This window comes from Pseudomonas gingeri, from assembly GCF_013385635.1.
In the GTDB taxonomy this organism is placed as follows: domain Bacteria; phylum Pseudomonadota; class Gammaproteobacteria; order Pseudomonadales; family Pseudomonadaceae; genus Aquipseudomonas; species Aquipseudomonas gingeri_A.
The window spans coordinates 1-56,008 of record NZ_JACAPR010000008.1; the positions used below are offsets into that span (position 1 = coordinate 1).

Genomic DNA, 56,008 nt, shown 5'->3' on the forward strand with positions numbered 1-56,008 from the left:
GCAGAGCGGCACCTTCCGCGACCTCAACGTGCGCTGGCGTAACTCCAGTATCCGCAAGAGCTTCAGCAGCAACGAGTTCGACGAGAACCGCTTGTTTATCAGCTATCCGATTTCGTTGTTGTAACTTGCCAGCGCTGACCGTGCAGCCTGAAATATCTTGAAAAATCTACACCCGGCGATGGTCGTTGATCACAACGCCCATCGCATTGACAAAGCCGTTTCACGCTGACGATAATCCAGACCTAATGTCGTACGACAACAGACGACAAAAATAACAACAAACATTCGACCAGGGCCACGCCATGACCTCAGCGACAACCACCCCGCAGCCCTTCAATCGTCTCCTGCTCACCGGTGCGGCCGGCGGCCTGGGCAAGGTCCTGCGCGAAAGCCTGCGGCCCTATGCCCGTGTCCTGCGCCTGTCGGATATCGCCCAGATGGCGGCGCCCATCGATGACCGCGAGGAAGTCCGGCCCTGCGACCTCGCCGACAAACACGCCGTGCACCAGTTGGTCGAAGGCGTGGACGCGATCCTGCACTTCGGTGGTGTCTCGGTGGAGCGCTGCTTCGAGGAAATCCTCGGGGCCAATATCTGCGGGGTCTTCCATATCTACGAAGCCGCCCGCCGCCATGGCGTCAAACGGGTGATCTTCGCCAGTTCCAACCATGTGATCGGTTTCTACCAGCAGAACGAAACCATCGACGCCCACGCGCCACGGCGTCCGGACAGCTACTACGGCCTGTCCAAGTCCTACGGCGAGGACATGGCCAGCTTCTACTTCGATCGCTATGGCATCGAGACCGTCAGTATCCGTATCGGCTCGTCGTTCCCGGAACCACAGAACCGCCGGATGCTCAGCAGTTGGCTGAGCTTCGACGACCTGACACAACTGCTCGAACGCGCCCTGTATGCGCCGAATGTCGGGCACACCGTGGTCTACGGCGTCTCCGCCAACCGCTATATCTGGTGGGATAACCATCTGGCAGCGCATCTCGGCTACCAGCCGCAGGACAGCTCCGAGCCGTTTCGCGCCAAGGTCGAGGCCCAGCCGGCCCCGGCGGCGGACGATCCGACGATGGTCTACCAGGGCGGTGCCTTTGTCGCCGCGGGCCCGTTCGGCGACTGAGCCGACGAACCATCATCTTCAGGGAACGGAGTGCCCATGAACGCAGAATTGATTCTCGACGCACGCAACGCCACCGGCGAAAGCCCGGTATGGAGCGTGCGCGAACAGGCGCTGTACTGGGTCGATATCCCGGCCCGGCGCCTGCACCGCTGGAGCGCCGAGACCGGCCAGACCCAGAGCTGGGAAACCCCGGAAATGCTCGCCTGTATCGCCCGCAGCCAGGATGGCGGCTGGATCGCCGGCCTGGAAAGCGGCCTGTTCAAACTGCAAGCCGACGTCGACAACGGACTGCACAGCCAACGGCTGGCAGCGGTCCGGCATGCCAGCCCCGGCATGCGTTTCAACGATGGCCGTTGCGACCGCCAGGGGCGTTTCTGGGCCGGCACCATGCTCCTGGACATGAGCCAGGGCCGAGCGGTCGGCGCCCTGTATCGCTACGACGCCGGGCAACAGCAACCGCTCCAGGCCAGCCTGGACAACCTGATCGTGCCCAACGGCCTGGCCTTCAGTCCTGACGGCAAGACCCTGTACCTGTCCGATTCCCATCCGAGCGTGCAGCGCATCTGGGCCTTCGACTACGACACCGACAGCGGCACGCCGCACAACCGCAGGCTGTTCGTCGACATGAACCAGTACCCCGGCCGACCCGATGGCGCCGCCATGGACGTCGATGGCTGCTACTGGATCTGCGGCAACGACGAAGGCCTGATCCATCGCTTCACCCCTGACGGTCGCCTTGACCGTTCCCTGGCGGTGCCGGTGAAGAAACCCGCCATGTGCGCGTTCGGCGGCAGCGACCTGGGCACCCTGTTCGTCACCTCGATCCGCCCCGGCGGCGACCTGCACGACCAGCCCCTGGCCGGCGGCGTGTTTGCCCTGCGCCCGGGTGTCCAGGGCCTGGAGGAACCGTTTTTCCACGCCTGATGCCTTGTGCCCGGGGGCGTGGGTACCGAGCACTTTTGAACGAAGCAGCCAAAAAAATAACAACAAGACGGAGAATCACCCCATGGACTTCAAACGCAAGCTCCTTATCGCCGCACTCCCCCTCGCCCTCAGCTTCAGCCACCTGGCCAATGCCCTGGAGATCAAGTTCGCCGACATTCACCCGGCCGGTTACCCGACCGTGGTCGCCGAAGAAAACATGGGCAAGACCCTGGTCAAGGAAAGCAACGGCAGCCTGACCTTCAAGATGTTCCCCGGCGGTGTGCTCGGCTCGGAGAAGGAAGTAGTCGAACAGGCCCAGGTCGGTGCGATCCAGATGGCCCGGGTCAGCCTCGGCATCGTCGGTCCGGTGGTACCGGACGTGAACGTGTTCAACATGCCCTTCGTGTTCCGCGACCAGGCCCACATGCGCAAGATCATCGACGGCGAGATCGGCCAGGAGATCCTCGACAAGATCACCCAGTCCGAATTCAACCTGGTGGCCCTGGCCTGGATGGACGGCGGCACCCGCAACCTCTACACCAAGAAGCCAGTGCGCAGCCTCGCCGATCTCAAGGGCATGAAGATTCGCGTGCAGGGCAATCCGTTGTTTATCGAAACCATCAATGCCATGGGCGGCAACGGCATCGCCATGGACACCGGCGAAATCTTCAGCGCCCTGCAGACCGGGGTGATCGATGGCGCGGAAAACAACCCGCCGACCATGCTCGAACACAACCATTACCAGAACGCCAAGTACTACGCCCTGACCGGACACCTGATCCTGCCGGAGCCGGTGGTGATGTCGAAGACCACCTGGGAAAAACTCACGCCCGAGCAGCAGACCCTGGTGCGCAAGGTGGCCAAGCAGGCGCAGTTGGAAGAGCGTGCGCTGTGGGACGCCAAGTCCGCCAGCAGCGAAGAGAAGCTCAAGGCCGCCGGCGTCGAGTTCATCGTCGTCGACAAGAAACCCTTCTATGAGGCCACGGCTTCGATCCGCGAAAAGTACGGCGCGCCCTACGCAGAGTTGATGACCCGCATCGAAGCGGTCGAGTAACGCCCTCCCCACCCCATGGAAGGCCCGACCGGCTGGCACCCAGTGCCCGGCCGGCGGGTAACGGTGACATCCGATGAAGAATCTAGTGCTGCAAATCAACGACCGAGTCTACATGGCCTGCATCTGGGTCGCGGGACTGGCGATACTCGCCATCTCCCTGATCATCCCCTGGGGCATCTTTGCCCGCTACGTCCTCGGCACCGGCGCCAGCTGGCCGGAGCCCAGCGCGATCCTGCTGATGATGGTGTTCACCTTTATCGGTGCCGCCGCCAGCTACCGCGCCGGTGCGCATATGGCGGTGGCCATGCTCACCGACCGAATGAGCCCGCCCCTGCGCTCGGGCGCCGCCATCCTGGCCCAGGTGCTGATGGCGACCATCTGCCTGTTCATGACGATCTGGGGCGCCAAGCTCTGTGCCTCGACCTGGAACCAGTTCATGAGCGCGCTGCCGACCTTGCGGGTCGGCATCACCTACATGCCGATTCCCATGGGCGGTGGCCTGACGCTGATCTTCGTGCTGGAAAAACTCCTGCTGGGCGACCAGAGCCAGCGCCGCGTGGTGCGTTTCGACCTGGTCGAAGAAAACGAAGGGGCTGCCTGAATGGACGCGCTGATTCTGTTGGGCAGTTTTATCGTCCTGATCCTCATCGGCATGCCGGTGGCCTATGCCCTGGGCCTGGCCGCGCTGATCGGCGCCTGGTGGATCGATATCCCGTTCCAGGCAGTGATGATCCAGGTCGCCGGCGGGGTGAACAAATTTTCCCTGATGGCGATTCCGTTCTTTGTCCTGGCCGGAGCGATCATGGCCGAGGGAGGCATGTCGCGGCGCCTGGTGGCGTTCGCAGGGGTCCTGGTGGGCTTCGTGCGCGGTGGCCTGTCGCTGGTGAACATCATGGCGTCGACCTTCTTCGGGGCGATTTCCGGTTCGTCTGTGGCCGACACCGCTTCGGTCGGCTCGGTATTGATCCCGGAGATGGAACGCCGCGGCTATCCCCGTGATTTCTCCACGGCGGTAACGGTCAGCGGTTCGGTGCAGGCCTTGCTGACACCGCCCAGCCACAACTCGGTGCTCTACTCCCTGGCGGCCGGCGGCACGGTGTCCATCGCCTCGCTGTTCATGGCCGGGGTGGTCCCGGGCCTGCTGATGAGCGCCTGCCTGATGGTGTTGTGCCTGATCTTCGCGAAAAAGCGCGACTACCCCAAGGGCGAAGTCATTCCCCTGCGCCAGGCCCTGAAAATCTGCGCCGATGCCCTGTGGGGCCTGATGGCCATGGTGATCATCCTCGGCGGGATTCTCTCGGGGATCTTCACCGCCACCGAGTCGGCGGCGATCGCCGTGCTCTGGTCGTTCTTCGTGACCATGTTCATCTACCGTGACTACAAGTGGCGCGAATTGCCCAAGTTGATGCACCGCACGGTACGCACGATCTCCATCGTGATGATCCTGATCGGCTTCGCCGCCAGCTTCGGCTACATCATGACCCTGATGCAGATCCCGGCGAAGATCACCACACTGTTCCTGACCCTGTCGGACAACCGCTACGTGATCCTGATGTGCATCAACGTCATGCTGCTGTTGCTCGGCACGGTGATGGACATGGCCCCGCTGATCCTGATCCTCACGCCGATCCTGATGCCGGTGATCCTCGGCATCGGCGTCGATCCGGTGCAGTTCGGCATGATCATGCTGGTGAACCTGGGCATCGGCCTGATCACGCCGCCGGTGGGCGCGGTGCTGTTCGTCGGCTCGGCGGTGGGCAAGGTCAGCATCGAGAAGACCGTCAAGGCGCTGCTGCCGTTCTACGGCGTGCTGTTCCTGGTGCTGCTGGCGGTGACCTATATCCCCGCGCTGTCGCTCTGGCTGCCGCACCTGGTGCTGTAACGCGCCTGTCTCCGAGAGCCGCCGTGGCTGGCGGCTCTGTTATCCCGGGCAAGGAAAGCCGTATCGTCCTGAAGGATCAGGTCCGCGTCAGTCTGGCGAGTTTATCCGACAGGACAAAAACCGCCTGGGTTTGCGACTCGGCATTTTTCAGGGCCATCTCCATGCGCAGATAGGGATCTTCATTGAACTGGGTAATGGCCTGCTCCAGGGTCGTTATGTCAGGCTTGCAACTGGCGGTCCGCACTGCCTGGATGAAAAGCTTCGGATCATCTATGCAAGCCATGAAATGTTCGACAGGCGCCCTCCCGCCCACTATCTGACGGGAGTACGCACGCCTCCATTCAAGGGATGGAAACAGCAGGTCATCACTTCCCGCCTGACGATAAAACCCCCAGAAGTCGGCTGTCTCGCTGCCCTTTACAGGCGCACCGGCCACGTCCCGCAGATGACTGAGTTCATGGGCCAGGGTCACGGGGAAGTCACTGCTGCCCATATCCCTGGGATTCAGAAAAATCCTGCCCTGCTTATCCGAACGCATGACAAAGGCGCAGGCAAGATCATCTTCTGGTATGCACTTTATAATTTTTTCCCTGGCCGGCTCTGTCTGATAGAACACAAGCAGCTTTCTCGTCCTCTCCCAGTCATCGATCAATCGCTGTTCGCCCAGGAAAAAATACTCGCCAAAAAAATCCGACAACACAGACTTGCTCTCTTCGGGATAGCTGCGGAGCATGGTTGCTGTCGCTTCAAATGCGCCTTCGGCTTCGAGCAAGGCCTGCCTGACCTTTTCCTGCTCAAAAGACTCGAACTGATCCAGGCCCCGGCAGACAATCCTGCTGCCCATCGAGATGACGGACTGTTCCACCTGGTCGTTCATCGGGTAGAAAGCCGGGATCGACACCGGCGGGCTGAGTTGAGCGGGACTCGCGGCCTTCGACGCAACCAACACAGGCGTCATTGCCGTGTTGTTGACCCCGCCGAGTGCCAAGCTGAGCCTGGTTTCGTGGACGGCTCCACGACAGGGGAGATTCGGGAATAACGGGACAACATCAGAAACTCTTGGCATGAAAATGAAATCACCTTCAAAACCCGATCCTTGTCCGCGCAACACCTCGGCGCTTTCATAAAACGACCAAACCGCCAGCCATTGTCCCGATCAGCCTCGGGCAGCTCGCCAGAGTTTGCCGGCCAGCGAAACCACCGCCAGCACCACCGCCCCCGCGACAACCCCCACCAGCGCATTGAGCAAGGTCGGCATTACCACCGCGAAGCCACCGGTAGCCGCGGCCACACCTTCAACCCAGTGATGCAGCGCCGGCACGCCATGGGTAAGAATCCCGCCACCGACCAGGAACATCGCCGCGGTGCCGATCACCGACAGGCTCTTCATCAGGTACGGCGCGGCACTCAATACGCCGCGCCCGAAACCGCGCTGCAAACCGGCCCAAGCGCTGTCACCGGTCTTGCGACTCAGGTACAGGCCGCCGTCATCGAGCTTGACGATGCCGCCCACCAGGCCATACACACCGACCGTCATCACGATGGCGATACCCGACAACACCACCACCTGCTGCGTCAGCGGTGCATCGGCCACCGTGCCGAGGGTAATGGCGATGATCTCCGCGGAAAGAATGAAGTCGGTGCGCACCGCGCCCTTGATCTTGTCCCGCTCGAAGGCCACCAGGTCGGTCGCCGGATCGCCGATCGCCTGCACCAGTTGAGCATGCCCGGCCTGATCTTCGGCCTGGCTGTGGAGGAACTTATGCGCGAGCTTTTCAAAACCCTCGAAGCACAGGTAGGCACCGCCCAGCATCAACAGCGGTGTCACCAGCCACGGCGCCAGCGCGCTGATCGCCAGGGCCGCCGGGACCAGGATCAGTTTGTTGCGAAACGAGCCCTTGGCCACCGCCCAGACCACCGGCAGCTCACGCTCGGCGCGCACCCCGGAGACCTGCTGGGCATTGAGCGCCAGGTCGTCACCGAGGACGCCGGCGGTCTTCTTGGCCGCCATCTTGGTCATCAGCGCGACGTCATCGAGGACCGCCGCGATATCGTCGATCAAGACCAGCAAACTGCTTCCTGCCATGGTGCACTCCTCGGGAAAATTGCGTGGCACAGTGTGCCGCCGGGCGTCCCGGAGGGCAATCTTGAGACTCGCGCAAGCCCGGTGCTACCATGCCCGACCGCCCGTACAGGCAAGGAAAACCCCGGTTTATGAGCACCATCCGCGAACGCAACAAAGAACTGATTCTGCGCGCAGCCAGTGAAGAGTTCGCCGACAAGGGTTTCGCTGCCACCAAGACCAGCGACATCGCGGCCAAGGCCGGCCTGCCCAAGCCCAACGTCTATTACTACTTCAAATCCAAGGACAACCTCTATCGCGAGGTCCTGGAAAGCATCATCGAGCCGATCCTGCAGGCATCGACACCGTTCAACCCGGAAGGCGTACCCGGTGAAGTGCTGGCCGGCTATATCCGCTCGAAGATCCGCATCTCCCGCGACCTGCCGGCGGCTTCCAAGGTCTTCGCCAGCGAAATCATGCACGGCGCGCCGCACCTGAGTCCCGAGCAGGTGGAACAGCTCAATGCCCAGGCCCGGCACAATATCGAATGCATCCAGAGCTGGATCGACCGGGGACAGATCGCCCCCATCGACCCCAACCACCTGATGTTCACCATCTGGGCCGCGACCCAGACCTATGCCGATTTCGACTGGCAGATCTCCTCCATCACCGGCAAGGCCAAGCTCGACGACAGCGACTACGAAGCCGCGGCGCAGACCATCGTGCGACTGGTGCTCAAGGGCTGCGAACCCGATCGATAATTGCCTGCCGGGCACCTCCCCATCAGGCTGACACCCCGGCATCCGCCGTCAGCCCCGACGCCTCGATCGCACTGATCGCGCACTGCTCGTCGATATCCGAGGTATCACCACTGATCCCCAGCGCACCGAGCACCTGCCCGGCCTGATCGCGGATCAGCACGCCGCCCGGCGCCGGCACCACGCTGCCCTGCCCGAGGCTGTTCAACGCCGCGATAAACGCCGGCCGTTGCTGCGCATCCAGCGCCAGCAGACGCGAGCCCTTGCCCAGGGCAATCGCGCCCCAGGCCTTGCCGATGGCGATCTGTGGGCGCAGCAGGCTCGCGCCGTCCTCACGCTGCAAGGTCACCAAGTGCCCACCGCTATCCAGTACCGCAATGGCCAGCGGGGCCGCGGCCATCGTCCGTCCCGCAGCAATCGCCTGGCCGGCCAGGCTGACTGCGACTTTCAAGGTTAAAGCGCTCATGGGTGCCGTCCTTATGGTGTGTTGGGAAAGCCTTTGACGCTCACCGCAAGCGCCACTCGACAAGACAAATAGATCACAATAAACAATATTTTTGTATACAATAATTTTCACAACAGTGCTTAAAACCGTCAAAACCCCAATTAAACGGGTTCCCGACGAACGCAACAGCCATTTGAGAAAATGGATTGACCTGCGCCATTGGCCATGAATACACTCGATGCAAAGCCACTTGTATACAATTACAAAACGTAAGAGGCACAAAATAATGAGCAAAATGAGAGCAATCGAAGCTGCCGTCCTGGTGATGCGCCGTGAAGGGGTCGATACCGCCTTTGGCATTCCCGGCGCCGCGATCAACCCGCTGTACAGCGCACTGCAAAAAGTCGGCGGTATCGATCACGTCCTTGCTCGTCACGTCGAAGGCGCCTCGCACATGGCCGAGGGCTACACCCGGACCAGGGCCGGCAATATCGGCGTGTGCATCGGCACCTCGGGGCCAGCCGGTACCGATATGGTCACCGGCCTGTACAGCGCCAGCGCCGACTCGATCCCGATCCTCTGCATCACCGGCCAGGCCCCCCGGGCACGGATGCACAAGGAAGATTTCCAGGCCGTGGACATCACCAGCATCGTCAAGCCGGTGACCAAGTGGGCGACCACCGTCCTCGAGCCGGGCCAGGTACCCTACGCTTTCCAGAAAGCCTTTTATGAAATGCGCTCCGGACGTCCCGGTCCGGTGCTGATCGACCTGCCGTTCGACGTGCAGATGGCCGAAATCGAATTCGATATCGACGCCTACCAGCCGCTGCCGCTGGCCAAGCCCGGCGCCACGCGTATCCAGGTGGAAAAAGCCCTGACCCTGCTCGACCAGGCCGAACGCCCCTTGCTGGTGGCCGGTGGCGGCATCATCAATGCCGATGCCAGCGAGCTGCTGGTGGAGTTCGCCGAGCTGACCGGTATCCCGGTGATCCCGACCCTCATGGGTTGGGGCACCCTGCCCGACGATCACCCACTGATGGTCGGTATGGTCGGGCTGCAGACTTCCCACCGTTACGGCAACGCTACCCTGCTCAAGTCCGACCTGGTACTGGGCATCGGCAACCGCTGGGCCAACCGCCATACCGGTTCGGTGGAGGTCTACACCGAAGGCCGCAAGTTCATCCACGTCGACATCGAGCCGACCCAGATCGGCCGCGTGTTCACCCCGGACCTGGGCATCGTTTCCGACGCGGCCTCGGCACTGACGGTCTTTATCGAGGTCGCCCGCGAATGGCAGGCCGCCGGCAAGCTGAAGAACCGCAGCGCCTGGTTGCGGGACTGCCAGCAGCGCAAGGCCAGCCTGCAACGCAAGACCCACTTCGACAACGTGCCGGTCAAGCCCCAGCGGGTCTACGAAGAGATGAACCAGGTGTTCGGCAAGGACACCTGCTACGTCAGCACCATCGGCCTGTCGCAAATTGCCGGCGCGCAGTTCCTGCACGTCTACAAGCCGCGCCACTGGATCAACTGCGGCCAGGCCGGCCCACTGGGCTGGACCATCCCGGCGGCCCTGGGCGTGGTCAAGGCCGACCCCGACCGCAAGGTCGTGGCGTTGTCCGGTGACTACGACTTCCAGTTCATGATCGAGGAACTGGCGGTCGGCGCACAGTTCAAGCTGCCGTATATCCACGTGGTGGTGAACAACTCCTACCTGGGACTGATTCGCCAGGCCCAGCGCGGCTTCGACATGGATTACTGCGTGCAACTGTCCTTCGACAATCTCAATGCCCCGGAACTCAACGGTTATGGTGTGGACCATGTGGCCGTCGCCGAAGGCCTGGGTTGCAAGGCTCTGCGCGTGTTCGAGCCGGGCCAGATCCAGCCGGCGCTGCGCAAGGCCCAGGAGCTGATCGAGGAGTTCAGGGTGCCGGTGATCGTCGAGATCATCCTCGAGCGCGTGACCAATATTTCCATGGGCACCGAGATCAACGCCGTCAACGAGTTCGAAGACCTGGCGCTGGTCGGCAACGATGCGCCGACCGCCATTTCGCTGCTCGACTGACCGACCTTGATTGTGGGAGCGGGCTTGCCCGCGAAGCTTTTGGCCGCCTCAATGCCCTCTTCGCGGGCAAGCCCGCTCCCACGGGATCAACGCAAACCGCTCCACAGGAGACCACCATGCCGCGTTTTGCCGCCAACCTGTCCATGCTGTTCACCGAACAGGACTTCCTCGCCCGCTTCAAGGCCGCCGCCGATGCCGGTTTCAGTGGTGTGGAATACCTGTTCCCCTACGACTTCAGCTCCGCCGAGATCAAGGCGCAACTCGATGCCCACGGCCTGACACAGGTGCTGTTCAACCTGCCGGCCGGTGATTGGGCCAAGGGCGAGCGCGGGATTGCCTGCCACCCGGACCGCGTCGACGAATTCCGTGGCGGGGTCGACCTGGCCATCGCCTATGCCCAGGTGCTGGGCAATACCCAGATCAATTGCCTGGCCGGGATTCGCCCACAAGGCTTCGACGAGGCCTTCCTGGAAAAGACTCTGGTCACCAATCTCAAGTACGCCGCCGACAAGCTCCAGGCCGTGGGCATCAAGCTGGTGATGGAAGCGATCAATACCCGCGACATCCCCGGTTTCTACCTGAACACCACGGCCCAGGCCCTGTCGATTCGCGAGCAGGTCGCCAGCGCCAACCTGTTCCTGCAATACGACATCTATCACATGCAGGTGATGGAGGGCGACCTGGCCCGGACCCTGAGCAATCACCTCGGTGAAATCAACCATGTGCAGCTCGCCGACAACCCCGGCCGCAACGAACCGGGCACCGGCGAGATCAACTACCGCTTCCTGTTCGAACACCTGGACCGCATCGGTTACCAGGGTTGGGTCGGCTGCGAGTACAAGCCGCTGACCACCACCGAGGCCGGGCTCGGCTGGTTGAAAAGCCATAACGCGATCTGAACGCGCTGCCGCTCACACAATGACCTCGCCCCTCTCAGGGCCGTAACGGGGGCAAGCCCCCTCGCCACAGGGCGAACAATAACTAGAGGATTTTCTCATGGCTAAAATCGGTTTTATCGGCACCGGCATCATGGGCCACCCCATGGCTTCGAACCTGCAGAAGGCGGGTCACAGCCTGTTCCTGTCCCAGCATCACGACGCTGCCCCGGGCGACCTGGTCGCCGCCGGCGCCGTGGCCCTGGCGAATCCGAAGGAAGTCGCCCAGGAAGCCGAGTTCATCATCGTCATGGTGCCGGATACCCCGCAGGTCGAGGACGTGCTGTTCCGTACCGACGGCGTCGCCGCCGGCGTGGGCCCGGGCAAGATCGTCATCGACATGAGTTCGATCTCCCCCACTGCCACCAAGGCCTTCGCGACCAGGATCAACGAAAAAGGCGCGCAGTACCTCGATGCACCGGTGTCCGGCGGTGAAGTCGGGGCCAAGGCCGCAACCCTGAGCATCATGATCGGCGGCGACAGCCAGGCCTTCGCCCGTGCCCTGCCACTGTTCCAGAGCCTGGGCAAGAACATCACCCTGGTCGGCGGCAATGGCGACGGCCAGACCGCCAAGGTGGCGAACCAGATCATCGTCGCCCTGAATATCCAGGCGGTGGCCGAAGCGCTGCTGTTCGCGGCGAAGAACGGCGCCGACCCGGCCAAGGTGCGTGAAGCACTGATGGGCGGCTTTGCTTCGTCGAAGATCCTCGAAGTCCACGGCGAGCGCATGATCAAGGGCACCTTCGATCCGGGCTTCCGCATCAGCCTGCACCAGAAGGACCTGAACCTGGCCCTGGCAGGCGCCCGCGAACTGAACATCAACCTGCCGAACACCGCCAATGCCCAGCAGGTATTCAGTACCTGCGCGGCCATCGGCGGCAGCAACTGGGACCACTCGGCGCTGATCAAGGGGTTGGAACATATGGCCAACTTCTCGATTCGCGACAAATAAGCGCGCCCTGGAGATCGTTCCCACGCGCGGCAAAGAAATGCAGCCGGTGACGCTGTGGGAGCGGGCTTGCCCGCGAAGCTTTTGAAGCGGACGCGGAGCGTCCAGTGAGGCATTCCCACGCGGAGCGTGGGAACGATCAACGCGGTGCGTCCAGTGAGGCGTTCCCACGCGGAGCGTGGGAACGATCAACGCGGTGCGTCTAGTGAGGCGTTCCCACGCAGAGCCGGGGAACGATCAACGCGGTGCGTCCAGTGAGGCGTTCCCACGCAGAGCCGGGGAACAATCTCTGCACCCATAACAATAAATCCGGGAGCCCGTCATGTCGGTCGATCCGCAAGCATTCCTGCGTCAGCTATTCGCCACGGCCATCGACGCCGCCCATCCGCAACAGGTGCTCGAACCCTGCCTGCCCAAGGACCGCAGCGGTCGCGTCATCGTCATCGGTGCCGGCAAGGCCGCCGCCGCCATGGCCCAGGTGGTGGAGCACTGCTGGGAAGGCGAAATTTCCGGCCTGGTCGTCACCCGCTATGGCCACGGCACCCCCTGCGAGAAAATCGAAGTCGTCGAAGCCGCCCACCCGGTCCCTGATGCCGCCGGTCTGGCCGTCGCCAAGCGAGTACTGGCGCTGGTCAGCAACCTGGGCGAAAACGACCGGGTGATCTTCCTGCTTTCCGGCGGCGGTTCGGCCCTGTTGGCACTGCCGGCTCCCGGCATCACGCTCGCGGACAAGCAATCGCTGAACAAGGCCCTGCTCAAGTCCGGCGCGACCATCGGCGAGATGAACTGCGTGCGCAAGCACCTCTCGGCCATCAAGGGTGGCCGCCTGGCCAGGGCCTGCTGGCCGGCCAGTGTCTACACCTACGCGATTTCCGATGTACCGGGCGATGAAGCCGCGGTGATCGCCTCCGGCCCCACTGTCGGCGACCCCAGCACTTCGGCCGACGCCCTGGCGATCCTCAAGCGCTATGCCATCGAGGTGCCGGCGGCGGTACGCAACTGGTTGCAGAGTGCCGAGTCGGAGACCCTCAAGCCCGGCGACCCGTACCTGTCCCGCAGCCATTTCCAGTTGATCGCCCGTCCCCAGCAATCTCTCGAAGCGGCCGCGGTAAAAGCCCGCCAGGCCGGCTTCAGCCCACTGATCCTCGGCGACCTGGAGGGCGAGTCCCGCGAGGTGGCAAAGGTCCATGCCGGGATCGCCCGACAGATCGTCCAGCACGGCCAGCCGCTGGCCGCCCCCTGCGTGATTCTCTCGGGCGGTGAGACCACCGTGACCGTGCGCGGCAACGGCCGTGGCGGACGTAATGCGGAGTTCCTGCTGAGCCTGACCGACAGCCTCAAGGGCCTGCCCGGGGTCTACGCCCTGGCCGGTGACACCGACGGCATCGACGGTTCCGAAGACAACGCCGGCGCCCTGATGACACCCCAGAGCTACCGCCGCGCCCAGGCCCTGGGCCTGAATGCCGGCGATGAGCTCGACAACAACAATGGCTATGGCTACTTCGCCGCCCTGGACGCGCTGATCGTCACCGAACCGACCCGGACCAACGTCAACGACTTCCGCGCCATCCTGATTCTCGACAGCGCCGCACCTGAGAGCCCTGAACATGACGCCTGACAAGAAAGTCAAAATCCTCGCCACCCTCGGTCCCGCCACCCGTGGCATCGACGATATCCGCGAACTGGTGGAGGCCGGGGTGAACATCTTTCGCCTCAACTTCAGCCATGGCGAACATGCCGACCATGCACGCCGCTTCGAGTGGATCCGCAGCGTCGAGCGCCAGCTCAACTACCCGCTGGGCATCCTGATGGACCTGCAGGGGCCGAAGCTGCGGGTCGGCCGCTTTGCCGAAGGCAAGGTGCAACTGGTACGCGGCCAGGCCCTGCGCCTGGACCTCGACAGCACGCCCGGCGATCAATGCCGGGTCAACCTGCCGCATCCGCAAATCATCGCCGCGCTGGAGCCGGGCATGGACCTGCTGCTGGACGATGGCAAGTTGCGCCTGCGGGTCACCGGCAAGCATCGCGATGCCATCGACACCACCGTGCTCAATGGCGGCGAGCTGTCCGACCGCAAGGGCGTCAATGTCCCGCAAGCCCTGCTGGAGCTGAGCCCGCTGACCACCAAGGATCGTCAGGACCTGAGTTTCGGCCTGGAGCTGGGCGTGGACTGGGTGGCCCTGTCCTTCGTGCAGCGCCCGGAAGATATCCGTGAGGCTCGCGAACTGATCGGCGACAAGGCCTTCCTGATGGCCAAGATCGAGAAGCCTTCAGCGGTCGAGCGCCTGCGGGAAATCGCCGAGCTGAGCGACGCGATCATGGTTGCCCGCGGCGACCTCGGCGTCGAGGTGCCGGCCGAAAGCGTGCCGCAGATCCAGAAGGACATCATCGGCACCTGCCGCCAACTGGGCAAACCGGTGGTGGTGGCGACGCAGATGCTGGAGTCGATGCGCTTCTCCCCGGCCCCGACCCGCGCGGAAGTGACCGATGTCGCCAATGCCGTGGCCGAAGGTGCCGATGCGGTGATGCTCTCGGCCGAAACCGCTTCCGGCGACTACCCGCTGGAGGCCGTGCAGATGATGAGCAAGATCATCCGCCAGGTGGAAAGCGGGCCGGATTACCAGACCCAACTGGATGTCAGCCGGCCGCAGGCGGAGGCGACGGTCTCGGATGCCATCAGCTGTGCGATCCGCCGTATCAGCCGCATCCTGCCGGTGGCCGTGCTGGTCAACTACAGCGAGTCCGGCGCCTCCAGCCTGCGAGCGGCGCGGGAACGGCCGGCGGCACCGATCCTCAACCTCACGCCGAATGTGCAGACCGCCCGCCGCCTGAGCCTGACCTGGGGTGTGCATTCGGTGGTCAACGACCGCTTGCGACAAGTGGATGAAGTCTGTTCGACGGCCCTGGAGATTGCCCAGGCCCAGGGCATGGCGGAGCGTGGCGACACCTTGCTGATCACCGCGGGCGTGCCCTTCGGACAGCCCGGCTCGACCAACTCGCTGCAGATCGAAACCTTGATCTGAGGTGCCTGCACCGGCCTTTTCGTGGGCAAGCCCACTCCTGCAAGGGCTGAACTGTGGGAGTGGGCTTGCCCACGAAGAGAATCTCCCTGCCACAAAAAGATTCCCTGACCCGCCACCATGCAATCGAACCCCTTCAACCCGCACTGTCCCGACTGGGCCACCGCCCTGCTCAACGGCTTCAGCCAGATCGTCCTCCAGCGTCACCCGCTCTGTGGCCTGTGCTGCCTGCTGGCGATCCTGGTCGGCGCCCCGAGCCTGCTGGGCGGTGCGTTGCTGGGCGGGCTCGCCGGCCTGCTCACGGCCCAGCGCCGTGGTTATCCGAAGGCCGAGCGCCAGGCCGGCCTCTACAGCTACAACGGCGTACTGCTCGGTTTGCTGATCAGCCTGCAATGGCCCTGGTCGGCATTGCTGCCACTGCTGATCGTCGCCGCCAGCGGCCTGAGTGCGATCCTGGTCCGGCATTGGCTGGCCTGCGTCGGCGAGCGCCTACCCGCCTACACCGCACCTTTCGTTCTGCTTGGCTGGGCGCTGCTGGCCTTCGCCACGCCCCTGCCGACGATCGGCGTACCCGCATTCGAACCGCAACTGTCCGACCTGCCACGCGCGACACTCAACGGCTTCGGCCAGATCATGTTCCTCGCCGAGCCACTGGCCGGCGCGCTGATCATGACCGGCCTGTTGCTGGCCAATCGGCAGGCTGCCCTCTGGGCCCTGCTCGGCAGTTGCACGGGACTGGCATTCAGCCTTTGTACCGAACCTTCTCCGGCGCTATCGGGACTGGGCGGCTACAACGCCGCCCTCGCCGCCCTGGCCTTGAGTGCGCAACCCCGGCAACCCTGGCTGACGCTGGCCGGCGTCGCCCTGGCGATCCTCCTGGCCGCGGGCTTCGGCCCCCTGGGCCTGGCACCGCTGACCGCCCCCTTTGTCCTGGCCTGCTGGCTGGCCCGGGCCGGCGCACGGGTGCTGCTCCCGGCCCGGCTTGCGCATTGACCGCGATTCCCCCACGCTTCCCACATTTACCGTTCGGGCAGCACCTCATGAACAGCAGCAACGACTGGCGCCAACGGCTCTATGTCATGGTTTTCCAAACCGATACCGTCGCCGGCAGGCGCTTCGACAAAATCCTCCTGCTGATCATCCTCGCCAGCCTGGTGGTGGTGATCCTCGACAGCATCGAAAGCGTCCACCAGAACTTCGCCGATGCCCTGGCCTATATCGAATGGGGCTTCACCCTGATCTTCGCGATCGAATACCTGGCGCGCCTCTATTGCTCGCCACGCCCCTTGCGCTACGCCTTCAGTTTCTACGGGCTGGTGGACCTGCTGGCGATCGTCCCGGGCATCCTGGCGATCTACTACAGCGACGCCCAGTACCTGCTGATCATCCGGATCATCCGGATGCTGCGGATCTTCCGGGTACTCAAGCTCAGCCCCTACCTGAAGCAGGCCCATTACCTGCTCGATGCCCTGCGTGGCAGCAAGCAGAAGATCCTGGTATTCCTGCTCGGCGTCTGCACCCTGGTGACCGTGTTCGGCACCCTGATGTACGTGATCGAAGGCCCGGAACATGGCTTCACCAGCATTCCGAAAAGCATCTATTGGGCTATCGTCACCCTGACCACGGTCGGCTACGGCGACATCGTGCCCAAGACAGCCCTGGGCCAGGTGATCTCGGCCCTGGTGATGATCACCGGTTACTCGATCATCGCCGTGCCCACCGGGATTTTCACCGCCGAGCTGGCCAGCACCCTGCGCGGCGAACAGCTCAAGCACGATTGCCCGGTGTGCCGGAAGAACAGCCACGAACCCGAAGCCTCTTTCTGCTCCCGGTGTGGCAATGCCCTTTTCCGAAAAATGGAATAAGTACAGTACTTTTTAATCTTTAAATGACTATGCCAGCGCCGTTATAGTCGCTGGCAAAATGCCCTCTCTCTACTCGAACAAGGAATGCGCAGTGAAAAAACTCTTTGGCGCCTCACTCCTGGCCGCCGGCCTGGCCTTCGGCAGCGTGGCCCAGGCCGCCCCGACCCTGCTGAACGTGTCCTATGACGTCATGCGCGACTTCTACAAGGACTACAACACCGCCTTCCAGAAACACTGGCAGGCCGAGCACAACGAGAACATCACCCTGCAGATGTCCTTCGGCGGTTCCAGCAAACAGGCGCGTTCGGTTATCGACGGCCTGCCGGCGGACGTGATCACCATGAACATGGCCACCGACATCAACGCCCTGGTGGACAACGGCAAGCTGGTACCGGACAACTGGGTCACCCGCCTGCCGAACAACAGCGCGCCGTTCACTTCGGCCACTGTGTTTATCGTGCGCAAGGGCAACCCGAAGGCGCTGAAGGACTGGCCGGACCTGCTCAAGGACGGCGTGCAGGTCATCGTGCCGAACCCGAAGACCTCGGGTAATGGCCGCTACACCTACCTGTCGGCCTGGGGTTATGTGCTGAAGAACGGCGGTGATGAAAACAAGGCCAAGGACTTTGTCGCCAAGCTGTTCAAGCAGGCGCCAGTGCTCGATACCGGTGGCCGCGCCGCCACCACCACCTTCATGACCAACCAGATCGGCGATGTGCTGGTGACCTTCGAGAACGAAGCGGAAATGATTGCCCGCGAGTTCGGTCGTGACCAGTTCGAAGTGATCTACCCGAGCGTCTCCGCCGAAGCCGAGCCACCGGTGAGCGTGGTCGACAAGGTGGTCGACAAGAAAGGCACCCGCGCAGCGGCCGAGGAGTACTTGAAGTACCTGTGGTCGCCGGAAGGCCAGGAAATCGCCGCCAACAACTACCTGCGTCCGCGCGATCCGGCGGTGCTGGCCAAGTTCACCGACCGTTTCCCGAAAGTCGACTTCCTCTCGGTGGAAAAGACCTTTGGCGACTGGCGCACCGTGCAGAAGACCCACTTCAATGACGGTGGCGTGTTCGACCAGATCTACAACGGCAAATAACGTTCAAACCGGGCAGCAAGGCCCACTCCCACGGTATCCCTGTGGGAGCGGGCTTGCCCGCGAAGGCAATCGAACAGGCCCCCCTACATCGGTGGCTTGACCCCGTTCTCCCCCGCCGAAATCCCTGCCGCCGTCAGCTTGCCGTCCGCCCCTTGCTGGGCAAACAACACCACCTTCACACCGGGCTTGAGCAGGCTGCGATCCCCCGGCACCAGGTTGACCACCGGCACATCGTCCGGCACCACCACCTTCTTCTCGCCGCCCTTGTAGCTGAGGGTCAGGGTCCGCCCATTGGCGACCTTCAACTCACCCACGCGACCATTGGTCATAGTGCTGCCCTGTGCCAGGTCGAATGGCCGGTGACCGTCACCCGTACCGGCCAGCTCCGGCGGGAAGACATGCACTTCCATCGCCGTCAGCGTGCCATCCGGACCGGGCATCGCCGCCGTGCCGATGTAACTGCCGGGCTTGATATCCGCCAGCTTCGCCAGCGTCACGCCGCGCACCTGGGTATCCTTGGTCAGGCCGACCGTGACATCCTCGTTGGCGAGGGTATGCACCTTGAGCGCATCCGCCTCGACCGCGGTGATCTCGCCGCGCACCGCAACCCGCTGGGCCGGGGCATCGGCGGCCTGCGCCACGCCGACAGACATCAATACCGCCAGGCTCATCGCCGAGGCCAACGCGCTGCGGCGGGCCGACTTGCCGAAAATCGATTTCATGGGAATTCAGGTTCCTTGGGTAGGGGCAGCAACGATTCCAGACTCAACAAGACCGTTATAGCGCTGATCAGCGGGTTCGAGGATGAAATTTCAAGAAGCCGTATTGCTCAGGACTTACGAGAGTTACTGCCCGAACTGCTTGCTCAACCCCGGCGGCACACCATGGACATCGGTTTCTTCCCATGGCCCGTTGGGGCTGATGGAGCGGCTCCAGCCGTTGTTCCAGCGATAGTAGGTGCGCTGGCGGTAGAAGGTATTGGGCTGGCTGTCGAGCACGTAGACGCCCATCTGCCCGTCCCAGTGGCTGCTGCCGCCCGGCGGCGGGGCGAAAGTTGCCGAGGTGCTCGGGCGCGGCTTGACCGGCGGGATCGGCTTGCCCGGCGTCGACGGTGGGTAGGGCTGGGTGGTCGGGCCGGAAGGCGGGATGGTCGGGCCGCTCGGCGGTGGCCGATGGACCGCACATGCGCTCAACCCCAGGACCAGCGTTAACAGGGTGAGGCGAGCGATGGCGGTCATGGCGGGTTCTCTATTTGTCCGGGCTGTCGATGGTCAGGTTCTGTTGCGCGGCGGTGCTGCTGGCCAACGGCTGGCTGCGCCCGATCCACTCGCCGGCCGTCGGTTGGCCGGCGCGGGAAATCCGTGCAACCAGTTGGACTTCAGGAAAGTTCGACAGTTTCAATTGCGGCATCATCGCGTCCGCATCACCCAACTCGACCGTGGCTGGCAGGTCTGCCACCGTCAATCGCTTGGCCGCCAGCGGTGCCGGCGGGCCCTGGGTGGCGCGGGCAAAGACAAACACGCTGTCGCCCGGCTGGACCTTGGCTTTGAGGTCGGCAGCCAGGTCGACACGCACCTTGAGCACGGCGGTCCTGGCAATGGCGACTTCAGCGACCTTGCCCCCACCCTGCACCAGTTTCTCGCTGGCACGCTCGATACCGCCCTGCAACGCCGTGCGGGACTGGTCGTCAGGCGGCAACTGCGCCAACAGGCGTTTCCAGTAGTCGATAGCTTCCTGATAACGCTGGCCTTCGAACGCGGCAATACCGAGCAGGCCCAGGCTGGTGACTTCCTTCGGATCGGCCTTGAGGGCTTCGTCCGTCAGTGCCTGCACTTGCGGCGACCATTGCTTGCCGTCGGCGAAGTACTGCGCCTGCGCCCACTGCCCCAGCAGTTCGGGCTGGCGACCGGCAAGCTTGACCGTGCGCTCGAAAATCTTCGCCGCATCCGCCGCGCGATCCTGGGCCATATAGGCGCGACCGAGGAAGTACAAACCTTCGGCGGAGTCCGGCTGAGCCGCGACCGCCCGCTCCAGGCGTCGGGTCATGTCTTCCATGGACTGCGGTGCCTGGGCGAACTCGCGGGTCAGCTCGACCTTGTCGCTGGCGCCGAAATGCAGGTACAACGCCAAGCCGAGCACAGGTACCAGCACGGCCGCCAGCAGCGGCAACGGCTTGCCCAGCCGCGATACCCGCGCCGGCGCCACACCCTCGGTATCGGCCAGCAATTCGCGGGCGGCTTCGGCCCGGCCGCTGTCCATCTGCTGCGCCGTCAACACGCCCTCTTCCTGCTGGGCCTGCAGCTCAGCCACGCGCTCCTGGTAGAGCGCCACATTCAGCGCGGTGCGATCCTCCTCCCGCTGGGCGCGGCGATCGCGCAAGACCGGGATCAGCAGGAAACTCAGGGCGATCAGTAACAACAGACCTGTAGCGAGCCAGAAATCAATCATTCGTGGTTTTTATCCAGCAGGTGGTCGAGGCGCTCGCGCTCCTCGGCGGAAAGCGCGTCCGGGGCTTCGTGGCGCTGGGCGCGGCGGCGACGGACGATCACGGCGATCACGACCAGGCCACCCAGCAGCAGCCCCGCGGGACCGAACCAGAGCAACGCGGTCTTGCCGGTCAGGGCCGGCTTGTAGCGGACGAAGTCACCATAACGATCGACCATGAAGTCGATGATCTGCTGATTGTCCTTGCCCTCGCCGAGCATGCGAAAAATCTCCCGGCGCAAGTCGGCGGCGATCGGCGCGTTGGAGTCGGCGATGTCCTGGTTCTGGCACTTGGGGCAGCGCAGTTCCTTGGTCAGGTCACGGAAACGCTCGCGCTCGGCCTCGTTGGCGAACTCGTAGGTATCGATGGCGGCGTGGGCCACGCCGGTCAGGGCCAGGCCCAGGGCAACGGCGGCCAACCAGCGCTTCATGGCCGGGCCTCGTCCACCAGCGACTGGTAGACCGCCGCCAGTTGCTCGCGCCAGACCACCTCGTCGATCACCCCGACATATTTGTGGCGAATCACGCCCTTGGCGTCGATGAAGAAGGTTTCCGGCGCGCCATACACGCCCAGATCCAAGCCCAGGGTGCCCTGCTCGTCGCGGATATCCAGCTGGTACGGATTATGGAAATCCTTCAGCCACTTCAGCGCTTCGGCGTTGTCATCCTTGTAGTTCACACCATAGATCTGCACGCCCTGCTGGGCCAGCTTGTTCAGTACCGGATGTTCGACCCGGCAGGAAATGCACCAGGTGCCCCAGACGTTGACCAATGCCGGCTTGCCGTGCAGGTCGAGCTGGGTCAGAGTCTTGTCGCCCTGCACGTTAGGCAGGGAAAACGCCGGGAACGGCTTGCCGATCATGGCCGAGGGCAACTCGGCCGGGTCCAGGTACAACCCCCGGTACAGAAACACCGCCACCACCAGGAACAGCGCCAGCGGCACTACCATTATCCAACGCTTCATGCAGTCGCTCCACTCATGCCCAGTGCTTCCCGCACACGGCTCTTGACCTTGACCCGATAACGCCGGTCCAGCGCCGCCAGCAAACCGCCGAGGCCGGTCAGCAGGCCGCCGAACCAGATCCAGCGGACGAACGGCTTGACGTGCACACGCACCGCCCAGGCGCCATCGCCCAGCGGTTCGCCGAGGGCGACGTAGAGGTCACGGGTGAAACCGGCGTCGATCCCGGCTTCGGTCATCATCGACTGCTGCACGGTATAGAGACGTTTTTCCGGATGCAGCACGGCGACTTCCTTGCCATTGTCGATGACGCGGATGGTGCCTCTGTCCGAGGTGAAGTTCGGCCCCTCGAAATGCTTCGCCCCTTCGAAGACGAAGTGATAACCGGCCAGCTCCATGGACTCGCCCGGCGCCAGGCGCAGGTCGCGCTCGGCGCTCTCCTGGCTCGACAGCACCACGCCCAGGGCGCAGACGGCGATGCCCAGGTGCGCCAGTTGCATGCCCCAGTAGCTGCGGGTCAGGCCCGGCAGGCCCTTGACCAGGCCTTTGTGGCGGGTCTTGTCGAGGATGTCGCGCACACCCGCCAGCAGCACCCAGGCCGCCAGCAGGAACGTCGCCAGCACTGCCCAGTTGAAGTCGCCATAGACCACGCCGGCGACCACGGCCAGGGCCACGCTGCCCAGCAGTACCGGGGTCAGCATGCCCACCAGCCATTTCACCGGGGTGTCTTTCCAGCGCACCAGCACACCGACCGCCATCACCACCATCAATAGCGCCATCAACGGGATGAACAACGCGTTGAAGTACGGCGGGCCGACCGACAGCTTGGCGCCGCTCAGGGCATCGAGCACCAGCGGATAGAGGGTGCCGAGGAGGATCATCGAGGCGGCCACCACCAGCACAAGGTTGTTGCCCAGCAGCAGGGTTTCGCGAGACCACAGGTTGAAGCCGACATGGCTTTTCACTACCGGCGCCCGCAGGGCGAACAGCGTCAGCGAACCGCCGACCACGAACAGCAGGAAGATCAGGATGAACACGCCGCGCGCCGGGTCGGAAGCAAACGCATGCACCGACGTCAGCACGCCCGAACGCACCAGGAAGGTCCCCAGCAGGCTGAGGGAAAACGCGGCGATGGCGAGCAGGACGGTCCAGCTCTTGAACACCCCACGCTTTTCCGTGACCGCCAGGGAATGGATCAGCGCCGTGCCCACCAGCCAGGGCATGAACGAGGCGTTTTCCACCGGGTCCCAGAACCACCAGCCACCCCAGCCGAGTTCGTAGTAGGCCCACCAGGAGCCGAGGGTGATACCGATGCCGAGGAACGCCCAGGCAACAATGGTCCACGGTCGCGACCAGCGCGCCCAGGCCGCGTCGAGCCGGCCACCGAGCAAGGCGGCGATGGCGAAGGCGAAGGCCACGGAGAAACCGACATAGCCCATGTAGAGCATCGGCGGATGGACGATCAGGCCGATGTCCTGCAGCAACGGATTGAGGTCGCGGCCGTCCGCCGGGATCTGCGGCAGGATGCGCGAGAACGGATTGGACGTGAGGATCAGGAACAGCAGGAAGCCGGTGCTGATCATGCCCATCACCGCCAGCACGCGGGCCAGCATCACTTGCGGCAGTTGCCGGGAGAACACCGACACGGCGAAGGTCCAGCCGCCGAGGATCAGTGCCCAGAGCAGCAACGAGCCTTCGTGAGCGCCCCACACGGCGCTGAACTTGAAATACCAGGGCAGAGCGCTGTTGGAGTTGTTGGCGACATAACTGACAGAGAAGTCATCGGTCATGAAGGCATAGGTCAGGACGCCGAAGGCGAAGGCGAGAAAGGCGAACTGCCCCCAGGCCGCGGGTTGCGCCAGGCTCATCCACAAGCGATCGCCGCGCCAGGCGCCCAGCAGGGGAACGACGGCCTGTACCAGGGCAAAGCACAGGGCAAGAATCATGGCCAGGTGGCCCAGCTCGGGAATCATGTTCAACCCTCCTTGGCGGGAGTGGGGGCCGACTGGCCGCTGTCTTTGAGCGCCTTGGTCACTTCCGGCGGCATGTACTTCTCGTCGTGCTTGGCGAGGACCTCATCGGCCACCACCACGCCGTCGGCGTTCAGCTTGCCCAACGCAACGATGCCCTGCCCTTCGCGGAACAGGTCCGGGAGAATCCCGCGGTAGGTGATGGTCACGGACTTGTTGAAGTCGGTGACCACGAATTTCACGTCCAGGGAATCGCCGGAACGCACCAGCGAGCCCTTCTCGACCATGCCACCGGCACGGATCCGCGTGTCCTGGGGGGCTTCGCCATTGGCGATCTGGGTCGGGGTGTAGAACAGGTTGATATTCTCCTGCAACGCGCTCAAGGCCAGGCCGACGGCGGCGCCGACCCCGACCAGGATCGCCAGGATGATGATCAGACGCTTCTTGCGCAGCGGGTTCACTTGGCATTCTCCCGGCGCAGGCGTCGCGCCTCTTGTTGCAGGTAACGACGGTGGGCCAGCAGCGGCGCCGCGACGTTCAGGACCAGGACCGCGAGGCAGATGCCATAGGCCGACCAGACATACAGGCCATGATGGCCCATGGCGAGGAAATCGCCGAATGAAGCAAAACTCATCGGGCCGCCTCCAGCGCGTTCAACACTTCAGCCTTGACCCAACTGGCCCGGGCCTCGCGCTTGAGCACTTCGAGGCGCATGCGCAGCAGTACCACGGCGCCGAAGAAACAGTAGAAGCCCAGCACGGTCAGCAGCAGCGGCATCCACATCTCGACGGGCATCGCCGGCTTCTCGGTGAGGCTGAAGGTCGCGCCCTGGTGCAGGGTGTTCCACCACTCCACCGAGTACTTGATGATCGGGATATTGATCACACCGACAATCGCCAGCACCGCACAGGCCTTGGCCGCGCTGTCACGGTTGGTGATGGCGTTGCCCAGGGCGATCAGGCCGAAGTAGAGAAACAACAGGATCAGCATCGAGGTCAGGCGCGCGTCCCAGACCCACCAGGCGCCCCAGGTCGGCTTGCCCCAGATGGCCCCGGTGACCAGCGCCACGGCGGTCATCCAGGCACCGATGGGCGCCGCGCATTGCAGGGCGACATCGGCCAGTTTCATCTTCCACACCAGCCCCACCACACCACAGACCGCCAGCAGCACATAGCAGGACTGGGCCAGCATCGCGGCCGGCACGTGGATGTAGATGATGCGAAAGCTGTTCCCCTGCTGGTAGTCCGGCGGCGCGAAGGCCAGGCCCCAGATCACGCCGACGCCGATCAGCAGCACGGCGGCAATGCTCAGCCAGGGCAACAGGCGCCCGCTGATGCCATAGAACCATTTGGGCGAGCCCAGTTTATGAAACCAAGTCCAGTTCATCACGGTACATCCAAGGGTCTTTGCTGGTCAGAAATCGACCAGACCTCATTATTCGCCGACGCTGATCTTCAGGCCAGCCGCTATTGCAAAAGGTGTCAGGGTGACCGCCAGGGCGGCCAGGCTACCGAGCCAGAGCAGGTAACCCGTTGCCGGCATGCCCTGCAACGCGGCCTGCAAGGCCCCGCTGCCGAGAATCAGCACCGGGATATACAACGGCAGGATCAGCAACGCCAGCAGCAGTCCACCGCGCTTGAGCCCCACCGTCAATGCCGCACCCACGGCACCGAGCAGACTCAACACCGGCGTCCCCAATAACAGGGACAGCAGCAGCACCGGCAGGCAGGCGGTCGGCAAGCCGAGCATCAGCGCCAGTAACGGCGCCAGCAGCACCAGGGCCAGGCCGGAAAACACCCAGTGTGCCAGTACCTTGGCCAAAACCAGAAGGGCCAGGGGGTGCGACGAAAGGACCCACTGTTCGAGGGAACCGTCTTCGAAATCACTGCGGAAAAGCCCGTCCAGCGAGAGCAGGACGGACAAAAGCGCCGCGACCCAGACCAGTCCCGGCGACAAGGTTTGCAACAGTTTAGTCTCGGGGCCGACCGCCAGCGGGAACAGTGCGATCACGATGGCAAAGAACACCAGCGGGTTGGCCAGTTCCGCCGGGCGCCGGAACAGCAACCGCGCTTCGCGGGCGAACAACAGCCCGAAGACACTCATACAGCCCACCGCCCGAGGTCGAGGTCACGGTAGCCGGCAGGCACGCGGGTCAGGCTGTGGTGGGTGGTCAGCACGATCATGCCGCCCCGTTCGCAGTGAGCGGCGAGATGCTCCTCGAGTTGGGCCACGCCCTGCTTGTCCAGGGCGGTGAAGGGTTCGTCGAGGATCCACAGCGGCGGGCTGTCCAGGTACAGCCGGGCCAGGGCCACGCGACGCTGCTGGCCGGCCGACAGGGTATGGCAGGGCACATCCTCGAAACCGCGCAGGCCGACGGCCGCCAGCGCCTGCCAGATCGCCTCGCGTCCGGCCGGCTGGTGCAGCGCGCAGAGCCAGCTGAGGTTTTCCTCGGCGGTGAGCAGGTCCTTGATCCCGGCGGCATGGCCGATCCACAGCAGCGTGCGCGCCAGCTCGCTGCGATGGCTGTCCAGCGGTTCGCCATTGAGGCGGATCTCGCCGGCGGTCGGCCGCATCAAGCCGGACAGCAGGCGCAACAGGCTGGTCTTGCCGCTGCCGTTGGGGCCGCTGATCTGCAACATGTCGCCGGGGCTCAGGCGCAATTCGAGGTTCTCGAAGAGCATCCGCCAGTCACGCTCACAGGCGAGCGCTACGGCTTCTAGAAGGGGGCTGGTCAAATGATCGAGGCCTTTTGCGGTTCTCAAGTCGGCCATGGCGCGGCCGTTAACGTGAGGCAGAATAAATGCTTTTGCGGCTCTATCCACAGAGCTGTGTCAATTTATGCGATATTTTGGACACACTTTCGGGGTGGCGCGGCATTATACATGCCATGCCCTACTCCAAAGAGGGCTATTTCGACAGGTTGCGACCCGATGACAGGCGAACTCAACATCCCTCCCCTGGCCCAGTTGATCCAGGCCAGCAGCCGTCCGGCGGTCCTCGCCAGCGAACTGCTGAAGCTGAACCCGCCTCTCGACGGGCTGATCGCTCCCGGGCAAAGCGCCAAGGCCGATGTGCTGTCGCTGAAACAGGCAGACCAGACCTTCCAGCTGTTGCTCAAGCTGACCACCGACAACGGTCGCCAGACCACCGTACAGGCCACCAGCAACCAGCCGTTGCCCCAGGGCACCCAACTGACCGTGACCCAGCCCTCGGCCGGCAACCTCGCCATCACCGTGCAGCAGGCCCTCAGTGCCAGCGTGGCCGCCCTGACCCGCCTGGACACCGCGCAATTGCCGGTCGGCACCCTGCTGCAAGGCAAGGTCATGACCACCCAGGTGCTACCGCAAGTGCCCGGCCAGCCGCTGGTCTATCGCTCGCTGGTAAGCCTGCTCAATACCGTGCTGAGCGGCACCACCCTGGCCCTCGACAGCCCGCAACCACTGCGCATCGGCAGCCTGCTCAGTGCCCTGGTGCAGGACGCGCAGAGCCTGAGCTTCGTGCCGCTGGGCGGTCGCCAGGACCAGTTGGCGGTGGCCCAGCAACTGCTGACCCAGCAAGGCCGCCAGGGTTCGCTGGACAGCCTGATCAACAGCCTGCAGAACCTCCCACAGAAAGACGATCTGCCGTCCGACCTGCGTGCCGCCATCGCCACCCTGCTCGACGACCTGCCCGACCTCGCGCAACTGAGCAATCCCAAGAGCCTGGCCCTGGCCCTGCAGAACAGCGGGCTGTTTCTCGAAGCCAGACTGTTGCTGGGGCAGAACCCGGCCATGGCGCCGGACCTCAAGGGCAACCTGTTGCGCCTGATCGCCCAGATCATGCCGCAGTTGCCGGATACCCCGGCCAACAACCCGGGGGCATCCGCCGCCGTGCTGGCCCAGGCCTTGCCGGGGTTTGTCCGCAGTGCCCTGGGGGCGCTTGGCCAGGTCGGCGGCAAGGCCCAGCCCATCAGTTTTCCGCTGCCCTCGCGGCTGCTGCAAAGCCTGGCCGGCGAAGGTGGCCTGGAGAGCCTGCTGCGCCTCGCCGCCGCCGCTGTCTCACGCCTGCAAAGCCATCAATTGTCGAGCCTGGAACAGACCGGTCGGACACCCGACGGCAACCTGCAAACCACCTGGCAACTGGAAATACCCATGCGCAACCTGCAGGACATCGTGCCCCTGCAGATCAAGATCCAGCATGAGGAAACCGCGGAAAAGGAATCCGACGAAAAGCCCGGACAACGCGAGCAGAAGGCACCGCTGTGGCGCGTGGAACTGGCCTTCGACCTGGATCCGCTGGGTCCGCTGCATGTCCAGGCGCAACTGCTGCAAGGCAACCTGTCCGGCCATCTCTGGGCCGAACGCCCCTATACCGCGAGCCTGATCGAAAGCGAACTGGGTGCGTTGCGTGAGCAATTGCGCAGCAGCGGCCTGAATGTCGGCGAACTCGACTGCCACCAGGGCACACCGCCACAAGGCACGCAAACCCGACTGGAACAACGCTGGGTCGACGAAACCGCATGAAGAATCCGCATACCCCACGCCAGGCCATTGCCCTCAAGTACGATGGCCGGCAAGCCCCGACCCTGACCGCCAAGGGCGATGAAGAACTGGCCGAAGCCATCCTCAAGCTGGCCCGCGACTATGAGGTGCCGATCTACGAGAACGCCGAACTGGTGAAGCTGCTGGCCCGCCTGGAACTGGGCGATAGCATTCCGGAGGAGCTGTACCGCACCATTGCCGAGATCATTGCCTTTGCCTGGCGCCTGAAGGGGAAATTTCCCCAGGGACAGGACCCGGATGCGCCGGCGGTGGAGAAGGATGTCACTGCCAGGGGAGACGACTACTGATCGCTCCCACAGGGCCTGCAGCCGTGACGCTGTGGGAGCGGGCTTGCCCGCGAAGCTTTTGAGCGGACGCGGAGCGTCCCGTAAGGCATTCCCACGCTGGAGCGTGAGAACGATCAGCGTAGGTCTAGCCCATCAATTGCGATGCAGCTTGCTCATCAGTTCCGCTTCGGCCTGGGTCAGGCCACAGGACTGGGTCAGTTCGTCGACGCTGGCACCCATGCCGACCAGGCGGGCGGCCTGGGCGAAGGACAGGGTCGAGGGATCGCGCTGCTCCAGTTGTGCCAGCTTGTCCGGCAAGGGACCGACCACCGCGCGCAGTTCGTGCAGGTCCTCGCCCATGCGCACCGTACCGTTCTGGAAATTGTCGACCCGCCGGGCCAGTTCCTTGATGCGCTGGTCGCGCAACGCATCGCCCTCGGCCTGCTGCGCGGCGATCTGCCGCTGGCTACGGGTATGCGCCAGGAACATGCCCAGCGTCCCGGCCCACAACAGGGCCAGGAGGATGACTGCAACCTCAAGAATCAATCAGATGCTCTCCAGCTCGGACCATTCTTCTTCGCTCATCATCTTGTCCAGCTCGACCAGGATCAGCAACTCGCCGTTCTTGTTGCACACGCCCTGGATGAACTTGGCCGACTCTTCGTTACCGACGTTCGGTGCGGTCTCGACTTCCGACTGACGCAGGTAAACCACTTCCGCCACGCTATCGACCATGATACCGACCACTTGCTTGTCGGCTTCGATGATGACGATACGGGTATTGTCGTTGACTTCGGTCGGCACCAGGCCGAAACGCTGGCGGGTGTCGATCACGGTGACGACGTTACCGCGCAGGTTGATGATCCCCAGCACGTAGCTCGGTGCACCCGGTACCGGAGCGATCTCGGTATAACGCAGGACTTCCTGGACCCGCATCACGTTGATGCCATAGGACTCGTTGTCCAGCTTGAACGTCACCCACTGCAGGATTGGATCATCGGAACCCTGTGAAGACGCTGACTTATTCATACCCCTGCCCCTCGATTACCGTTGATACGGTGTGTGTGCTGTCTGACGCCCGGGCGCAATAGCCGCCCTGGCGCTGTTATTTGTTGGTTGGCTTGTTCAACTGCATGTGCTTGACCGCGCCGCTGGCGATCAACTCGGCCAGCTCGGAGACGTCGAGCAGCGCACACATGTGTTCGATGACCGTGCCCGCCAGCCACGGTCGCTGTCCACGATGGGTGCGCCATTTGATTTCATTGGGGTCCAGGCGCAACGAGCGACTGACCTGATGCACCGCCAGCCCCCATTCGTAGCCCTGTACCGAAATAACGTATTGCAACCCCTGGCGGAAGTCGTCGCGATAGCGATCAGGCATCACCCAGCGGGCGGTGTCCAGCACCTTCAGATTACCGGCCTGACTCGGCAGGATGCCGAGAAACCAGTCCGGCTGGCCGAACAAGGGTGTCAGCTCATGGCCGGCCAGGGAGTAGATCGATCCCAGGCACACCAGCGGTACCGCCAGGGTCAGCCCGGCGACATCGAACAACAGGCATTCGAATGGCTCGGCCGCCCAATGCGGACGCGCGTCACCTTCGAGCGGCGGCGGTGGAATGTTCTGGGCGGGAGGCAGATGCACCTCGACCACCGGCTCCACCAGTACCGGTGCGACCGGAAGGGCCGCCGGCACCGCGACCTCAACCGGCACTTCAACAGGAGCAGGAACCGGCGCCAGCGCGACAGGTGCAACAACCGCCTGGGCTGCGAGAGCGTCACGGGCCTGTTCTTCCAGTACCGCTGCCTGGAATTCATCCAGTTCGCCGACCCGCTCGGGCTCGACCGGCACCGGGACTGCAATCTCGGGCTCCACGGCAAACGCTACCGGCAGCTCTTCGGTCGCCTCTTGCAGCAAGGCATCCAGATAGGACTGCAACGCCACCTGCGGACGGGTCGTGATGTCGACAGGACGGTTCATCTGAATACCCATGGAGATGCCCCGCTACAGTGACCTGTAGGGGTTATCGGCGGGACCGGCAGGCGACTTGAGCAATACCTCATGTCAGGCCACCTGCGGGACGAGCTGCTGGGTCAGCAGATGCTTGAGCAACGCCCGGTAAGCCAGCACGCCACGGCTCTTGCCGTCGAACTGCGACGGCGTGACCCCGGCCCGGCTGGCGTCACGCAGGCGCGTGTCGACCGGAATATAGCCTTGCCAGATCGATTCAGGGAACTTGTCGCGCAGCACCCTCAAGGTGCCCATGGACGCCTGGGTCCGCCGGTCGAACAGGGTCGGCACGATGGTATAGGGCAAGGCCTGCTTGCGTGAGCGGTTGATCATCGCCAGGGTGTTGACCATGCGCTCCAGGCCCTTCACCGCCAGGTGTTCGGTCTGCACCGGGACCACCAGTTGCTGGCTGGCCGCCAGGGCATTGACCATCAGCACGCCGAGCAAGGGCGGGCTGTCGATCACCGCATAGTCGAAATCCTGCCACAACTGCGCCAGGCTCTTGGCGATCACCAGCCCCAGCCCGCTCTGGCCCGGCGACAGGCGCTCGAGAGTGGCCAGCGCGGTACTGGAAGGCAGCAGGGAAATGCGTTCGTCACTGGTCGACAGCAGCAGCTGGCCAGGCAAGCCTTCGGGCACCTGGCCGCGGTGCTGGAACAGGTCGAAGTTGCTGTGTTCCAGGGTGTCTGGATCGTAGCCGAAGTAGCTGGTCATCGAGCCGTGCGGGTCGAGGTCGACGACGACCACGCGCTTGCCCGCCTCGGCCAGCAAGCCGGCTAAAGCGATGGAGGAAGTGGTCTTACCGACGCCACCTTTTTGATTGGCTACTGCCCAGACTCTCATTCAGTGTGTTCCTCCCGGCAAAGCGTCAGGCTCGCCGAGAAATAGCGCTAAGTTATAGAGCAGGTGCCGGAGATTTGACGGCGTTCTCGCGTACCGCTTGCTTTACCGCTGGCGGTGCAGTTTGTGTGCCAGCACGCTTGAGTGCCGCATCGGGTGTCGCATGGGCGGTCCCCGTGCCGGTCAGGCTGCGGCGTACATCAAGGTTGCGCGACACCACCAGCACCACCCGGCGATTGCGCGCCCGGCCTTCCGCCGTGGCGTTGTTGGCCACCGGCTGGAACTCGCCGTAACCGACCGAGGCCATCCGCTGCGGGTTGACCCCTTCCATGGCCATCATGCGCACGATACTCGACGAACGCGCCGAAGACAGTTCCCAGTTGGTCGGATACTGCGTCGTGCGAATCGGCTGGTCATCGGTAAAACCCTCGACATGGATCGGGTTGTCGAAGGGTTTGAGGATCTTCGACACCTTGGCGATGATGTCGAAGGCCTTGTCGCTGGGCAAGGCGTCGCCGCTGCCGAACAACAGGCCGGAATTGAGTTCGATCTCGACCCACAGTTCGTTGCCGCGCACGGTCATCTGGTTGGAACTGATCAGGTCGCCGAACGCCGCGCTGATATCGTCGGCAATGCTCTTGAGCGGATCCGCGGCGCCCTGGCCGAAGGCGGCGTCGGTCTGCTCGGCGTCCTTGATCAGCGGGTCCGCCGGCTTGACGGTCACCGGCCGCTCATCGCCGATGGGGATCGGCTTGAGGCTGCGGTCGGCATCGGTGAAGACGCCGACCAGGGCCTGGGAGATGATCTTGTACTTGCCTTCGTTGATCGACGAGATCGAGTACATGACCACGAAAAAGGCGAACAGCAGGGTGATGAAGTCGGCGTAGGAAACCAGCCAGCGCTCGTGGTTCACATGCTCTTCGTGTTGGCGGCGTCTGGCCATGTCCTACTCCATCAGTCCATGAAGCCCTGGAGCTTCAGTTCAATGGAGCGCGGGTTCTCGCCTTCGGCAATCGACAGGATGCCTTCGAGGAGCATTTCCCGATAACGCGACTGGCGCAGGGCAATCGACTTCAGTTTGCTGGCAATCGGCAACAACACCAGGTTGGCACTGGCCACGCCATAGATGGTCGCGACGAACGCCACGGCAATGCCGTTACCCAGTTGCGATGGATCGCCGAGGTTGCCCATCACGTGGATCAGCCCCATGACCGCGCCGATGATGCCGATGGTCGGCGCGTAGCCGCCCATGCTTTCGAAGACCTTGGCGGCTTCGATATCACGGCTTTCCTGGGTGTAGAAATCCACTTCGAGGATACTGCGGATGGCTTCCGGCTCGGCACCGTCGACCAGCAATTGCAGGCCCTTGCGCGAGTAGGTATCCGGTTCGGCATCGGCCACGCCTTCCAGGCCCAGCAGGCCTTCCTTGCGCGCCGTCAGGCTCCAGTTCACCACACGATCGATGCCACCGGGCAGGTCGACACGGGGCGGGAACAGGATCCAGATGAGAATCTGCATGGCCCGCTTGAACGCGCTCATCGGCGACTGCAGCAAGGCCGCGCCGATGGTCCCGCCCAGCACGATCAGGGCCGCCGGACCGTTGGCCAGGGCGCCGAGGTGGCCGCCTTCGAGGTAGTTGCCGCCGATAATGGCGACAAACGCCATGATGATGCCGATAAGGCTCAATACATCCATCAGATACAAGCCTCGACCAGGTGCTTGCCGATATCGTCCAGGCTGTACACGGCATCCGCCAGCTCAGCCTTGACGATCGCCATCGGCATGCCGTAGATCACGCAGCTCGCCTCGTCCTGGGCCCAGATCGCACTGCCGCCCTGCTTGAGCAGGCGTGCACCTTCACGACCGTCGGCGCCCATGCCGGTCAACACCACCGCCAGAACTTTGTCGCCGTAGGACTTGGCCGCGGAACCGAAGGTGATATCCACGCACGGCTTGTAGTTCAGACGCTCGTCACCCGGGAGAATCTTCACCGCGCCACGGCCGTCGATCATCATCTGCTTGCCACCCGGGGCCAGCAGCGCCAGGCCCGGACGCAGGATATCGCCATCCTCGGCTTCCTTGACGCTGATCCGGCACAGCTTGTCCAGGCGCTCGGCAAACGCCTTGGTGAAGGCCGCCGGCATATGCTGGATCAGCACGATCGGCGCCGGGAAATTCGCCGGCAGTTGTGTCAGGACCCGTTGCAGCGCGACCGGACCGCCGGTGGACGTGCCAATGGCAACCAGCTTGTAGGCCTTGCGCTTCGGTGCGGCCGAGGTCGATGCGGCGGGCGCCGGGGCGCGACTGGCCACCGGTGTGGTGCGCACGGGGGCCGGGGCCGCAGTGCTGCTGCCAAAGCTGCCGGACGGGGCCGGCGTGGCGCTCGGCGCCGGAGTTGGCTGCGAGGCCGGGGTGCTGTAGCTGCTGAAACGACGGTTACTGCGCGAAATGCTGTGCACCTTCTCGCACAGCAGTTGCTTGACCTTCTCGGGATTGCGCGAGATGTCTTCGAAATTCTTCGGCAGGAAGTCCACGGCACCGGCATCCAGCGCGTCGAGGGTGACCCGGGCGCCTTCGTGGGTCAGCGACGAGAACATCAGAACCGGAGTCGGGCAGCGCTGCATGATATGCCGCACCGCCGTGATGCCATCCATCATCGGCATCTCGTAGTCCATGGTGATCACGTCCGGCTTGAGCGCCAGGGCCTGATCGATGGCTTCTTTACCATTGGTCGCCGTACCGACGACCTGGATACTCGGATCCGCCGAAAGGATTTCCGAGACGCGGCGGCGGAAAAACCCCGAATCATCCACCACCAGGACCTTGACTACCATAAACACTCCGTTAGGCACGGCGGCGGACTCATGCACCGCCGCCGAACCAGAATCAAATACGCCGTGCGGCGTAACGCTTGAGCATGCTCGGCACATCGAGAATCAGTGCGATGCGACCGTCACCGGTGATGGTGGCGCCCGACATGCCCGGGGTTCCCTGCAGCATTTTGCCCAGCGGCTTGATGACCACTTCTTCCTGGCCGACCAGTTGATCGACGACAAAGCCGATTCGCTGGGTGCCCACCGAAAGGATCACCACGTGGCCTTCGCGCTGCTCTTCGTGAGCGGCGGAGCTGACCAGCCAGCGCTTGAGGTAGAACAGCGGCAGGGCCTTGTCCCGTACGATCACCACTTCCTGACCGTCGACCACGTTGGTGCGCGACAGGTCGAGGTGGAAGATCTCGTTGACGTTGACCAGCGGGAACGCGAAGGCCTGGTTGCCGAGCATGACCATCAGCGTCGGCATGATCGCCAGGGTCAACGGGACCTTGATGACGATCTTCGAGCCCTTGCCCTTGGTCGAGTAGATATTGATCGTACCGTTGAGCTGGGCGATTTTGGTTTTCACCACATCCATGCCCACGCCACGACCGGATACGTCGGAAATCTCGGTCTTGGTCGAGAAGCCCGGGGCGAAGATCAGGTTGAAGCAGTCGGTCTCGCTGAGACGGTCCGCGGCATCCTTGTCCATCAGGCCTTTCTTCACGGCGATGCCGCGCAGCACGTCGGCGTCCATGCCCTTGCCGTCATCGGAGATCGACAGCAGGATGTGATCGCCTTCCTGCTCCGCGGAGAGAATCACTCGACCGCTACGGGGCTTGCCCATGGCTTCGCGGTCGGCCGGTTCTTCGATACCATGGTCGACCGAGTTGCGCACCAAGTGGACCAGCGGGTCGGCCAGGGCCTCGACAAGGTTCTTGTCGAGGTCGGTTTCTTCACCCACCAGTTCCAGGTTGATTTCTTTCTTCAACTGCCGGGCCAGGTCGCGAACCAGGCGCGGGAAGCGGCCGAAGACTTTCTTGATCGGCTGCATCCGGGTCTTCATCACCGCGGTCTGCAGGTCTGCAGTCACCACGTCGAGGTTGGACACCGCCTTGGACATGGCCTCGTCGCCGCTATTGAGGCCCAGGCGCACCAGACGGTTACGCACCAGCACCAACTCGCCGACCATGTTCATGATTTCGTCGAGGCGTGCGGTATCGACCCGTACGGTGGTTTCGGCTTCGCTGGCCGGCTTTTCCGCCGCAGCGGCTGCCGGTGCACGCGCAGGAGCAGGAGCAGACGCTGCGGCGGCGGGTGCCGGAGCAGGCTTGGCCGGTTCCACCTTGTCTGCGGCCTTGGCCGCAGGCGTCGCAGCCGGTTTGGCCGCAGCCGGTGCCGCGACGGCAGCCGTGGTGCCACCGGCCACTTCGGAGAACTTGCCCTTGCCATGCAACTCGTCGAGCAGGGATTCGAACTCATGATCGGTGATCAGGTCGCCACCCCCGGCCGCTGCACTGTCTGGGGCTTTCGCCGCCGGCGCAGGAGCGGCTGGCGCGTCGAGTGCGTCGACCTTGAACGAACCCTTGCCATGCAATTGATCGAGCAAGGCTTCGAATTCGTCGTCGGTGATATCGGTGCTTTCCGGCGCCGAGGCCGGTGCAGCCGTGGTGCTCGCCGCTGCGGCGGCCTCGGCGGCAATAGCCTCGGGAGCAAACTGGCCCTTGCCGTGCAACTGATCGAGCAACGACTCGAACTCGGCATCGGTGATCTCGTCGCTACCCGCTTCGGCAGCCACCGCGGCTGCCGCCACAGGCGCTTGCGCCTGTTCCTTGACCGCATTGAGCGAGTCGAGGAGCAATTCGAATTCATTGTCGGTGATGTCACCTGAATCGGCGACCGGCTCGACGACAGCCTCTTCCACCACGGCAACCGCTGCTTCACCGGCAGCTGCCGGCTCCGCCAGGCGCGCCAGGGCGGCCAGCAACTCCGGAGTGGCGGCGGTGATCGGGCTGCGTTCGCGAACTTCGCTGAACATGCCGTTGACCGCATCCAGCGCTTCCAGGACCACGTCCATCAATTCCGAGTCGACGCGACGCTCACCCTTGCGCAGGATGTCGAACACGTTCTCGGCGATGTGACAGCACTCCACCAGCTCGTTGAGCTGGAGGAAGCCGGCGCCCCCTTTTACAGTGTGAAAACCGCGAAAAATGGCATTGAGCAGATCCGCGTCATCCGGGCGGCTTTCCAGCTCGACCAGTTGCTCGGACAGTTGCTCAAGAATCTCGCCGGCCTCAACCAGGAAATCCTGAAGGATCTCTTCATCGGCGCCGAAGCTCATGTGTATGGGTGCTCCTAGAATCCAAGGCTGGAAAGCAAATCGTCGACATCGTCCTGACCGGACATAACGTCTTCACGTTTATCGGCATGAATCTGCGGACCTTCACCCTTTGCCATCTGTTTTTGTGGATCTTTTTCCGCGAGGATGGCTTCGCGGTCATGTTCGATACCCGCAAAACGATCGACCTGGCTGGCCATCAGCACCAGTTTGAGCAGATTGCTTTCGACTTCGGTGACCATTTGCGTGACGCGCTTGATCACCTGACCGGTAAGGTCCTGGTAATCCTGGGCCAGCAGAATGTCATTGAGATCGCTCGACACGGCGCGGGTCTCCTGCTCGCTGCGCGAGAGAAAACCATCGACCCGCCGGGCCAGCGCGCGAAACTCTTCGGCACCGACTTCACGCCGCATGAAACGACCCCAGTCGGCGCTCAGCGCCTTGGCTTCGTCATTCAGACCGTTGACCCGAGGGGTCGCGCTCTCCACCAGGTCCATGGTGCGATTGGCCGCCGCCTCGGTCAGCCTGACCACATAGGACAGGCGCTCGGTGGCGTCGGTGATCTGCGAAACTTCCTCGGCTTGCGGCATGGTCGGATCAATCTGGAAATTGACGATCGCGCTGTGCAGTTCGCGGGTCAGCTTGCCGACTTCCAGATACAGGCCGCGGTCACGGGTCTGATTCAGCTCATGGATCATTTGCACCGCGTCGCCGAAGCGGCCTTTTTCAAGGCTGTCGACCAGTTCACGGGCATGTTTTTTCAGGGTCGATTCAAAATCGCCCAGTGAAGATTCGTTGTGCTCCATAGCGCCCCCGTGGCGGACTTCATCAACCGATGCGTTCGAAGATTTTCTCGATCTTCTCTTTCAGCGCCTGGGCCGTGAATGGTTTGACCACATAGCCGTTGACGCCGGCCTGGGCGGCTTCGATGATCTGCTCGCGCTTGGCTTCGGCCGTGACCATCAGGACCGGCAGGTGCTTGAGCTTTTCATCGGCACGCACATGGCGCAGCAGGTCGATGCCGGTCATGCCGGGCATGTTCCAGTCGGTAACCAGAAAGTCGATGCTACCGCTGTTGAGGACCGGAATGGCGGTAGTACCGTCATCGGCCTCGACCGTGTTGGTGAACCCGAGGTCACGCAACAGGTTCTTGATGATCCGCCGCATCGTTGAGAAGTCATCAACAATGAGGATTTTCATGTTCTTGTTCAATTCGACCTCCAAGCAGTCTTAAACGCGTTTCAGCACCTGAACGCGCTGTTCAATCAATTCGGCACAACACTCGACTACTGCATGGAAACCACAACCGGCCGAGCCGCCGACACACCGTCAAACGCTGCATCGGTCTCGTTCGCAGTGTCCCCACACTGCCTGTCAACGCGCTCGCCACTCTCCCAAACGCCCCCGCAAGCGGGCCGCGCACTGGCTGTGTAACTGGCTGACTCGTGATTCGCTGACCCCCAGTACCTCACCAATTTCCTTGAGGTTCAGCTCCTCGTCGTAGTACAGCGCCAACACCAGTCGCTCACGCTCCGGCAAATTGGCAATCGCATCCGCCAACGCTGCCTGGAAGCGTTCATCCTCCAGGTCGCGTGACGGCTCGAGATGAGCACTCGCGCCATCCTCATGCAGCCCTTCATGCTCGCCGTCCTGTAACAGGTCGTCGAAACTGAACAGTCGGCTGCCCAAGGTATCGTTCAAAATCCCGTAATAATCATCGAGACTCAATTGGAGTTCGGCTGCAACCTCGTGATCTTTAGCGTCACGACCGGTTTTCGCTTCAATTGCCCTGATTGCGTCACTGACCATACGGGTATTGCGGTGTACCGAACGGGGTGCCCAGTCGCCCTTGCGGACCTCATCGAGCATCGCGCCGCGAATCCGGATACCGGCATAGGTCTCGAAACTCGCGCCCTTGCTGGAGTCATATTTGGTCGAAACCTCCAACAGGCCGATCATGCCCGCCTGGATCAGGTCCTCGACCTGGACGCTGGCCGGCAGCCGCGCCAGCAGGTGATAGGCGATCCGCTTGACCAACGGCGCATAACGCTCGATCAACTCATACTGGCTGTCACGCGACGACTTGGAATACATGCGATAGCCGCTGGCAGTCATAGCACTGGTCCCGCACTCGTCTGATGCACCAGACGCTCGACGAAGAACTCCAGATGTCCGCGTGGGTTGGCGGGCAACGGCCAGGTGTCGACCTTCTGGGCAATGGCCTTGAACGCCAGGGCGCATTTCGAACGCGGAAACGCCTCGTAGACCGCACGCTGCTTCTGCACGGCCTTGCGCACGCATTCATCGTAGGGAACGGCCCCGACGTATTGTAGGGCTACATCAAGGAAGCGATCCGTGACCTTGGTCAACTTGGCGAACAGATTGCGCCCTTCCTGCGGGCTCTGGGCCATGTTGGCCAGCACGCGAAAACGATTCATGCCGTAGTCACGGTTGAGCAGCTTGATCAGCGCGTAGGCGTCGGTGATCGAGGTCGGCTCGTCGCAGACCACCAGCAGGACTTCCTGGGCCGCGCGGACAAAACTGACTACTGAGTCACCGATACCCGCAGCGGTGTCGATCACCAGCACATCAAGGTTGTCGCCGATATCGCTGAAGGCCTGGATCAGGCCGGCATGCTGGGCCGGGCTCAGGTGGACCATGCTCTGGGTGCCGGAGGCAGCCGGTACGATACGGATCCCGCCCGGCCCTTGCAGCAGCACATCACGCAGCTCACAACGACCCTCGACCACATCGGCCAGGGTGCGTTTGGGGGTCAACCCCAGTAAAACGTCGACATTTGCCAGCCCCAGATCGGCGTCCAGCAGCATGACCCGCCGGCCAAGCTCAGCCAGTGCCAGGGACAAGTTCACTGACACGTTAGTCTTCCCGACGCCACCCTTGCCGCCGGTCACCGCGATCACCTGTACGGGATGCATGCTGCCCATGTTCTCTTCTTACCTTGTCTTGCTTAGACGGAAGGCCACATAACTGGCTGCGCGCTCCCGGAGGGAACTAATGCCTGGCAGACCATCGATGTAGGTGCATTGCAACGTCTTCATGATTACCTCAACCCACTCGTTTGGACGGGCTGTGGTAGATGTCAGCGAACATATCGGCCATGGCCTCTTCGCTGGGTTCTTCCTGCATTTGCACACTGACTGCGCGGCTCACCAACTGGTGGCGGCGTGGCAAATGCAGATCGTCCGGAATCCTTGGACCATCGGTCAGATAGGCCACCGGCAATTCATGGCTGATGGCCAGGCTCAGCACTTCACCGAGACTCGCCGTTTCATCCAGTTTAGTCAGGATGCAGCCGGCCAGCCCGCAGCGCTTGTAGCTGTGGTAGGCGGCGGTCAGCACCTGTTTCTGGCTGGTCGTGGCCAGGACCAGGTAATTCTTGGCCTTGATCCCGCGTCCGGCCAGGCTTTCCAGTTGCATGCGCAGCGCCGGGTCACTGGCCTGCAGGCCGGCGGTATCGATCAGCACCACACGCTTGCGCAGCAGCGGATCGAGGGCTTGCGCCAGGGATTGGCCCGGGTCGACGTGGGTCACCGGTACATTGAGAATCCGCCCCAGGGTCTTGAGCTGTTCCTGGGCACCGATCCGGAAGCTGTCCATGCTCACCAGGGCAATGTTCTGCGCGCCGTACTTGAGCACGTAGCGCGCCGCCAGCTTGGCCAGCGTGGTGGTCTTGCCCATGCCGGCCGGACCGACCATGGCTATGACCCCACCTTCTTCCAACGGTTCGATCTCGGGCGTAACGATCATCCGCGCCAGGTGCGCCAGCAGCATGCGCCAGGCCTGGCGTGGCTCTTCGATGCCGGTGATCAGTGCCAGCAGGTCGCGCGACAGCGGGCCGGACAGGCCGACACGCTGCAGACGGCGCCAGAGGTTGGCCTGTGCCGGCTGGCTGCCCTGCAACTGGTTCCAGGCCAGGGAGCCGAGCTGGACTTCCAGCAGTTCGCGCAGGCCATTGAGTTCAAAACGCATCGAATCGAAGACCCGCTGATCCACCGCCGGGGCCGCCGCCATGGCAGGCGCCGGGGCCGGACGTCGTGGTTCGTCGAAGGTCGGCTCGATCAGCGGTTCGGCGGCGGTCAGTGGCAGGCCGGCGAACAACTGGCGATTGGTGGTCGTATCGCTCTCGCCTTCGCTGCGCAGGCTCAGTTCGGCCTGGGCGGTGACGATCCGCGACTGGGTCTTGCGCAGCTCGTCCTCGAGCTCCATGTTCGGCACACGCGGCGCCAGGGCCGAGAGCTTGTAGTCCAGGGCAGCCGTCAGCTCGACACCGCCCGCAATCCGGCGGTTGCCGATGATAGCCGCGTCCGAGCCCAGTTCATCACGAACCAGCTTCATGGCCTGACGCATATCGGCGGCGAAAAAACGCTTAACTTGCATAACCCACTACCTCAGCCGTTGGGCCCTACTGTCGCAACGATGGTGACTTGCTTGTTGTCCGGAATTTCCTGGTAGGCCAAGACATGCAGGCTTGGTACCGCCAGGCGGCCGAACCGCGAAAGCATCGCGCGAACCGGACCCGCCACCAGCAGGATCACCGGCTGCCCCTGCATCTCTTGACGCTGGGCGGCATCGATCAGTGAACGCTGCAGTTTTTCAGCCATGCTCGGCTCCAGGAGAACCCCTTCTTCCGAGCCTTGTCCGGCCTTCTGCAGACTATTGAGCAATATTTGTTCCAACCTTGGTTCCAAGGTGATCACAGGCAGCTCGGAGTCAAGCCCTACAATGCTTTGGACGATTGCGCGAGACAAGCCGACGCGCACCGCAGCCACCAAAGCGGCAGTATCTTGACTCTTGGCGGCATTGTTTGCGATGGCTTCGGCAATGCTGCGGATATCGCGTACCGGCACATGTTCGGCGAGTAGGCACTGCAGCACCTTGAGCAGGTGCGACAGGGAAATGATGCCCGGCACCAGCTCTTCGGCCAGCTTCGGCGAGCCCTTGGCCAGCAGTTGCATGAGTTGCTGCACTTCTTCGTGACCGATCAGCTCGCTGGAGTGCTTATAGAGAATCTGGTTGAGGTGCGTCGCCACCACCGTACTGGCATCCACCACCGTGTAGCCCAGGGACTGCGCCTGAGAGCGCTGGCTGATTTCGATCCAGACCGCCTCCAGGCCGAAAGCCGGGTCCTTGGCGGTGATGCCGTTGAGGGTACCGTAGACCTGACCCGGGTTGATCGCCAGCTCGCGATCCGGGTAGATCTCCGCCTCGGCCAGGGTCACACCCATCAGCGTCAGGCGGTAGGCACTGGGCGCCAGGTCGAGGTTGTCACGAATATGCACAGTGGGCATCAGGAAGCCCAGGTCCTGGGACAGCTTCTTGCGCACACCCTTGATCCGCGCCAGCAATTGCCCGCCCTGGTTGCGGTCCACCAGCGGAATCAGGCGATAACCCACTTCCAGGCCGATCATGTCGATCGGAGTGACGTCATCCCAGCCCAGCTCCTTGGTTTCCATGGCGCGGGCCGGCGAAGGCAGCAGTTCCTGCTGGCGCTGGACTTCGGCCAGGGCCTGGACCTTGACCACGTTCTGTTTCTTCCAGAGCAGATAGGCCGCGCCGCCGGCCACCAGGGCCAGGCTGAGGAAGGAAAAATGCGGCATGCCCGGCACCAGCCCCATCACCGCCATCAGGCCGGCGGCCACGCCGAGGGCCTTGGGCGAGGCGAACATCTGCCGGTTGATCTGCTTGCCCATGTCTTCCGAGCCGGAAGCACGGGTCACCATGATGGCTGCTGCTGTAGATAACAACAGTGATGGCAATTGCGCCACTAAACCGTCACCGATGGTCAGCAGGGCGTAGACCTTGCCGGCATCGGCAAATGACATGTTGTGCTGGAAGATACCGACCGCCATGCCGCCGATCAGGTTGATGAACAGGATCAGCAAACCGGCGATGGCGTCACCACGAACGAATTTGCTGGCACCGTCCATGGAGCCGTAGAACTCGGCTTCCTGGGCCACTTCCAGGCGACGCAGCTTGGCTTGTGGCTGATCGATCAGACCGGCGTTGAGGTCGGCGTCGATCGCCATCTGCTTACCCGGCATCGCATCGAGGGTGAAACGCGCGCTCACCTCGGAAATCCGCCCGGCACCCTTGGTCACCACGACGAAGTTGATGATCATCAAGATGGCGAAAACCACGATACCGACCACGTAGTTACCACCGATCACCACCTCGCCGAAGGCCTGGATCACCTTGCCCGCGGCGGCATGGCCGTCCTGGCCGTGGAGCATCACCACCCGGGTGGAGGCCACGTTCAGGGCCAGGCGCAACAGCGTGGCGATCAGCAGGATGGTCGGGAAGACGGCGAAGTCCAGCGGCCTCAGGGCGTAGACGCAGACCAGCAGGACAACGATCGACAAGGCGATGTTAAAGGTGAAGAAGACGTCCAGCAGGAATGCCGGCACCGGCAGCATCATCATCGCCAGCATGACCAACAGCAGCAGCGGCACGCCCAGGTTGCCCCGGCCGAGACCACTCAGGTTACTGCGCGCCGTGTTGATAAATTGAGTGCGATCCACCGGTATTCCTCGTCACCTTGAAGCAAACTTTTGACGCTCAAAGCGTCGCAAAACCTGCTTGTGCAAGAAACCTTCCAACTCTGTCGAAGTGATTGAAAATGCGCGGAACGAGTGGATGATCGCTCCCACGCGCGGCACAGGAACGATCGGCGTGCCGGCAAGACCGGGGAAGCCTTCAGGAATCGCGGCGCAGCTCCGGTGGAATTGGCAGGTTGTCCTTGAGCGGATCCGGCCGCTTGCCCTTGCCCGCGCGGAACTGGCGGATCTGGAAGACATAGGCAAGCACTTGCGCCACCGCCAGGTAGAGCCCCGCCGGAATTTCCTGATCCAGTTCGGTGGAGTAGTAGATCGAACGCGCCAGGGCCGGCGATTCGAGCAGCATGATCTCGTGCTCGACGGCGATCTCGCGGATTTTCAGGGCGATAAAGTCGTTACCCTTGGCCAGCAGCACCGGCGCCCCGCCCTTCTCGGCGTCGTACTTGAGCGCCACGGCGTAGTGGGTCGGGTTGGTGATGACCACATCCGCCTCGGGGATCGCCGCCATCATGCGCCGCTGGGACATCTCGCGCTGCAACTGGCGAATCCGCTGCTTGACCTCCGGTCGGCCTTCCTGGTCCTTGTACTCGTCACGCACTTCCTGCTTGGTCATCAGCAGTTTCTTGTGACTTTCCCAGAGCTGTACCGGCACATCCACCGCGGCAATCAGCAACAGCCCGAGGGACATCCACAAGGCACTCCAGCCCACCACCTGCAGGCTGTGGATAATCGACGACTCCAGGGGCTCATGGGCGATGCGCACCAGATCGTCGATATCCGACGACAACACCGACAGCGCCACCAGCAACACGATGATGAATTTCGCCAGGGCCTTGAGCAGTTCCACAAGAGCCTTGGTCGAAAACATCCGCTTGAGCCCGGCGAGCGGATTCATCCGACTGAACTTGGGCGCCATGCTGCCCGCCGCGAACAACCACCCCCCCAGGGAGATCGGCCCGATAAAGGCCGCCAGCAGCAAGGTCAGCAGGATCGGCTGAACCGCCCAGAGCGCCGTCTTGCCCGACTGCAGGAGGAAGATCGCCATGTAGCGCTGATCAAGCACCACCTCGCGGGACAACGTGAAGTTCAGGCGCATCAGTTCGGCCATGGCCTGGGCCAGCGCGCCACCAAAGACCAGCAATCCACCCGTCCCGGCCAGCATTACCGCCAGGGTATTGAGCTCCTTGGAGCGGGCAATCTCACCCTTCTCACGGGAATCCTTCTTCCTTTTCTCCGTGGGGTCTTCTGTCTTGTCCTGACCGCTCTCGCTCTCTGCCATGGCTCAGGGCGCCCGTATCAGTTGACGTAAAAACTGCAGGGCCTCGACGGCCAGCGGTTGATACTGATTGAGAATATCGCCCAGGCTCACCCAGAGGATGAACATCCCCAACACCAGCGTCAGCGGGAAACCGATGGAGAAGATGTTCAACTGTGGCGCGGCGCGGGTCATGATGCCAAAGGCCACGTTGACCACCAGCAAGGCGGTGATCGCCGGCAGCACCAGCATCAGCGCGGCACCCAGGACCCAACCGAGCTTGCCGGCAATTGCCCACAAGTCCGTGGTCGACAGCCCGCTGCCGACCGGGAAAGTAGTGAAGCTCTCGGTCAATACCTCGAACACCACCAGATGACCGTTCATCGCCAGGAACATCAGCGTCACCAGCATGGTGAAGAACTGCCCGATCACCGCACTGGAGACACCGTTGATCGGATCGACCATGGACGCGAAGCCCATGCCCATCTGCACCGCGACAATCTGTCCGGCGACCACGAAGGCCTGGAAGAACAACTGCAGGGAGAAACCGAGCAGGGCACCGAAGATGATCTGCTCGGCGATCAGCATCAACCCGCTGAGATCCAGCGGATGCACCTCGGGCATCGGCGGCAGCCCCGGCGCGATCACCACGGTGATGGCAAAGATGAAATACAGCCGCACCCGCCGCGGCACCAGGGTGGTCCCGAAGATCGGCATGGTCATGATCACCGCGCCGACCCGGAACATCGGCAGCATGAAACTGGCGACCCAGGTGCTGATCTGCGTATCGGTCAGCGCGAGCAGCGACATGTCAGCCGATGACCTGCGGGATACTGCCGTAGAGCGACAGGATGTATTCCATGAATTTCTGTATCAGCCAGGGACCCGCAACGATCAGGGTGATCAGCATCACCAGCAGGCGCGGGAGAAAACCCAGGGTCTGTTCGTTGATCTGCGTGGCGGCCTGGAACATCGCCACCAGCAGGCCGATGAGCAGGGTCGGAACCACCAGCACGGTGACCATCAGCGTGGTCAGCCAGAGGGCATCGCGAAAGATGTCAATTGCAACTTCAGGCGTCATGGCGCACTACTCGTGAAGGTTCTAGACACCACCAAAACTGCTCGCCAGGGTACCGATGATCAGCGCCCAGCCATCCACCAGCACGAACAGCATGATCTTGAACGGCAGGGAAATAATCAGCGGCGACAGCATCATCATCCCCATCGCCATCAACACACTGGCGATCACCAGGTCGATGACCAGGAACGGAATGAAGATCATGAAACCGATCTGGAACGCGGTCTTCAGTTCGGAAGTGACGAAGGCCGGCACGATAATGGTCAGCGGCGCCTGGTCGGGCGTGGCGATGTCGGTACGCTTGGACAAGCGCATGAACAACTCCAGGTCACTGCTGCGGGTCTGCGCCAGCATGAAGTCCTTGAGTGGCCCCTGGGCCTTGAGCACCGCGTCCTGGGCCGTGAGCTTCTCGGCCAGGTAGGGCTGCAGGGCATCCTGGTTCACCTTGTCGAAGACCGGCGCCATGATGAACAGGGTCAGGAACATCGCCATGCCGGTCAGAATCTGGTTCGACGGCGTCTGCTGCAAGCCCAGGGCCTGGCGCAGGATCGAAAAGACGATGATGATCCGGGTAAAGCTGGTCATCAGGATGACGAACGCCGGGATAAAACTCAGCGCCGTCATGATCAGCAGGATCTGCAGGCTGACCGAGTACTCCTGCTGCCCGTTGGCCCCGGTACCGAGGGTGATGGCCGGGATCGACAGCGGATCGGCGCCGAACGCCAGTGGCGCGGCCAGCACCAGCGTCAGGGCGAGGATAAAACGCAACGCAGCCATCACTTCTTGTCCTTACCCAGCAATTCCATCAGGCGTTGAGCGAACTCCGGAGGCGCCGGCTCGCCACTCGGGACCTGGACCGGCTCCTTGAGCACATGCAACGGCGTTATGGTGCCTGGTGTCAGGCCAAGCAGGATCTGCTCGTTGCCGACCTGCACCAGCACCAAACGATCACGCGGCCCGAGGGCGCGGGAGCCGATCAACTCGATCACCTGCCCCTTTTTGCCCGCCGGCCCCGCCTGCTGCACACGACGCAACAGCCAGGCCAGGGCAAAGATGATCCCCAGCACCAGCAGCAAGCCCAACACCAGTTGCGTCAGCTGCCCGGCCATGCCACCGCCGATCGCCGGTGCAGCCGCGGTCGCCGCCGCCACGGTCGTAGCCACGGGCTCAGCCGCCAGTACACTGAACGGCAACAGCAGGAGACCGCCGAGGAGCCTGCTCATTCAGCGCAACTTCTTGATGCGTTCGCTCGGGCTGATCACGTCCGTCAGACGGATACCGAACTTTTCGTTGACCACCACCACTTCACCGTGGGCAATCAGCGTGCCGTTGACCAGCACATCCAACGGCTCGCCGGCCAGGCGATCGAGTTCGATCACCGACCCCTGGTTCAGTTGCAGGAGGTTGCGGATATTGATATCGGTGCTGCCGACTTCCATGGAAATCGACACCGGGATATCCAGGATCACGTCCAGGTTCGGACCGTCGAGGGTCACCGGCTCGTGGCTCTTCGGCACACTGCCGAATTCTTCCATCGGCAGGCGGTTGGAGCTCGGCGCGGTACCGGCATCGGCCGCCAGCAGGGCGTCGATATCGTCCTGGCCGGTTTCGCCGGACTCTTCCAGGGCAGCCGCCCACTCGTCAGCCAGGGCCTGGTCGTCAGTCATATCGTGTTCGTCAGCCATCAGTTGTCCTCGGCGGGCAGAAAATCAGTTAACACAGCTCATTCCTTGATCGACCCGCTCAACGGCGTTCGATCGGCTCAATCACTTGCAATGCCAGGTTGCCCTTGTGGGAACCGAGCTTGACCTTGAACGACGGCACGCCGTTGGCGCGCATGACCATGTCCTCGGGCAACTCCACCGGAATCACGTCGCCCGGCTGCATGTGCAGGATGTCCCGCAGGCGCAGTTGACGACGCGCCACCGTGGCGCTGAGCGGTACCGCCACGTCCAGCACGTCTTCACGCAGGGCCTTGACCCAGCGCTCGTCCTGGTCGTCGAGGTCCGACTGGAAACCGGCGTCGAGCATTTCCCGTACCGGCTCGATCATCGAGTACGGCATGGTCACGTGCAGGTCGCCGCCACCGCCGTCGAGCTCGATATGGAAGGTCGAGACCACCACCGCTTCGCTCGGGCCGACGATGTTGGCCATGGCCGGGTTCACTTCCGAGTTGATGTACTCGAAATTGACTTCCATGATCGCCTGCCAGGCTTCCTTCAAGTCGATGAAGGCCTGCTCCAGCACCATGCGCACCACACGCAGCTCGGTCGGAGTGAATTCGCGCCCCTCGATCTTGGCGTGACGACCGTCCCCGCCGAAGAAGTTGTCCACCAGCTTGAACACCAGCTTGGCGTCGAGGATAAACAGGGCGGTGCCACGCAGCGGCTTGATCTTGACCAGGTTGAGACTGGTCGGCACATACAGCGAGTGCACGTATTCGCCGAACTTCATCACCTGCACCCCGCCCACCGCCACATCGGCGGAGCGACGCAACATGTTGAACATGCTGATACGGGTATAGCGGGCAAAACGCTCGTTGATCATCTCCAGGGTCGGCATGCGTCCACGGACGATGCGATCCTGGCTGGTCAGGTCGTAGCTTTTGACGCTGCCGGGTTCGGCGGCGTTTTCGGTCTGTACCAGACCGTCATCGACACCATGCAAGAGGGCATCGATCTCATCCTGGGACAGCAGGTCTTGCACGGCCATGTCGTGATCCTACTGCAGTACGTAGTTAGTGAAGAGCAACTGTTCGACCACCACCTTGCCAACTTCCTTCTGCGCCACTTCCTGCACGCTGGCAGTGGCTTTCTGGCGCAGCAACTCCTGGCCGACCGGGGTAGCCAGGGTTTCGTAGGTCTGTCCGGAGAACAGCATCACCAGGTTGTTGCGGATCACCGGCATATGGACCTTCAGGGCTTCCAGGTCGGCCTGGTTGCGCGCCATCATGCTGATGCTCACCTGCATGTAGCGCTGGCGGCCGTTGGCATCCTTGAAGTTGGCGACAAAGGCCGGCGCCATCGATTCGTAGATCGCCGGCTGCTTGGTCGCGCTGGCCTCGGCCGGTGCCGGGGCGGGCTTGCTCTGGGCGCTGTGCATGAAGTACCAGGTCGCTCCCACGGAGAGCCCGATCGCCAGCAGCAAAGCCACCACGATCACGATAATCAGCTTGAGTTTGCCTTTCCCGCCAGGTTCTTTTACCGCTGCTGCTTCGCTCTTCGCCATGCCAATAATCCGTCACTATTCGGTTTTTCACAGTCGCACGGCAAGGCTGGAGCAAGTGTTATGCCAGAGTTGGCGCAGAGGGGAAGGAAAGCACGGCGCGGATGGGCTGAAAGAGATCGTGCAGGAGTGGGCTTACCCACGACGAGCTCCCCTGGGGCTGCCAAAAGCTTCGGGGGCAAGCCCCCTCCCACATCAGGCACAGCCCCCAAATAAGCACCAGACCCGCCATAGGCGATCAGGCGTAGTAGTCGACCGCGCTGGAGCCCACCACGACACTGGCGCTGGTGGCTGCCGCCTCGGTCGCGGCGGCAATGGCGATATCGTCGTCGCCGCCATCCAGGCGACCACCACCACCGTTGTTGCTACCCTTCTGGGCCTGCTGCTGTTGCTGTTGCGGATCCTGGCCCTGGCCGGTCCAGCCACGCGACTGGTCGGAGACGCTGACATCGGCCTGCCCCAGACCCTGCTGCTGGAGCATGTCGCGCAGGCGGAACATATTGCTTTCCAGCGCATCACGCACGCCGGCATGACCACTGACGAAGCTGATCTGCGTCGCCTGGTCGGCGGACATGTTGACCTTGATGTCCAATCGCCCCAGTTCGGCCGGTTCCAGTTGGATATCGGCGGACTTGATGCTGGCACTCGACAGGTACATGACCCGGTTGACCACTTCCTCGGTCCAGCCGCTCTGATGCATGGCCAGCGGCTGGTTGACCGGCAGCGCATTCGCGGTTTTCGGTACCGCGGCCTGGGTCAGCGCCGCCAGGCGATTGGCGAAGTCATCGACCCGGGTGTCACTGGAGGCGCCTTTCAGATCTTTCAAGCCGTCTTCGATCAAGCCCTTGAAGGATTTTTCGCCGCCCTGCTCGGTGGTGCCGGCATCGGTTTTCTGATCCACCAGCACTGCCACGCTGGCGTTCTGATTAAGGGCCTGATTCGGGTCCGTATCGTTATTGCTGGTGGTTTTAGTGGTCGGCTGGCTGGTAGTCGACACATGACCACCCTGCTCCATCGCCAGACGCACGGCAGGCAGGTTATCCAACGGATCGGAATTCGGATCGAAATCACTGTCGCTGGCCGGCGGTGTCGCCGCTGCCTGTACTGGCGCGGCGGTCACTGCGGCCGCCAGCGGCGCCTCGATCACCGGTTGCTGCGCGGGCGCCACTGCCGGCGGCGCCTCAGGAACCGGCGCCGGTGGCGTGACAGCAGCCTGGATCAGCGCCGGGTCAAGGGTCGGATCCACCGGCGTGGCATCCGCCACCGGCGTATCGCTGGCGCTGTCCTTGTCCTTGTCGTCAGCCGTGGCCTGGTCGTCACCGGCCTTTGTCGTGGTGTCGCTGCTGGTGGTTTTATCGGCAGGCAAGGAATTGCCGCTATCGGCAACCGCGGGCTTTGCCGCGTCACCCTTGTTACTGGCAACCACATCCTTTTTCGCCGATACCGCGGGGGTAGTGTCGCGGGTCGATTTGACCGGACTGTCAGCCGCCTTTACCGATTTGCTCTGGTTGTTCTGGCTGCTCTGGTAGACCTGGGCAAAGCTGGAAGCATTGTCCTTGGGCTGCGCAACCGGTGCCGGCGGATTGCTCGCAAGGTCCGCCTTGGGTTTGGCCGCAGCGGTGGCCTGAAGAAGAGAATTGGGAGCGAGGGGCATAACACAGTCTCCGCTGCACAGGGATCGTAAAGTCAATGCAGGGAGTGATAGCAAGGTTCGGGCCAGTTCGCCCGAATCACCACGAGGGTTATTGCTTGACCGGGAAACGTTCGCGCTCGCGAGCGTACAGATGGCGCACATGCTCGTACTCGCGGTCGATCCGCCCGACCAGATCCTCGATTCCGGTCAGCGGCAGTTGCGCGGCCCGCTCTTCCAGTTGCCGGCAAAGATCGGCCAGGTGAAAGGCGCCCATATTGCTGCTGCTGCCCTTGAAGCTGTGGGCCGCCAGACCCAGTTCTATCGCGTTGCTGGCCTGATGCAACTGCCCGAGGCGTTTTTCCGAATCGTTGAGAAAGGTATCCAGCAACAGTGGATACTCATCCTCCATGACTTCCTGCAATGCGCCGAGCACATCGTAGTCAAGGTGCTTTTCCTGATTGCCGTCCACGAGTTCACTCCTTGATCAACACCTGCAAATTATGCCTGAGCCTCCCACGAAAACTCCACGTGGGCACGCCGGCCGTCATTCGACCAACGGGCACAGTGACTGAGTTGCCGGACCAGGCCGACCCCTCGTCCCGATAACCGATCGACTTCCAACGGGCGCGCCATGACCCGCCCGACGTCAAACCCGGCACCACTGTCCTCGACCTCGATGCACAATCGCCCGCCCTTGCCTTCAGGGATCACCTTCAGGCTCACGCGAACGAAACCTTCCCGCAAGTCGAGCAGACGCCGATTGCGCTGCTCATAGTATTGCGCAAATCCGCGAACATCGCGCTTGAGGCTTGAATCCAGGCCCAGGACACCATGTTCCAGGGCATTGGAATAAAGCTCGGCCAGCACGCTGTACAGCGCCCCGCTGTGGGCTCGCAAGCCATGTACTTCCATCAGCAACTGCAGCAGGTAGGGCAACGGATTGAAGCGCCGCAGCGTCGCCGCACGGAACTCGAAGTCCACTGACCAGTCCAGCGGACAGGACTCGCCACTGTCGGAGTAGACCATGGTCGCCGGCAACGCCTGCCCCGGCGCGGGCAGACTGATCTCGACCATGCTGATATCGTCACGCGCCTCGCCGCCGAAGCGCGCCAGCGCCTGCTGGATCTCCTCGAACAGGCTATCCGGATCGCGGTTGCTCTCGAATACCTGATGCAGGCGCTCGACACCGAATAACTGCTCATCGCGATTACAAGTATCGATCACCCCGTCGGACAGCAGGAAAACCCGATCGCCCCGGGTCATGGGGTAGACATCGGTGTGATCGTCGAACGCCTCGGCCCCCAGTACCCCCAACGGCAAATGCCGCGCCACCAGGGGACGCCGCTCGCCCGAGGCGATATCGTGCAGGTAGCCATCGGGCATGCCGCCGTTCCAGACTTCGACCACCTGCCGCTGCGGACTCAGGCGCAGGAAGGTGGCGCAACAGAACATGTCCACCGGCAGGATGCGCTTGAGCTTGGCGTTCATCTCCCGCAGGGTTTCCGGCAGGCCGTAGCCCTTGGCGGTCATGCCGTAGAAGACTTCCGCCAACGGCATCGCACCGACGGCGGCGGGCAGGCCATGCCCGGTAAAGTCGCCGAGCAGGACATGCATGTCCCCGCCCGGGGTATGGGCCGCCAGCAGCAGGTCACCGTTGAACAACGCATAGGGCGATTGCAGGTAACGGATGTTCGGCGCCCGCAGGCACCCGGAATGCGCCACCTTGTCGAACACCGCCTTGGCCACCCGCTGCTCGTTGAGCAGGTAGTCGTGGTGCCGGGCGATCAGGTCGCGTTGCTGCAATACCGTGGCCTGCAGGCGCCGCAGACGATCCATCGCCTTGATCTTGGCACCGAGAATGACCTGGTTGTAGGGTTTTGCCAGAAAATCGTCACCGCCTGCTTCCAGGCAACGGACCAGGGCGTCGCTTTCACTCAGGGAGGTGAGAAAGATGATCGGCACCAGCGATTCGCCGGCCAGCGCCTTGATCTGCCGTGCCGCCTCAAAGCCGTCCATCACCGGCATCAGCGCATCCATCAGCACCAGCTGGGGCCGCTGCGCCCTGAACACCTCGACCGCCTCGGCACCGTTGCTGGCAGTCAGGACTGCATGCCCCTGGCGCCGTACGATACTCGACAGCAGCAGCCGATCCGCCGCCCCGTCCTCGGCGATCAGCACCGTCAGCGACTCCTCGGCCGTTTGCATGATGCTCAAGTGATGTCGAAGAGCTTGTCGAAATTAGAAATGGCGAGGATCTTGCGTACATCCGTGTTGCTGTTGATCACCCGGATATGGGCATCGTCGCCGCCGGCGTGGTCGCGCAGCAGCAGGAGCATACCCAGGGCCGAACTGTCGAGATAGGTCGTATCGACCAGATCGACGATAACCGACTCGGGTCGGGTGTCGACCCGCTCGTAGGATTCGCGAAATTCCTGGTGCTTGCCGAAGTCAAAGCGCCCCTTGACCGAAATCGTCAACTTCCTGCCGTTGTCTGTTACTGCCGACTCTACAGCCATGATCCAGCTTCCTTGTCAGTGGCGATGTGTACAAGGTGTAGCACCCCGCTGACAGCAGGGCAACCGGGAGCGTCAAAATACCTGCGATTCAATAGGGACTCTGCCGCGGCAGGCGCTGGGACAGCTCATCCAGCAGTTTCTGTTCACGTTTGTCTTCCAACTGGCGGGCCTCGTCGATGTAGCGCTGCACCAGCTTGCGCAAGCCCTCGACGCGGGTAAAGGCTTCCTGCCAGGCAACCCGCCCCTTGTCGAGGTTGTTCTGGTGCCAGGCCAGGCTTTGCCGTTGCTGGGCAACGGCGGTATCCAACTGACTGAGAAACTGCTGGTAGCCCAGCAACCACTGGCTGGAAACACCGTGCCGGCCACGTTCGATCCATTGTTCCTGGTATTGCAGGCGAAATCCTTCGAGGTCGGCCAACTTGCTTTGCGCCAGCCGCACCTGCCCCTGGAAATACCCCAGGCGCTGGACAGCGGTACGCTCGGTGCTTTCGGCCATCTCGACCACCGGCGCCAGCCGCGCGGCACGACTCTGGGCCATGGCCGGGTCAGCCGCCCGCCGCCGGCGCGAAGACCGTCGACAGATGTGCTTCGCTCTCGCCCAGGCTGACATTGTCGTTCAGCCCCTGGCGCAGGTACTGGACCATCGCCGGTTGCAGGGAGATCGCCGTGTCGGTCTCGCGATCGCCACCCGCCACATAGGCGCCGACGCTGATCAGGTCGCGACTCTGCTGATAGCGTGACCAGAGCTGCTTGAAATACTGCGCACGCTTCATGTGCTCCGCACTGACCACCGCCGGCATCACCCGACTGATGGACGCCTCGATATCGATCGCCGGGTAGTGACCTTCTTCGGCCAGGCGCCGGGACAAGACGATATGCCCGTCGAGCACGCCCCGCGCCGAGTCGGCAATCGGGTCCTGCTGGTCGTCGCCTTCGGACAGTACGGTGTAGAACGCGGTGATCGAACCGCCGCCGGCCTCGGCGTTACCCGCGCGCTCCACCAGTTTTGGCAGCTTGGCGAACACCGAAGGCGGATAACCCTTGGTCGCAGGCGGCTCGCCGATGGCCAGGGCGATTTCCCGCTGGGCCTGGGCGAAACGGGTCAGCGAATCCATCAGCAGCAGGACATTCTTGCCCTTGTCGCGAAAGTACTCGGCGATCCGCGTGCAATACATGGCCGCGCGCAGACGCATCAGCGGTGCATCGTCGGCGGGCGACGCCACCACCACCGAACGCTTGAGCCCTTCCTCGCCGAGGATGTGCTCGATGAACTCCTTCACTTCGCGGCCTCGCTCACCGATCAGCCCGACCACGATGATGTCGGCCTCGGTAAAGCGGGTCATCATGCCCAGCAGCACACTCTTGCCGACGCCAGTACCGGCGAACAGGCCGAGACGCTGACCACGGCCTACCGTCAATAATCCGTTGATACTGCGGATGCCCACGTCCAGCGGCTGGTGGATGGGGTCACGATTGAGCGGGTTGATGGTCGGACCGTCCATCGGCACCCAGTCCTCGGCCTTCATCCCGCCCTTGCCGTCCAGCGCGCGTCCGGCACCGTCCAGCACCCGCCCGAGCATGCTCATACCCATCGGCAGCCGACCGGTGTCGGCCAGCGGCACGACCCTGGCGCCGGGTGCGATACCGGCCACGCTGCCCACCGGCATCAGGAACACCTTGCTGCCGGAGAAGCCCATGACCTCGGCTTCGACCTGCACCGGGTGATAGCTGTCGTCGTTGATCACCAGGCAACGGGCGCCCATGGCGGCCCGCAAGCCTTCGGCTTCGAGGGTCAGGCCGACCATGCGCAGCAGGCGACCTTCGAGAATCGGCTGGCCCGGCAGGTCAATGGCCTCGGCGTAAGTGCCCAGGCGCTTGCCGAAGCTGGTTCGCTCAAGGCGCATCGGACAGGTCCGGAGCACTGCTCGGTGCATGAGGCTCACCCAATTCGACCGTCAGGTCGGGCTGGGCCGGATGCAGGGATTGTTCGTGCAACTGATCGAACAGCTTCGCCAGCGCCTGCTCGATGCGGGTTTCGACACTGGCGTCGATCCGGCTGTGTTCGGTCTCGACCCGGCAACCGCCGGGCAGCAGGGCCTCGTCCTCGACAATACGCCAGGTCGCCTCGTGGCGCTCGCGCAAGGCCTTGACCTGCTCGAAGTCCTGGGGATTGATGTACAGCCGTACGTTTTCGGCGCCCAGCGGCAGCAGCTTCAGGGTTTCGCGCAGGACATGCTCGATCTGGCTGGAGTCGGTCTTGAGTTCGCGCTGGATGACCTGGCGGGTGATATGCCCGACCAGATTCACCAGGCTTTTTTCGATCTGCTGGTCCTGCTCGGCGATAGGCGCGAACAGGTTGCCCATCAGCGCTTCCAGGTTGACCAGCTTGGCGCTCAGGGCGACTTCAGCCTCCTGGCGAACCCTGATCTGGGTGCTGTGGAAACCTTCGCGTTCACCCACCGCGAAGCCTTCGTTGTAGGCTTCCTGGCGAATGCTTTCGAGCTCTTCGAGGGTCAGCGGCTGGACTTCCTCCAACGGCACTTCCTCCATCTCGGCCGGCGGCTCTTCCACTGGCTCCGGTTCAGGCTCTTCGACATGCGGGTCGAAGCTGGGCAGCGACCACAGGTCGAAGCCGCTCACGTCCCGCGCGCGGATCAGGTCGGTTGGATCAGTCATGGCTGGATCCTTAGATCATCTCTTCGCCGCCCTTGCCACCGAGCACGATTTCTCCGGCTTCGGCCATACGGCGGGCGATGGTGAGGATTTCCTTCTGGGCGGTCTCGACGTCGCTGACGCGCACCGGTCCCTTGGCCTCGAGGTCGTCGCGCAGCAGCTCCGCCGCACGCTTGGACATGTTCTTGAAGATCTTTTCCTTGACGCCCTCATCCGAGCCTTTGAGGGCAAGCACCAGCACATCGGAAGAGACTTCGCGCAACAGCGCCTGGATACCGCGGTCGTCGACGTCGGACAAATTGTTGAAGACGAACATCAGGTCTTCGATCTGGGTCGACAGGTCCTCGTCCACTTCGCGGATCGAGTCCATCAACTGGCCTTCGATCGAGCTGTCGAGGAAGTTCATGATATCGGCAGCACGCTTGATGCCGCCCAGGGTGGTACGGGCCGCATTGGAGTTGCCGGAGAACTGCTTCTCGAGAATCTGGTTGAGTTCCTTGAGCGCCGCCGGTTGTACCGTGTTCAACGAGGAGACGCGCAGGATGATGTCCAGGCGCACCTTGTGGTCGAAGTTGTTCAGTACTTCACCGGCCTGGTCGGGATCCAGATAGGCCACGACGATCGCCTGGATCTGCGGGTGCTCGTAGCGGATGACATCC

The 56,008-nt window shown here is 63.0% G+C and carries 61 protein-coding genes (1 of these 61 cut by a window edge); 17 read left to right on the plus strand and 44 right to left on the minus strand.

Annotation, left to right across the window (positions count from 1 at the left end):
• From HX851_RS36250 to HX851_RS36275, 6 genes are all read left to right on the plus strand, one after another.
• The coding region (locus HX851_RS36250; RefSeq protein WP_177065263.1) for an OprD family outer membrane porin at positions 1-124 on the plus strand (124 nt) is incomplete at its 5' end.
• A gap of 178 nt (positions 125-302) precedes the next feature.
• The gene (locus HX851_RS36255) at positions 303-1,127 is read left to right on the plus strand and encodes an NAD-dependent epimerase/dehydratase family protein (RefSeq protein WP_177064865.1); all 825 of its coding nucleotides are present in this window, start codon (positions 303-305) and stop codon (positions 1,125-1,127) included.
• Positions 1,128-1,163: 36 nt separating this feature from the next.
• Positions 1,164-2,051 (plus strand): glucurono-1,5-lactonase, encoded by an 888-nt coding sequence (locus HX851_RS36260; RefSeq protein WP_177060491.1) that lies wholly within the window; start codon positions 1,164-1,166, stop codon positions 2,049-2,051.
• A gap of 82 nt (positions 2,052-2,133) precedes the next feature.
• Complete coding sequence (locus HX851_RS36265) at positions 2,134-3,105, plus strand: TRAP transporter substrate-binding protein (RefSeq protein ID WP_177060490.1); 972 nt, start codon at positions 2,134-2,136, stop codon at positions 3,103-3,105.
• 73 nt (positions 3,106-3,178) lie between these two features.
• The gene (locus HX851_RS36270) at positions 3,179-3,706 is read left to right on the plus strand and encodes a TRAP transporter small permease (RefSeq protein WP_177064863.1); all 528 of its coding nucleotides are present in this window, start codon (positions 3,179-3,181) and stop codon (positions 3,704-3,706) included.
• Entirely contained in the window at positions 3,707-4,987 is a 1,281-nt protein-coding gene (locus HX851_RS36275; RefSeq protein ID WP_177060488.1) for a TRAP transporter large permease, read from the plus strand. It begins immediately after the preceding gene.
• 76 nt (positions 4,988-5,063) lie between these two features.
• Here HX851_RS36275 and HX851_RS36280 read toward each other — a convergent pair whose 3' ends face one another.
• Together HX851_RS36280 and HX851_RS36285 are read right to left on the minus strand one after the other, a co-directional pair.
• Complete coding sequence (locus HX851_RS36280; RefSeq protein ID WP_177064861.1) at positions 5,064-6,098, minus strand: hypothetical protein; 1,035 nt, start codon at positions 6,096-6,098, stop codon at positions 5,064-5,066.
• 45 nt (positions 6,099-6,143) lie between these two features.
• Positions 6,144-7,073, minus strand: a complete 930-nt coding sequence (locus HX851_RS36285; protein ID WP_177060485.1) for a DUF808 domain-containing protein — start codon at positions 7,071-7,073, stop codon at positions 6,144-6,146.
• Positions 7,074-7,201: 128 nt separating this feature from the next.
• Between HX851_RS36285 and HX851_RS36290 the strand changes: the two genes are divergently transcribed.
• Positions 7,202-7,810, plus strand: coding sequence for a TetR/AcrR family transcriptional regulator (locus HX851_RS36290; protein WP_177060483.1), 609 nt, complete (start codon positions 7,202-7,204; stop codon positions 7,808-7,810).
• A gap of 22 nt (positions 7,811-7,832) precedes the next feature.
• Here the strand turns inward: HX851_RS36290 and HX851_RS36295 are convergent, their stop codons facing one another.
• Complete coding sequence (locus HX851_RS36295; protein WP_177060481.1) at positions 7,833-8,273, minus strand: GlcG/HbpS family heme-binding protein; 441 nt, start codon at positions 8,271-8,273, stop codon at positions 7,833-7,835.
• Between the two features lie 265 nt (positions 8,274-8,538).
• On the opposite strand from HX851_RS36295, the gene gcl reads away from it, so the two are divergent.
• From gcl to HX851_RS36335, 8 genes are all read left to right on the plus strand, one after another.
• Positions 8,539-10,314 carry a glyoxylate carboligase gene (gene gcl / locus HX851_RS36300; RefSeq protein ID WP_177064859.1) on the plus strand — a complete coding sequence of 592 codons (1,776 nt, stop codon included), beginning with the start codon at positions 8,539-8,541 and terminating at the stop codon, positions 10,312-10,314.
• Positions 10,315-10,430: 116 nt separating this feature from the next.
• Complete coding sequence (gene hyi, locus HX851_RS36305; RefSeq protein WP_177060477.1) at positions 10,431-11,213, plus strand: hydroxypyruvate isomerase; 783 nt, start codon at positions 10,431-10,433, stop codon at positions 11,211-11,213.
• Positions 11,214-11,310: 97 nt separating this feature from the next.
• Positions 11,311-12,201, plus strand: coding sequence for a 2-hydroxy-3-oxopropionate reductase (locus tag HX851_RS36310; protein WP_177064857.1), 891 nt, complete (start codon positions 11,311-11,313; stop codon positions 12,199-12,201).
• 319 nt (positions 12,202-12,520) lie between these two features.
• Positions 12,521-13,816, plus strand: a complete 1,296-nt coding sequence (locus HX851_RS36315) for a glycerate kinase type-2 family protein (RefSeq protein WP_177064855.1) — start codon at positions 12,521-12,523, stop codon at positions 13,814-13,816.
• The gene (gene pyk / locus HX851_RS36320) at positions 13,806-15,221 is read left to right on the plus strand and encodes a pyruvate kinase (RefSeq protein WP_177064853.1); all 1,416 of its coding nucleotides are present in this window, start codon (positions 13,806-13,808) and stop codon (positions 15,219-15,221) included. Before HX851_RS36315 ends, pyk begins: the two co-directional genes overlap by 11 nt.
• 117 nt (positions 15,222-15,338) lie before the next feature.
• Complete coding sequence (locus HX851_RS36325; protein ID WP_177064851.1) at positions 15,339-16,211, plus strand: urea transporter; 873 nt, start codon at positions 15,339-15,341, stop codon at positions 16,209-16,211.
• A 47-nt stretch (positions 16,212-16,258) separates the two neighbouring features.
• On the plus strand, positions 16,259-17,083 hold the full coding sequence (locus HX851_RS36330; protein ID WP_017124385.1) for an ion transporter: 825 nt from the start codon (positions 16,259-16,261) through the stop codon (positions 17,081-17,083).
• Between the two features lie 91 nt (positions 17,084-17,174).
• Complete coding sequence (locus HX851_RS36335; RefSeq protein ID WP_017124386.1) at positions 17,175-18,173, plus strand: sulfate ABC transporter substrate-binding protein; 999 nt, start codon at positions 17,175-17,177, stop codon at positions 18,171-18,173.
• A gap of 83 nt (positions 18,174-18,256) precedes the next feature.
• Here the strand turns inward: HX851_RS36335 and HX851_RS36340 are convergent, their stop codons facing one another.
• The 11 genes from HX851_RS36340 to ccmA all read right to left on the minus strand — a co-directional run bounded on the left by HX851_RS36340 (position 18,257) and on the right by ccmA (position 26,359).
• Positions 18,257-18,895 carry a DUF5666 domain-containing protein gene (locus HX851_RS36340; RefSeq protein ID WP_439899214.1) on the minus strand — a complete coding sequence of 213 codons (639 nt, stop codon included), beginning with the start codon at positions 18,893-18,895 and terminating at the stop codon, positions 18,257-18,259.
• A 123-nt stretch (positions 18,896-19,018) separates the two neighbouring features.
• Positions 19,019-19,411 carry a hypothetical protein gene (locus tag HX851_RS36345; RefSeq protein WP_177060463.1) on the minus strand — a complete coding sequence of 131 codons (393 nt, stop codon included), beginning with the start codon at positions 19,409-19,411 and terminating at the stop codon, positions 19,019-19,021.
• A gap of 10 nt (positions 19,412-19,421) precedes the next feature.
• Positions 19,422-20,621 (minus strand): c-type cytochrome biogenesis protein CcmI, encoded by a 1,200-nt coding sequence (gene ccmI / locus HX851_RS36350; protein WP_177060461.1) that lies wholly within the window; start codon positions 20,619-20,621, stop codon positions 19,422-19,424.
• On the minus strand, positions 20,618-21,088 hold the full coding sequence (locus HX851_RS36355; RefSeq protein ID WP_177060454.1) for a cytochrome c-type biogenesis protein: 471 nt from the start codon (positions 21,086-21,088) through the stop codon (positions 20,618-20,620). Before HX851_RS36355 ends, ccmI begins: the two co-directional genes overlap by 4 nt.
• Positions 21,085-21,621, minus strand: coding sequence for a DsbE family thiol:disulfide interchange protein (locus HX851_RS36360; protein WP_177060452.1), 537 nt, complete (start codon positions 21,619-21,621; stop codon positions 21,085-21,087). The genes HX851_RS36355 and HX851_RS36360 overlap by 4 nt, the downstream gene beginning before the upstream one ends.
• Positions 21,618-23,591 carry a heme lyase CcmF/NrfE family subunit gene (locus tag HX851_RS36365; RefSeq protein WP_177060450.1) on the minus strand — a complete coding sequence of 658 codons (1,974 nt, stop codon included), beginning with the start codon at positions 23,589-23,591 and terminating at the stop codon, positions 21,618-21,620. Before HX851_RS36365 ends, HX851_RS36360 begins: the two co-directional genes overlap by 4 nt.
• A gap of 2 nt (positions 23,592-23,593) precedes the next feature.
• A complete protein-coding gene (gene ccmE, locus HX851_RS36370; protein WP_177060447.1) occupies positions 23,594-24,049 on the minus strand; it encodes a cytochrome c maturation protein CcmE in 456 nt (151 codons plus the stop codon).
• Positions 24,046-24,222 carry a heme exporter protein CcmD gene (gene ccmD / locus HX851_RS36375; protein WP_177064849.1) on the minus strand — a complete coding sequence of 59 codons (177 nt, stop codon included), beginning with the start codon at positions 24,220-24,222 and terminating at the stop codon, positions 24,046-24,048. The genes ccmE and ccmD overlap by 4 nt, the downstream gene beginning before the upstream one ends.
• Positions 24,219-24,977, minus strand: a complete 759-nt coding sequence (locus HX851_RS36380; protein WP_177064847.1) for a heme ABC transporter permease — start codon at positions 24,975-24,977, stop codon at positions 24,219-24,221. The genes ccmD and HX851_RS36380 overlap by 4 nt, the downstream gene beginning before the upstream one ends.
• 45 nt (positions 24,978-25,022) lie before the next feature.
• Positions 25,023-25,691 (minus strand): heme exporter protein CcmB, encoded by a 669-nt coding sequence (ccmB, locus tag HX851_RS36385; protein WP_017124396.1) that lies wholly within the window; start codon positions 25,689-25,691, stop codon positions 25,023-25,025.
• Complete coding sequence (gene ccmA / locus HX851_RS36390) at positions 25,688-26,359, minus strand: cytochrome c biogenesis heme-transporting ATPase CcmA (RefSeq protein ID WP_177060441.1); 672 nt, start codon at positions 26,357-26,359, stop codon at positions 25,688-25,690. The genes ccmB and ccmA overlap by 4 nt, the downstream gene beginning before the upstream one ends.
• A gap of 159 nt (positions 26,360-26,518) precedes the next feature.
• Here ccmA and fliK point away from each other — a divergent pair, with 159 nt between their 5' ends.
• Positions 26,519-28,090: a flagellar hook-length control protein FliK gene (gene fliK, locus HX851_RS36395; RefSeq protein WP_177064845.1), complete on the plus strand. Its 1,572-nt coding sequence runs from the start codon at positions 26,519-26,521 to the stop codon at positions 28,088-28,090.
• Entirely contained in the window at positions 28,087-28,416 is a 330-nt protein-coding gene (locus HX851_RS36400; protein WP_177060437.1) for an EscU/YscU/HrcU family type III secretion system export apparatus switch protein, read from the plus strand. The genes fliK and HX851_RS36400 overlap by 4 nt, the downstream gene beginning before the upstream one ends.
• A gap of 132 nt (positions 28,417-28,548) precedes the next feature.
• On the opposite strand, the gene HX851_RS36405 is transcribed toward HX851_RS36400, so the two are convergent.
• From HX851_RS36405 to fliG, 30 genes are all read right to left on the minus strand, one after another.
• The gene (locus HX851_RS36405; protein ID WP_177060435.1) at positions 28,549-28,941 is read right to left on the minus strand and encodes a DUF2802 domain-containing protein; all 393 of its coding nucleotides are present in this window, start codon (positions 28,939-28,941) and stop codon (positions 28,549-28,551) included.
• A complete protein-coding gene (locus tag HX851_RS36410; RefSeq protein WP_017124401.1) occupies positions 28,942-29,424 on the minus strand; it encodes a chemotaxis protein CheW in 483 nt (160 codons plus the stop codon).
• A 76-nt stretch (positions 29,425-29,500) separates the two neighbouring features.
• A complete protein-coding gene (locus tag HX851_RS36415) occupies positions 29,501-30,373 on the minus strand; it encodes a CheW domain-containing protein (RefSeq protein WP_177060432.1) in 873 nt (290 codons plus the stop codon).
• Positions 30,374-30,457: 84 nt separating this feature from the next.
• Positions 30,458-31,246, minus strand: a complete 789-nt coding sequence (locus HX851_RS36420) for a ParA family protein (RefSeq protein ID WP_177064843.1) — start codon at positions 31,244-31,246, stop codon at positions 30,458-30,460.
• Between the two features lie 52 nt (positions 31,247-31,298).
• Positions 31,299-32,186 (minus strand): flagellar motor protein MotD, encoded by an 888-nt coding sequence (gene motD, locus HX851_RS36425; RefSeq protein WP_177060430.1) that lies wholly within the window; start codon positions 32,184-32,186, stop codon positions 31,299-31,301.
• An 11-nt stretch (positions 32,187-32,197) separates the two neighbouring features.
• Positions 32,198-32,938, minus strand: a complete 741-nt coding sequence (locus HX851_RS36430; RefSeq protein WP_177060429.1) for a flagellar motor protein — start codon at positions 32,936-32,938, stop codon at positions 32,198-32,200.
• Entirely contained in the window at positions 32,938-34,077 is a 1,140-nt protein-coding gene (locus HX851_RS36435) for a protein-glutamate methylesterase/protein-glutamine glutaminase (protein WP_177060428.1), read from the minus strand. The genes HX851_RS36430 and HX851_RS36435 overlap by 1 nt, the downstream gene beginning before the upstream one ends.
• A 52-nt stretch (positions 34,078-34,129) precedes the next feature.
• A complete protein-coding gene (locus HX851_RS36440) occupies positions 34,130-36,397 on the minus strand; it encodes a chemotaxis protein CheA (protein ID WP_177060427.1) in 2,268 nt (755 codons plus the stop codon).
• 14 nt (positions 36,398-36,411) lie between these two features.
• Positions 36,412-37,200 carry a protein phosphatase CheZ gene (locus HX851_RS36445; RefSeq protein WP_177060426.1) on the minus strand — a complete coding sequence of 263 codons (789 nt, stop codon included), beginning with the start codon at positions 37,198-37,200 and terminating at the stop codon, positions 36,412-36,414.
• 22 nt (positions 37,201-37,222) lie between these two features.
• Entirely contained in the window at positions 37,223-37,594 is a 372-nt protein-coding gene (locus HX851_RS36450; protein WP_003183998.1) for a chemotaxis response regulator CheY, read from the minus strand.
• A gap of 174 nt (positions 37,595-37,768) precedes the next feature.
• The gene (gene fliA / locus HX851_RS36455; RefSeq protein WP_017124408.1) at positions 37,769-38,509 is read right to left on the minus strand and encodes an RNA polymerase sigma factor FliA; all 741 of its coding nucleotides are present in this window, start codon (positions 38,507-38,509) and stop codon (positions 37,769-37,771) included.
• Positions 38,506-39,339 (minus strand): flagellar synthesis regulator FleN, encoded by an 834-nt coding sequence (gene fleN, locus HX851_RS36460; RefSeq protein ID WP_017124409.1) that lies wholly within the window; start codon positions 39,337-39,339, stop codon positions 38,506-38,508. The genes fliA and fleN overlap by 4 nt, the downstream gene beginning before the upstream one ends.
• A gap of 121 nt (positions 39,340-39,460) precedes the next feature.
• On the minus strand, positions 39,461-40,792 hold the full coding sequence (gene flhF, locus HX851_RS36465) for a flagellar biosynthesis GTPase FlhF (protein WP_177060425.1): 1,332 nt from the start codon (positions 40,790-40,792) through the stop codon (positions 39,461-39,463).
• A gap of 11 nt (positions 40,793-40,803) precedes the next feature.
• A complete protein-coding gene (gene flhA, locus HX851_RS36470; protein WP_177060424.1) occupies positions 40,804-42,933 on the minus strand; it encodes a flagellar biosynthesis protein FlhA in 2,130 nt (709 codons plus the stop codon).
• Positions 42,934-43,108: 175 nt separating this feature from the next.
• The gene (gene flhB / locus HX851_RS36475; protein WP_177060423.1) at positions 43,109-44,248 is read right to left on the minus strand and encodes a flagellar biosynthesis protein FlhB; all 1,140 of its coding nucleotides are present in this window, start codon (positions 44,246-44,248) and stop codon (positions 43,109-43,111) included.
• Between the two features lie 3 nt (positions 44,249-44,251).
• On the minus strand, positions 44,252-45,034 hold the full coding sequence (gene fliR / locus HX851_RS36480; RefSeq protein WP_177060422.1) for a flagellar biosynthetic protein FliR: 783 nt from the start codon (positions 45,032-45,034) through the stop codon (positions 44,252-44,254).
• A 1-nt stretch (position 45,035) separates the two neighbouring features.
• Complete coding sequence (locus HX851_RS36485; RefSeq protein ID WP_177064841.1) at positions 45,036-45,305, minus strand: flagellar biosynthetic protein FliQ; 270 nt, start codon at positions 45,303-45,305, stop codon at positions 45,036-45,038.
• Positions 45,306-45,326: 21 nt separating this feature from the next.
• The gene (fliP, locus tag HX851_RS36490; protein ID WP_177060420.1) at positions 45,327-46,079 is read right to left on the minus strand and encodes a flagellar type III secretion system pore protein FliP; all 753 of its coding nucleotides are present in this window, start codon (positions 46,077-46,079) and stop codon (positions 45,327-45,329) included.
• Entirely contained in the window at positions 46,079-46,525 is a 447-nt protein-coding gene (gene fliO / locus HX851_RS36495) for a flagellar biosynthetic protein FliO (protein ID WP_177060409.1), read from the minus strand. The genes fliP and fliO overlap by 1 nt, the downstream gene beginning before the upstream one ends.
• Complete coding sequence (fliN, locus tag HX851_RS36500) at positions 46,526-46,987, minus strand: flagellar motor switch protein FliN (protein ID WP_017124416.1); 462 nt, start codon at positions 46,985-46,987, stop codon at positions 46,526-46,528.
• 58 nt (positions 46,988-47,045) lie between these two features.
• A complete protein-coding gene (gene fliM, locus HX851_RS36505) occupies positions 47,046-48,014 on the minus strand; it encodes a flagellar motor switch protein FliM (RefSeq protein ID WP_017124417.1) in 969 nt (322 codons plus the stop codon).
• 9 nt (positions 48,015-48,023) lie between these two features.
• On the minus strand, positions 48,024-48,530 hold the full coding sequence (fliL, locus tag HX851_RS36510; protein WP_177060407.1) for a flagellar basal body-associated protein FliL: 507 nt from the start codon (positions 48,528-48,530) through the stop codon (positions 48,024-48,026).
• Positions 48,531-48,765: 235 nt separating this feature from the next.
• Complete coding sequence (locus tag HX851_RS36515) at positions 48,766-50,181, minus strand: flagellar hook-length control protein FliK (protein WP_177064839.1); 1,416 nt, start codon at positions 50,179-50,181, stop codon at positions 48,766-48,768.
• An 88-nt stretch (positions 50,182-50,269) separates the two neighbouring features.
• Entirely contained in the window at positions 50,270-50,569 is a 300-nt protein-coding gene (locus HX851_RS36520; protein WP_177064878.1) for an Hpt domain-containing protein, read from the minus strand.
• An 89-nt stretch (positions 50,570-50,658) separates the two neighbouring features.
• The gene (locus HX851_RS36525; protein WP_177064837.1) at positions 50,659-52,365 is read right to left on the minus strand and encodes an ATP-binding SpoIIE family protein phosphatase; all 1,707 of its coding nucleotides are present in this window, start codon (positions 52,363-52,365) and stop codon (positions 50,659-50,661) included.
• A 5-nt stretch (positions 52,366-52,370) separates the two neighbouring features.
• Positions 52,371-52,676: an STAS domain-containing protein gene (locus tag HX851_RS36530; RefSeq protein WP_177064835.1), complete on the minus strand. Its 306-nt coding sequence runs from the start codon at positions 52,674-52,676 to the stop codon at positions 52,371-52,373.
• An 88-nt stretch (positions 52,677-52,764) separates the two neighbouring features.
• The gene (gene fliJ / locus HX851_RS36535; RefSeq protein WP_177060399.1) at positions 52,765-53,214 is read right to left on the minus strand and encodes a flagellar export protein FliJ; all 450 of its coding nucleotides are present in this window, start codon (positions 53,212-53,214) and stop codon (positions 52,765-52,767) included.
• Between the two features lie 7 nt (positions 53,215-53,221).
• Positions 53,222-54,580: a flagellar protein export ATPase FliI gene (gene fliI / locus HX851_RS36540; RefSeq protein WP_177060397.1), complete on the minus strand. Its 1,359-nt coding sequence runs from the start codon at positions 54,578-54,580 to the stop codon at positions 53,222-53,224.
• Positions 54,570-55,352 (minus strand): flagellar assembly protein FliH, encoded by a 783-nt coding sequence (gene fliH, locus HX851_RS36545; protein WP_177060395.1) that lies wholly within the window; start codon positions 55,350-55,352, stop codon positions 54,570-54,572. Before fliH ends, fliI begins: the two co-directional genes overlap by 11 nt.
• Positions 55,353-55,362: 10 nt before the next feature.
• Positions 55,363-56,008 carry the 3' portion of a flagellar motor switch protein FliG gene (gene fliG / locus HX851_RS36550; protein ID WP_017124426.1) on the minus strand. 374 nt of this gene lie beyond the right edge of the window, so 646 of the gene's 1,020 nt are visible here — the last part of the coding sequence; the start codon falls outside the window, past its right edge; the stop codon is at positions 55,363-55,365.

Bases quoted from the DNA above. Each gene is read 5' to 3' on its own strand.
- HX851_RS36255 (WP_177064865.1), top strand. From the start codon at position 303: ATGACCTCAGCGACAACCACCCCGCAGCCCTTCAATCGTCTCCTGCTC.
- HX851_RS36260 (WP_177060491.1), top strand. From the start codon at position 1,164: ATGAACGCAGAATTGATTCTCGACGCACGCAACGCCACCGGCGAAAGC.
- HX851_RS36265 (WP_177060490.1), top strand. From the start codon at position 2,134: ATGGACTTCAAACGCAAGCTCCTTATCGCCGCACTCCCCCTCGCCCTC.
- HX851_RS36270 (WP_177064863.1), top strand. From the start codon at position 3,179: ATGAAGAATCTAGTGCTGCAAATCAACGACCGAGTCTACATGGCCTGC.
- HX851_RS36275 (WP_177060488.1), top strand. From the start codon at position 3,707: ATGGACGCGCTGATTCTGTTGGGCAGTTTTATCGTCCTGATCCTCATC.
- HX851_RS36285 (WP_177060485.1), bottom strand. From the start codon at position 7,073: ATGGCAGGAAGCAGTTTGCTGGTCTTGATCGACGATATCGCGGCGGTC.
- HX851_RS36290 (WP_177060483.1), top strand. From the start codon at position 7,202: ATGAGCACCATCCGCGAACGCAACAAAGAACTGATTCTGCGCGCAGCC.
- HX851_RS36295 (WP_177060481.1), bottom strand. From the start codon at position 8,273: ATGAGCGCTTTAACCTTGAAAGTCGCAGTCAGCCTGGCCGGCCAGGCG.
- gcl (WP_177064859.1), top strand. From the start codon at position 8,539: ATGAGCAAAATGAGAGCAATCGAAGCTGCCGTCCTGGTGATGCGCCGT.
- hyi (WP_177060477.1), top strand. From the start codon at position 10,431: ATGCCGCGTTTTGCCGCCAACCTGTCCATGCTGTTCACCGAACAGGAC.
- HX851_RS36310 (WP_177064857.1), top strand. From the start codon at position 11,311: ATGGCTAAAATCGGTTTTATCGGCACCGGCATCATGGGCCACCCCATG.
- HX851_RS36315 (WP_177064855.1), top strand. From the start codon at position 12,521: ATGTCGGTCGATCCGCAAGCATTCCTGCGTCAGCTATTCGCCACGGCC.
- pyk (WP_177064853.1), top strand. From the start codon at position 13,806: ATGACGCCTGACAAGAAAGTCAAAATCCTCGCCACCCTCGGTCCCGCC.
- HX851_RS36325 (WP_177064851.1), top strand. From the start codon at position 15,339: ATGCAATCGAACCCCTTCAACCCGCACTGTCCCGACTGGGCCACCGCC.
- HX851_RS36330 (WP_017124385.1), top strand. From the start codon at position 16,259: ATGAACAGCAGCAACGACTGGCGCCAACGGCTCTATGTCATGGTTTTC.
- HX851_RS36340 (WP_439899214.1), bottom strand. From the start codon at position 18,895: ATGAAATCGATTTTCGGCAAGTCGGCCCGCCGCAGCGCGTTGGCCTCG.
- HX851_RS36345 (WP_177060463.1), bottom strand. From the start codon at position 19,411: ATGACCGCCATCGCTCGCCTCACCCTGTTAACGCTGGTCCTGGGGTTG.
- ccmI (WP_177060461.1), bottom strand. From the start codon at position 20,621: ATGATTGATTTCTGGCTCGCTACAGGTCTGTTGTTACTGATCGCCCTG.
- HX851_RS36355 (WP_177060454.1), bottom strand. From the start codon at position 21,088: ATGAAGCGCTGGTTGGCCGCCGTTGCCCTGGGCCTGGCCCTGACCGGC.
- HX851_RS36360 (WP_177060452.1), bottom strand. From the start codon at position 21,621: ATGAAGCGTTGGATAATGGTAGTGCCGCTGGCGCTGTTCCTGGTGGTG.
- HX851_RS36365 (WP_177060450.1), bottom strand. From the start codon at position 23,591: ATGATTCCCGAGCTGGGCCACCTGGCCATGATTCTTGCCCTGTGCTTT.
- ccmD (WP_177064849.1), bottom strand. From the start codon at position 24,222: ATGAGTTTTGCTTCATTCGGCGATTTCCTCGCCATGGGCCATCATGGC.
- ccmB (WP_017124396.1), bottom strand. From the start codon at position 25,691: ATGAGTGTCTTCGGGCTGTTGTTCGCCCGCGAAGCGCGGTTGCTGTTC.
- ccmA (WP_177060441.1), bottom strand. From the start codon at position 26,359: ATGGCCGACTTGAGAACCGCAAAAGGCCTCGATCATTTGACCAGCCCC.
- fliK (WP_177064845.1), top strand. From the start codon at position 26,519: ATGACAGGCGAACTCAACATCCCTCCCCTGGCCCAGTTGATCCAGGCC.
- HX851_RS36400 (WP_177060437.1), top strand. From the start codon at position 28,087: ATGAAGAATCCGCATACCCCACGCCAGGCCATTGCCCTCAAGTACGAT.
- HX851_RS36410 (WP_017124401.1), bottom strand. From the start codon at position 29,424: ATGAATAAGTCAGCGTCTTCACAGGGTTCCGATGATCCAATCCTGCAG.
- HX851_RS36415 (WP_177060432.1), bottom strand. From the start codon at position 30,373: ATGAACCGTCCTGTCGACATCACGACCCGTCCGCAGGTGGCGTTGCAG.
- HX851_RS36420 (WP_177064843.1), bottom strand. From the start codon at position 31,246: ATGAGAGTCTGGGCAGTAGCCAATCAAAAAGGTGGCGTCGGTAAGACC.
- motD (WP_177060430.1), bottom strand. From the start codon at position 32,186: ATGGCCAGACGCCGCCAACACGAAGAGCATGTGAACCACGAGCGCTGG.
- HX851_RS36430 (WP_177060429.1), bottom strand. From the start codon at position 32,938: ATGGATGTATTGAGCCTTATCGGCATCATCATGGCGTTTGTCGCCATT.
- HX851_RS36435 (WP_177060428.1), bottom strand. From the start codon at position 34,077: ATGGTAGTCAAGGTCCTGGTGGTGGATGATTCGGGGTTTTTCCGCCGC.
- HX851_RS36440 (WP_177060427.1), bottom strand. From the start codon at position 36,397: ATGAGCTTCGGCGCCGATGAAGAGATCCTTCAGGATTTCCTGGTTGAG.
- HX851_RS36445 (WP_177060426.1), bottom strand. From the start codon at position 37,200: ATGGAGCACAACGAATCTTCACTGGGCGATTTTGAATCGACCCTGAAA.
- HX851_RS36450 (WP_003183998.1), bottom strand. From the start codon at position 37,594: ATGAAAATCCTCATTGTTGATGACTTCTCAACGATGCGGCGGATCATC.
- fliA (WP_017124408.1), bottom strand. From the start codon at position 38,509: ATGACTGCCAGCGGCTATCGCATGTATTCCAAGTCGTCGCGTGACAGC.
- fleN (WP_017124409.1), bottom strand. From the start codon at position 39,339: ATGGGCAGCATGCATCCCGTACAGGTGATCGCGGTGACCGGCGGCAAG.
- flhF (WP_177060425.1), bottom strand. From the start codon at position 40,792: ATGCAAGTTAAGCGTTTTTTCGCCGCCGATATGCGTCAGGCCATGAAG.
- flhB (WP_177060423.1), bottom strand. From the start codon at position 44,248: ATGGCAGAGAGCGAGAGCGGTCAGGACAAGACAGAAGACCCCACGGAG.
- fliR (WP_177060422.1), bottom strand. From the start codon at position 45,034: ATGTCGCTGCTCGCGCTGACCGATACGCAGATCAGCACCTGGGTCGCC.
- HX851_RS36485 (WP_177064841.1), bottom strand. From the start codon at position 45,305: ATGACGCCTGAAGTTGCAATTGACATCTTTCGCGATGCCCTCTGGCTG.
- fliP (WP_177060420.1), bottom strand. From the start codon at position 46,079: ATGGCTGCGTTGCGTTTTATCCTCGCCCTGACGCTGGTGCTGGCCGCG.
- fliO (WP_177060409.1), bottom strand. From the start codon at position 46,525: ATGAGCAGGCTCCTCGGCGGTCTCCTGCTGTTGCCGTTCAGTGTACTG.
- fliN (WP_017124416.1), bottom strand. From the start codon at position 46,987: ATGGCTGACGAACACGATATGACTGACGACCAGGCCCTGGCTGACGAG.
- fliM (WP_017124417.1), bottom strand. From the start codon at position 48,014: ATGGCCGTGCAAGACCTGCTGTCCCAGGATGAGATCGATGCCCTCTTG.
- fliL (WP_177060407.1), bottom strand. From the start codon at position 48,530: ATGGCGAAGAGCGAAGCAGCAGCGGTAAAAGAACCTGGCGGGAAAGGC.
- HX851_RS36515 (WP_177064839.1), bottom strand. From the start codon at position 50,181: ATGCCCCTCGCTCCCAATTCTCTTCTTCAGGCCACCGCTGCGGCCAAA.
- HX851_RS36520 (WP_177064878.1), bottom strand. From the start codon at position 50,569: ATGGAGGATGAGTATCCACTGTTGCTGGATACCTTTCTCAACGATTCG.
- HX851_RS36525 (WP_177064837.1), bottom strand. From the start codon at position 52,365: ATGCAAACGGCCGAGGAGTCGCTGACGGTGCTGATCGCCGAGGACGGG.
- HX851_RS36530 (WP_177064835.1), bottom strand. From the start codon at position 52,676: ATGGCTGTAGAGTCGGCAGTAACAGACAACGGCAGGAAGTTGACGATT.
- fliJ (WP_177060399.1), bottom strand. From the start codon at position 53,214: ATGGCCCAGAGTCGTGCCGCGCGGCTGGCGCCGGTGGTCGAGATGGCC.
- fliI (WP_177060397.1), bottom strand. From the start codon at position 54,580: ATGCGCCTTGAGCGAACCAGCTTCGGCAAGCGCCTGGGCACTTACGCC.
- fliH (WP_177060395.1), bottom strand. From the start codon at position 55,352: ATGACTGATCCAACCGACCTGATCCGCGCGCGGGACGTGAGCGGCTTC.